The organism is Pseudaquabacterium inlustre (assembly GCF_038066595.1).
Taxonomy (GTDB): Bacteria; Pseudomonadota; Gammaproteobacteria; order Burkholderiales; family Burkholderiaceae_C; genus Pseudaquabacterium; species Pseudaquabacterium inlustre.
This window is the reverse complement of sequence record NZ_JBBUTH010000003.1, coordinates 570,386-626,881: the sequence shown is the minus strand read 5'-3', so window position 1 is coordinate 626,881 and position 56,496 is coordinate 570,386. Positions and strand designations below refer to the sequence as shown.

Sequence of the window (56,496 nt, the reverse complement as noted above, 5' to 3'; positions counted from 1 at the left end):
CAGGGCGAAGGCGGCATCAACCCCACGCGCGCCGAGGTGCTACAGGGCCTGCGCCAGATCTGCGACCAGCACGACCTGCTGCTGATGCTCGATGAGGTGCAGTGCGGCCTGGGCCGCACCGGCCGGTGGTTCGCCCACCAGTGGGCCGGCATCCAGCCCGATGTGATGCCGCTGGCCAAAGGCCTGGGCTCGGGCGTGCCCATCGGCGCCATCGTGGCCGGCCCGCGTGCGGCCGACGTGCTGCAGCCCGGCAACCACGGCACCACCTTCGGCGGCAACCCGCTGGCCATGCGCGCCGGCATCGAGACGCTGAAGATCATGCAGGAAGACGGCTTGCTGGCCCACGCCGCGGCCATGGGCGAGCGCCTGCGCAACGGCCTGGCCGCCGCGCTGGAAGGCGTGCAGGGTGTCAAGGAGATGCGCGGCCAGGGCCTGATGCTGGGCATCGAGCTCGACCGCCCCTGCGGCGTGCTGCTGACCCAGGCCGCCGAAGCCGGCCTGCTGATCAGCGTGACCGCCGACACCGTGGTGCGCCTGCTGCCGCCGCTGATCATCACGGCCGCCGAGGTCGACGAACTCATCGCCAAGCTGGCCCCGCTGATGCGCGCCTTCCTGGCCCAGCCTGCCGCCTGAAGCCACCGATGAAACCCGGGATGAGCCTGATGAAGCACTACCTGCAGTTCAAGGACCTGCGGGCCGAGGAGTACGCCTACCTCTTCGACCGCACCCGCATCATCAAGACGCGCTTCAAGAACTACGAGCGCTACACGCCGCTGAGCGATCGCACGCTGGCGATGATCTTCGAGAAGGCCAGCACGCGCACCCGCGTGAGCTTCGAGGCCGGCATGTACCAGCTGGGTGGTTCGGTGGTGCACCTGACCACCGGCGACAGCCAGCTGGGCCGCAGCGAGCCCATCCAGGACACCGCGCGCGTCATCAGCCGCATGGTGGACCTGGTGATGATCCGCACCTTCGAGCAACAGCGCATCCGCGACTTCGCCGCCGCCTCGCGCGTGCCGGTGATCAACGGCCTGACCAACGAGTACCACCCCTGCCAGATCCTGGCCGACATCTTCACCTTCATCGAGCACCGCGGCAGCATCGCGGGCAAGGTGGTGGCCTGGGTGGGCGACGGCAACAACATGGCCAACACCTGGCTGCAGGCGGCCGAGATCCTGGGCTTCACGGTGCATGTGTCCACGCCCTCGGGCTACGAGGTCGATCCGGCCGTGGCCGGCATCTCCAACACCAACTGCTACAAGGTCTTCAAGAACCCGCTGGACGCCTGCCGCGGCGCCCACCTGGTGACCACCGACGTGTGGACCAGCATGGGCTACGAGGCCGAGAACGAGGCCCGCATCCAGGCCTTCGCCGACTGGTGCGTCGATGCCGAGATGATGGCCGTGGCCCAGCCCGACGCGCTGTTCATGCACTGCCTGCCGGCGCACCGCGGCGAGGAGGTGACGGCCGAGGTCATCGACGGCGCGCAAAGCGTGGTCTGGGACGAGGCCGAGAACCGCATGCACGTGCAGAAGGCGCTGATGGAGTACCTGCTGCTCGGCCGCATCGGCTGAGTGCCGCGCCAACAGCACGCACGGTGGCCGGCGCGGCCGCCCTGCACGGGCGCGACGCGCCAGTGCCTCGTCAGCCAGACGCTGCACGATCGCCGTCAGGAGACAACACAACGATGAAAACCGCCCTGATCACCGATCTGCATGCCAACCGCGAGGCCGTCGAGGCCGTGCTGGACCACGCCCGCTTCCAGGGCGTGCAGCAATGGGTGCTGCTGGGCGACTTCGTCGGCTACGGCGCCGACCCCGGCTGGGTGGTGGACACCGCCCGCGAGCTCGTTCGCAAGGAAGGCGCGCTGGCCGTGCAGGGCAACCACGACATGGCCGTGGTGCGCGGCGTGTCGCCCGGCATGCGTGCCGAGGCGGCGCATGTGATCGGCTGGACGCGTGAGCGCCTGAACCCCGAGCAGGTGCAGTTCCTGGCCGATCTGCCGCTGGTGCAGACCCGTGGCGACCACCTCTACGTGCACGCCAACGCCTGGGCGCCGGCCGGCTGGGACTACATCCAGGGCCGCAGCGAGGCGGTGCGCAGCATGCACGCCACCGACAGCCGCTACACCTTCTGCGGCCACATGCACGAGCCCAAGCTGTTCCATGTCTCGGGCACCGGCAAGGCGGGCGACTTCGTGCCCACGCCGGGCGTGCCCATCCCGGTGCCGCCGCACCGCCAGTGGCTGATCATCCCCGGCTCGGCTGGCCAGCCGCGCGACGGCAACCCGGCCGCCTGCTACGCGATCTTCGACGACGCGCAAGCCACCATCACCTACCACCGCGTACCGTACGACCACGAGACCGCCGGTGCCAAGATCCTCGCCGCCGAATTGCCGCAACGCCTGGCCATCCGGCTCGAGGAAGGCCAGTAGGCACCGCGGCGGCCACGCACGGGAACGGGAGGCTCGGCATGGACAGCAAGTTCTACAGCCCCTCGCTGGGCTACACCGGCTCGCGCGGCATGCCCGCGCCGCTGCCGCTGGAGCCCGGCATGGTGATCGACCAGTTCCGGCTGATCGAGAAGCTGCACGTGGGCGGCATGGCCCACCTGTGGAAGGTGCTGGAGGTCAACCACCAGGGTGATTCGCGCCTGCCGCTGATCATGAAGGTGCCGCGCATCAAGGGCGGCGAGGACCCGGCCACCATCGTCGGCTTCGAGGTCGAGCAGATGATCATGCCGATGCTCAAGGGCCCGCACGTGCCCAAGTTCATCGCCAAGGGCGACTTCACGCGCCTGCCCTTCATCGTGATGGAGCGCATCGAGGGCGTGAGCCTGCGCGCCCGGCTGGATGAAGCGCCGCTGGCGCTCGATGAGGTCATCGAGATCGGCTCGCGCGTGGCCACCGCGCTGCACGACCTGCACCGCCAGCACCTGGTGCACCTGGACATCAAGCCCAGCAACATCATGTTCCGCCCCGACGGCACGGCCGTGCTGGTGGACTTCGGGCTGTCGCGACACGACCACCTGCCCGACCTGCTGGACGAGGAATTCACGCTGCCGATGGGCACCGGGCCCTACATGTCGCCCGAGCAGGTGCAGTTCGTGCGCAACGACCCGCGCAGCGACCTGTTCGCGCTTGGCGTGATGCTCTACCACTTCACCACCGGCGAGCGGCCGTTCGGCGCGCCCGACTCGGTGCGCGGCCTGCGCCGGCGGCTGTACGTCGAGCCGGTGCCGCCGCGGGCACTGCGCAGCGACTGCCCGCCCTGGCTGCAGGAGGTGATCCTGCACCTGCTGGAGGTCAAGGCCGAGCGGCGTTATCAGACCGCCGCGCAGCTGGCGCTCGATCTGCAGAACCCCGGCGAGGTGCCGCTGACCCGCCGTGCCGAGAAGATGACGCGCAGCGGCACGATCAAGACGCTCAAGCGCTGGTTCTTCGCCCTGGGTGCCGAGCCGGCGCAGCCGCCGGCCAAGGTGACCGAGCAGATCGAGAAGAGCCCGATCATCGTGGCCGCGGTCGACATCGAGAACGCCAGCGCGCCGCTGCTGGAGCAGTTGCGCGAGACGGTGCGGCGCATCGTCGTCACCGAGCCCGGCGCACGCCTGGCGTGTGTGAGCGTGATGAAGATCGCCCGCATCGGCATGGACGACCTGGTCGACACCGAGGGCCGCAGCAAGCACGTCAAGCAGCTGGTGGGCCTGAAGCACTGGGCGCGGCCGATCAGCAAGGCGCTGAACCTGGAGGAAGGTCGCCTGACCTTCCACGTGCTGGAGGCGCCGGATGCCGCCGCCGCGATCCTGGAGTTCGCCCAGCGCAATCAGGTGGACCACATCGTGATGGGCGCGCGCGCCTCGTCCACGCTGCGCCGGCTGCTGGGCAGCGTGTCGTCGCAGGTGGCCGCGCAGAGCGAATGCACGGTGACCGTGGTGCGCGTGCCCGCCCCCGACCCGAACGCCACGGCCACGCCCGGCGCCGACACGCCGCCGCCGGGCGCATCCCCCACCGCATGAGCGAAGAAGCCCTGAACCCCTGCATGCGCTGCGGCGCCTGCTGCGCAGGCATGCGCGTCGACTTCTCCAGCCACGAGCTGCAGAGCGAAGGCGGCACCGTGCCCGACGGCCTGGCCGTGCCGGTGACGGCTGGCCTGTCGCGCCTGCGCGGCACCGACCATGCGCGCCCGCGCTGCGCCGCCTTGAGCGGCACCATCGGCCAGCGCGTGAGCTGCGGCATCCACGAGTGGCGCCCCTCGCCCTGCCGCGAGTTCGGCCTGCGCGCGCCTTTCGGCATCGGCGACGAGGCCTGCGCCCGCGCCCGCGCCCGCCACGGGCTGCCACCGCTACCGATGTGAACGGGTCAGGCGCCTGATGCGCGCTGCTGCAGCACCCGGCTGACCGCCAGCACGGCCTGAGTGCGCGAGCTGACGTTCAGCGCGCGCAGCACCGCCGCCACATGGTCCTTCACGGTCTCGACCGACAGGTTCAGCTCGCGCGCGATCAGCTTGTTCGGCAGGCCCTTGAGCAGCAGCGCCAGCACCTCGGTCTGGCGTGGCGTGAGGCCCAGCACATCCAGCCCGTCAGGCCGACGCGGGGGCAGCAGGCCGTCCAGCGCGGCCAGGGGCGCGACCGCTGGCGCAACTGCCGCCGCCACCGTGGGCTGGGGCACGGCCGGCGCCCCCTGCCCCGCCCGCGCCGCGGCCTCGGCCGCATCGGCCGCCGCCAGCTGCGCGCGGGCGGCGGTGATCGTCGTGTCGCCCAGGTCGCCGCGGCCCTGCAGCCGCGAGATCAGCTCCAGCAGCACCGGCGGGATGTAGACGCCGCCCGACAGCACCATGCTCAGCGCCTCGGTCAGCTCGGCCATCGACGATCGCTTGGGCACGAACCCCATCGCCCCCATGTCCACCGCGCGCACCACGTCGGCCAGCCGTTCGGTGGCCGAGACGATGGCCACCGGCAGCTCGGGGTGGTCCTGGCGCAGTTCGGCCAGCACGTCGAAGCCGTCGACATCGTCGCCCAGGCGCAGGTCGAGCAGCAGCAGGTCGAAGGGGGCGTCATCACCGGCCAGCAGGGCCTTGGCCTGTGCGGGCGTCTCGGCCGCCCCCACGTGGATGCCGGGGTCCAGCGTCTCCAGCATCTGGCGCAGCGCGGTCAGCACCAGCGGGTGATCGTCGAGCATCAGCACCTTCATGTCCTGCCCCTCCTGCTGTGGTGGCGTGTGCCGTCATGCGCCGCGCCGGGCGCCGGGTGGCCCGCTCAGGTGTAGCGCCGCGACACCGCCTCGGCCACGCACACCGGCTTGTCCGAACCCTCGCGCTCGATGGTCACGGCCATGGTCAGCTGCGCGCCGCCGGCGATCGGCTCGTAGCTCAGCAGCAGCACCTGGGCGCGCAGCCGGCTGCCCACCGGCACCGGCGACGGGAAGCGCACCTTGTTCAGGCCGTAGTTGACGCCCATGCGCACGTCGTCGATGACCACCGTCTCGCCCACCAGCAGCGGCAGCAGCGACAGCGTGAGAAAGCCATGCGCGATGGTGGTGCCGAAGGGCCCGGCCGCCGCACGCACCGGATCGACGTGGATCCACTGGTGGTCGCCCGTCGCCTCGGCGAACTGGTCGATGCGCGCCTGGTCGATGGCCACCCAGTCGCTGGTGGCCAGGTGTTCGCCCACGCGGGCCTGCAGCGAGGCCAGCGTGGCGATGTGCACGGGGCCGGGGGTGATGTCGGGATTCAGAGCGGTCATTCGGAAAGCCAGTCGAGGATGGGTTGCCATTGCGCCAGGTCGCGCTCGACACGCCCGGGCGCCACGTCCCACAGCGTGAGGCCGCGCGCGGCCAGGTGCACATAGTTCTGCGTGTCACGCAGATGCGCCAGCAGCGGGCGCTGCAGGGTATCGAGCCACTCGTGCAGGTGCTCGGTGGCGTGGGTGTGCTCCTTCACGCGCATGGCCACCAGGCCCACCTGGAGGCGCTCGGCGCGCTTGTGCTCGGCCAGCGTGCGCAGGAAGGCTTGGGTGGCGGCCATGTCGAAGGGGCTGGGCTGCAGCGGAATGAGCAGCTTGTCGGCCAGCTTCATCACCGCGTCCAGGCGCTTGCCGTGCAGGCCGGCGGGCGTGTCGATCACGGCGTGCGTGGTGCCCTTGGGCAGGCGCACGGTGTCGCCACCGTCCAGCACCTCCCAGCCGCGGATGGGCGGCAGCTGCGGCGGGCGCAGGCCCAGCCAGCCGCGCGCGCTGTGCTGGCGGTCCAGGTCGCCCAGCATCACGGCATGGCCCTGGCGCGCCAGCCAGCCGGCCACGTTGGTGGCCAGCGTGCTCTTGCCCACGCCGCCCTTGGGATTGGCGACCGCGATCACCGGCATACCTGCTCCAGACCCTTGCACTGCTTGCTGGTATGTTACGAGAGCGACCTCTTCGCGCCACCCACCGACTGACCACGATGCCACGAATTCTGGTGATCGCCGCCCACCCGCACCTGGGGGAATCCCGCGTCACGCGCACGCTGCTGGCCGCCACACGCCAGGCCGCTGCCGGTGGTGCCGACATCGCCGTGCGCGAGCTGTATGCGCTGTACCCCGACTACCTGGTGGACGTGGCCACCGAGCAGGCCGCGCTGGCCCAGGCCGAGCTGCTGGTGTGGCTGCACCCGATCCACTGGTACGGCATGCCGCCGCTGATGAAGCTGTGGCTGGACGAGGTGTTCGCCTTCGGCTGGGCCTACGGGCCTGGCGGCACGGCGCTGGCCGGGCGCGACCTGTGGCTGGTGTGCTCCACCGGCGGCAGCGCCGCGTCGTACCGGCCCGAGGGCCACAACCGCTACCCGTTCGAGGCCTTCCTGCCGCCGTACGAGCAGGCCGCCGCGCTGGCCGGTCTGCGCTTTCTGCCGCCCCAGGTGCTGCATGGCGCGCACCAGGCCGACACGGCCACCATCGGCCGCTTTGCCCAGGGCTTCGTGCAGCGCCTGCGCAGCTGGCCCGATGCCGCCGGCTGGCCCGAACTGGCCAGCCTGCCGCCCTGCCCCGGCTGCGCGGTGCCGGCCGGCGAACGGCCGGTGGAGGCCTGAGCATGGAGCACGGCAACTGGCTGAGCAGCAGCCTGGTCTACCTAGGCGCGGCGGTGCTGGCCGTGCCGATTGCGCGGGTGCTGGGCCTGGGCGCCATCGTCGGCTACCTGGCCGCGGGCATCGCCATCGGGCCCTGGGGCCTGCGCCTGGTCACCGAGCCCGGCACCATCCTGCACGTGGCCGAGTTCGGCGTGGTGCTGATGCTGTTCCTGGTGGGGCTGGAACTGGAACCGCGCCGGCTGTGGTCGCTGCGCCGGCCGATCTTCGGTGGCGGCAGCTTCCAGCTGCTGGGCTCCACCGCGCTGATGCTGGGCGTGGCCGTGGCCGCCGGGGTGGATTGGCGCGTGGCCCTGGTGGCCGGCCTGGGGCTGGCGATGTCGTCCACCGCCATCGGCCTGGGCGTGCTGGCCGAGCGCAACCTGGGCGCCACCTCGTCGGGCCAGCATGTGCTGAGCGTGGCGCTGCTGCAGGACATCGCGGCCATCCCGGTGCTGGCCCTGGTGCCGCTGCTGGCCGCCGCGCCGGCCGGCGTGGCGCACGAAGGCGGCGGCTGGTGGGGCGCGGCCAAGGCGCTGGGCGTGGTGGCCGGCATCGTCTTCGGCGGCCGGCTGCTGCTGCGCCCGGCGCTGCGCTGGATCGCCCGCAGCGACACGCCCGAGATCTTCACCGCCGCCGCGCTGCTGCTGGTGGTGGCCACCGCCTCGCTGATGCAGGCGGTGGGGCTGTCGATGGCCCTCGGCGCCTTCCTCGCCGGCGTGCTGCTGGCCGAGAGCGAATACCGGCGCGAGCTGGAGACCGACCTCGAGCCCTTCAAGGGCCTGCTGCTGGGCCTGTTCTTCATCGCCGTGGGCATGGGCATCGACTTCGCCGTGGTGGCCGCGCACCCGTGGCTGATCGCCGCGGTGGTGGCCGGCTTCCTGGTGCTGAAGCTGGGCGTGCTGTGGGTGCTGGCCCACCTGGCGAAGTTGCCGCTGGCCGAGCGGCCGGTGTACGCGATCCTGCTGGCCCAGGGCGGGGAGTTCGGCTTCGTGGTCTTCCAGGCGGCGCAACAGGCCGGCGTGATCGATGCCGGCACCAGCTCGTTCCTGGTGGCGGCGGTGGCCATCTCGATGCTCACCACGCCGCTGCTGCTGCCGCTGGCCGACCGCTGGTGGGTGCCGCGCCTGGCCACCCGCGCGCCGCGCGCCGAGGTGCATGCCAGCGCCCACCTGAGCGAGCCGCAGGCCGCGCCGGTGATCATTGCCGGCTTCGGCCGCTTCGGCCAGGTGGTGGGCCGGCTGCTGAATGCCAGCGGCCTGAGCGCCACCGTGCTGGAGCACGACGCCGAGCAGGTGGAGGCCGTGCGCCGCTTCGGCTGGCAGGTGTTCTATGGCGACGCCAGCCGGCTGGACCTGCTGCGCATGGCCGGCGCGGGCGAGGCCCAGGTCTTCGTGCTGGCCATCGACGACATCGAGCAGAGCGTGGCCGTGGCCGAGCTGGTGCGCGAGCACTTCCCGCAACTCACCGTGGTGGCGCGGGCGCGCAATGTCACGCACTACCTGAAGCTGCGTGCGCTGGGCATCGAGCTGATCGAGCGCGAGACGCTGGACGCCTCGCTGATGAGCGGCCGCCATGTGCTCGAACGCCTGGGCTGGCAGCCGCATGCCGCACGCAACCAGGCGCTGCGCTTTCGGCGCCACACGGTGGAGCTGATCGAGCAGATGCGCGCCCATGTGGGCGACGAGCAGCAGCTGATCGCGGTGGCCAAGCAGGGCCGCCAGCAACTGGAGACCATGTGGGCGCAGGAGCGCGCCGAACAGGCCGCCGCACGCAACCGCCGCGGCTGGCATGGCGGCGACGAGCCGCCGCACTGATCCGCACTGAAGCTCACTTCAGCGCGTCATAGACCAGCTTGATGCCGGTGAGCAGCATGCCCACCGAGAACATCCGGTAGAACAGCGCCTGCGGGATCACGCGCACGATGCGCACGCCCACCCACACGCCCAGCGGCGTCACCGGCGCCAGCACCAGGGCCGTGCCCATGTTGGTCAGGTCGATCAGGCCCAGCAGGCCGTAGGGCAGCCACTTGGCGGCGTTGACCGCGGCGAAGAACACCGCCAGCGTGGCGGTGAAGCGCACGGGCGGCAGCTTCAGCGGCAGCATGTAGAAGCCCATCGGCGGCCCGCCGGCATGGGCCACGAAGCTGGTGAAGCCCGACACCGTGGCGAAGAAGAAACCAGCGGCCCGGGCCGGCGGCGGCGCATCGGCCTTGGGCGGAAACACCGTGCGGATGGCCAGGAACACCAGCGTGATGGCGCCCACGAGGCCGGCCACCGCCTTGGCCGGCAGCACGCCGAACAGCAGCCAGCCGATCACGATGCCGGTCAGCCCGGCCGGCAGCAGCAGTTTGAGCAGCGCGCGGTCGGCCTCGCGGGCCAGGGCCTTCAGGCCCAGCACATCGGCGATGGCCAGCAGCGGCAGCATGATGGCCGCGGCCTGCGGCACCGGCACGGCCAGCGCCATCAGCGGCACGGCCAGCGCGCCGAAGCCGGCGCCGAAGCCGCTCTTGCTGATGCCCATCAGCAGCACCGCGGGCACGGCCACCGCGTAGAACGCGGGATCGGTGATGACAGGCAACACAGGGAGGGGTCAGCAGAACTCGGCCAGGGACGCGACAATTGTGGGATGTTCCAGCCCTCCCAGCACGACGTCCGCCGATTCTTCTGCGAGACCTACCGCAAGCAGCGCGACGGCACGCCGCTGACGCCGATGGAAACCCTGGCCGGCGGCTGGATAGCCGAGCATCCCGAATACCACGGCGACCTGGCCGACCTGGACGCCGCGCTGGCCGCCGAGTACCCGGTGGAGGGCGGCCGCACCAACCCGTTCCTGCACCTGGCCATGCACCTGAGCATCAGCGAGCAGTGCAGCATCGACCAGCCCAGCGGCATCCGCCAGGCGGTGGAACTGCTGGCCGCGCGCCGCAATGCGCTGCATGAGGCCCACCACGAGGCCATGGAGTGCCTGGGCACGATGATCTGGGAAAGCCAGCGCAGCGGCCGCCCGCCCGACGGCCACGCCTACCTGGACGCCGTGCGGCGGCGGGCCACCCGCTGAAACTGGCACGCCGGCACCGGCCGGCGGGCCCGCGCCGTCACTTGGCGCGCACGGTCATCCACTCGACGGTGACGTAGTTGTCGGCGCGGTGCACCGCGTCGACGTTGCTGCGCATCGCCCACGGGATCATCTGGCGGTGCAGCGGCAGCGTGTGGAACTGTTCCTTCCACTCCAGCAGCGCGGCCTTGATCAGCTGCTCGCGCTTCTTCGGATCGGGCTCCACGCTGCTCTGGCCGGCCAGCGTGTCGACCTTCTCGTTGCGCACGTTGCCGAAGTTGTACAGGCCCACGCCCTTGTCGCTGCGCATGCGCATCAGCGGCGTCATCGTGGTCTCGGCATCGGTGATGGCGCCGCCCCAGCCGTACATGTACAGGCTGACGTCCATCTTCTCCACCTTGGGGAAGTACAGCGAGCGCGGCATCGCGTTGACCTTGACCTTGACCTTCAGCTGCGCCCACATCGCCGCCACCGCGAGGCAGATCTCCTCGTCGTTGATGTAGCGGTTGTTGGGGCAGTCCAGCGTCACCTCGAAGCCGTCGCCAAAGCCGGCGTCGGCCATCAGCTTGCGCGCGCCGGCCAGGTCGAAGGGGTAGCGGCTTTCCAGCGCGGGGTCGTTGAACGAGGCGATGCTGGACGGCGTCATCGCACCGGTGGGCAGCGACTGGCCGTTCATCAGCTTGCTGCGCAAGGCCTCGATGTCGATGGCCTGGTACAGCGCGCGGCGCACTCGCTGGTCCTTGAACGGGTTGCGGTCGCCGGGCACATTGGCATGCAGCAGCTTGTCGCGCGCCTGGTCCATGCCGAAGAACACCACGCGGTTCTCGGGGCCGTCGACCACCTTCACGCCCGGCACGTTGCGCAGGCGGGCCACGTCACGCGGCGCCGGGTCCTGCACGAAATCGAGCTCGCCCGAGATCAGCGCCGCCAGGCGGGTGGCGTCGTTGGCGATCGGGGTGTAGACCACCTCCTGCACATTGCCCTCGGCCATGGTGCCCCAGCCCCACCACGCCGGGTTGCGCTTGTGCACGGTCTTGATGCCGGGCGCGCGGCTGACCAGCATGAACGGCCCGGTGCCGTTGGCGTGCGTGGACGCGAAGGTTTCCTCGCGGTTCTTGTAGTCCAGCGGCTTGACGCTGCGGTTGGTCTCGCACCACGCCTTGCTCATGATGAAGATGGTGTCCAGGTGCTCCAGGAACACCGGGTTCACGGTCTTCAGCCGGAACTCCACCGTCAGCGGGTCGATCTTCACCGCCTCGCCCAGCGCCGACGCATAGGTGCTGATCTGCGAGGTGGGCTCCTTGGCCCGCTGCATCGAGAACACCACGTCGTCGGCGGTGAACGGCGTGCCATCGTGGAACTTCACGTTGGGCCGCAGCTTGAAGCGCCACACCAGCGGCGAGGGCTGGCTCCACGACACCGCCAGGCCCGGCACCAGGCCCAGCTTGCGGTCACGCGTGACCAGGCGCTCGTAGACCTGCTGGTTGACGCTGTTGGTCAGACCCTCGTTCTGCGAGTGCGGGTCCATGGTCATCGGATCGCCCTGGCTGGCCCAGCGCAGGGTTTGCGCCTGGGCGGGCGACAGGCCGGCACCGGCCATCACCACCGCGGTGGCCAGCAGCATCGAAGACAACGGACGAGATTTCATGGACAGACCCTGGTCGAGTGGAAGCGGGCCCGCAGCTCGTGGCGGCGGGCGGGCGGATGGCCGCGTGTGGAAGGCGTTCGGCCGGCGCGCAGTGTAGGCAAGGCCAGCGCGCGGTGCCGGGCGCAGGGGATCAGGCCGGCGCGTAGCCCTCTTCGGTCAGCGCGGCCACGAACTCGGCGGCCGGCTTGGGCGACTCGATCTGCACGCGGTGCGTGGGCAGGTCGATCTGCAGCCGGGCCTCGGCATCGACGCGCTGCACCGTCTCGGTGACGGTGCGCACGCAATGGCCGCAGGTCATGGTGGGCAGGGTGAGGTCGATCATGGACAAGGGCTCCCGGTGAACGGTGAACAACAGGCGATGCGCCCGAGTCTAGACCTTGACATCGTGGCAAGGTCTAGCATCCCGGCATGGACGACACCTGCACCCTCACCCTGCCCATCGACGGCATGACCTGCGCCAGCTGCGTGGCGCGGGTCGAGAAGGCCCTGGCCCGCGTGCCGGGCGTGCGCGAGGCGCATGTCAACCTGGCCACCGAGCAGGCCAGCCTGGCGCTCGACGCCAGCAGCCCGGCGGCCACCGCCCAGGCCGTGCAGGCCGCCCAGGCCGCGGTGGCCAAGGCCGGCTATGCCATCCCCGAGGAGACGCGCGACCTGCGCGTGGACGGCATGACCTGCGCCAGCTGCGTGGGCCGGGTCGAGAAGGCGGTGAAGCGCGTACCCGGCGTGCTGGAGGCCAGCGTCAACCTGGCCACCGGCGGCGTGCGCGTGCGGCGCCTGGCCGGCAGCGCCGGCGATGTGGCGCTGCGCGAGGCCATCACCCGCGCCGGCTACGAGGCCACGCTGCTGTCCGAGGGCGACGCCGGGGCCACCGGCCCGCGCCGCGGCGAGCTGCGCGGCTGGCACGTGGCAGCCGCCGCGCTGCTGAGTGCCCCGCTGGTGCTGCCGATGCTGGGCGACCTGGCCGGCCGGCACTGGATGCTGCCGGCGCTGTGGCAATGGCTGCTGGCCACGCCGGTGGTGTTCGGCTTCGGCGCGCGCTTCTTCGTGGCCGGCTGGAAGGCGCTGCGCGCCGGCGCCGGCAACATGGACCTGCTGGTGGCCACCGGCACCGCCGCGGCCTACGGCCTGAGCCTGGCGCTGTGGTGGCGCGAGCCCGAGGGCATGCCGCACCTGTACTTCGAGAGCGCGGCGGTGGTCATCACGCTAGTGCTGTTCGGCAAGTGGCTGGAGGCGCGCGCCAAGCACCGCACGCTGGACGCGCTGAACGCGCTGCGCGCGCTGCGCCCCGACACCGCCACGCGCCGCGACGCCCAAGGCGCCGAGCAGCGCGTGCCGCTGGCCGAGGTGCAGCCGGGCGACGTGGTGCTGGTGCGCCCCGGCGAGCGCCTGCCCACCGACGGCCTGGTGCTCGAAGGCCGCAGCCATGTCGACGAATCGCTGCTCACCGGCGAGAGCCTGCCGGTGGCCAAGGCGCCGGGCGACCGCGTGACCGGCGGCGCCATCAACGGCGAGGGCCTGCTGGCGGTGCGCACCACCGCGGTGGGTGGCGCCAGCATGCTGTCGCGCATCGTCGCGCTGGTGGAGACGGCGCAGGCGAAGAAGGCGCCGATCCAGCAGACCGTGGACCGCGTGGCCGAGGTCTTCGTGCCGGCGGTCGGCGGCGTGGCATTGGTCACGCTGCTGGGCTGGGGTCTGCTGCGGGGCGACTGGGCCGAGGCGCTGATCCACGCCGTGTCGGTGCTGGTCATCGCCTGCCCCTGCGCGCTGGGCCTGGCCACGCCGGCCACGCTGATGGTGGGCACCGGCCTGGCCGCCCGCCGCGGCATCCTGGTGCGCGACGCCCAGGCGCTGGAGCTGATGCGCCAGGTGGCCGTGGTGGCCTTCGACAAGACCGGCACGCTGACCGAGGGCAAGCCGGTGCTGGTGGCCCATCGGGCGGCCGACGCTGCACACGAGGCCAACGACACCCTGCTGGCCCAGGCCGCCGCGCTGCAAGCCGGCAGCGAGCATCCGCTGGCGCGCGCGGTGCTGCAGGCGGCCGCCGAACGGCGACTCGCCGCCCCGGCCGCCAGCGGCCTGCGCGCCGTGGCCGGCCGCGGCATCGAAGGCCAGGTGGCGGGCCGGCGCCTGGCGCTGGGCAGCGGCGTGTGGATGGCCGAGCTGGGCGTGGCCGATGCCGCGCTGGCGGCGCAGGCGGCGGCCTGGGCCGCCGAAGGGCGCAGCGTGTCGTGGCTGGCCGATCTGGGCCCGGCGGCCGACACGGTGGCAACCACCCTCGCCACAACCGGCCCGGCCCGTGCCCTGGGCCTGCTGGCCTTCGGCGACACGCCCAAGCCGGGTGCGGCCGCCGCGGTGGCGGCGCTGCGTGCCGCCGGCGTGCGCGTGGTGCTGGTCAGCGGCGACAACCGCGGCGCCGCCCAGGCGCTGGCCACGCAGCTGGGCATCACCGAACTGCATGCCGAGGTGCTGCCGGCCGACAAGGCGCGCGTGGTGGCCACGCTGCGCGAGGGCCTGGCGCCGGGCCAGCGCGTGGCCATGGTGGGTGACGGCGTCAACGATGCACCGGCGCTGGCCGCGGCCGACATCGGCCTGGCCATGACCCATGCCGACGGCGGTGGCACCGACGTGGCCATGCAGACCGCCGGCCTGACCCTGCTGCGCGGCGACCCGCTGCTGGTGGTGCAGGCGCTGGACCTGTCACGCGCCATCAGCCGGCGCATCCGCCAGAACCTGTTCTGGGCCTTTGCCTACAACGTGGTGGGCATCCCGCTGGCCGCACTCGGTCTGCTCAGCCCGGTGGTGGCTGGCGGCGCGATGGCGTTGTCCTCGGTCAGCGTGGTCAGCAACGCGCTGCTGCTGGCGCGGCACAAGGCCAGCTCGACCAGGTAGTCAGAGAACCCGCCCGGCGGGTGGTCTCGCGCCACCGCGAGACCGGGTGCTTCAGCTACTTGGTCTTCGACAGCACGTCGGTGCCGGCCCACATCGCGTCCAGGTGCGGGAAGTTCCAGCGGCCGGGCGGCTCGCGGTCGACGATGCGGTCGCCGCTCTGGCGCGCCAGGTCGATCAGCGTGGGCATGATCGGCATCTCGCGGCGGGTGTCGAAGAAGGCCTTGACGATCGGCGAGGTCAGCGTGTCGGCGTTCTGCTCCATCACCACCGCCAGCCGGCCGGATTCCAGCCGCACCAGCGCGCCGTTGGGATAGATGCCCAGGCTGCGCACGAAGGCGCGGAACACGGTGGGGTCGAAGTGACCCTTCCACGAGGCCATGCGCGCCACCGACTCGGCCGGATCCCAGCCCGCCTTGTAGGGCCGGTTGGAGGTGATGGCGTCGTACACGTCGCACACCGCGCCCATGCGCGCCAGCAGGGTCAGCTGGTCGGCCGGCAGCCGGTGCGGGTAGCCGGTGCCGTCCATGCGCTCGTGGTGGTGCAGGCACACGTCCATGGCCTGCTCGCTGGCGCCGCGCGCCTCCTGCAGGATCTCGTAGCCGCGCTCGGGGTGGGTCTTGATGACCGCGAACTCTTCCTCGGTCAGGCGCGCCGGCTTGTTCAGCACATCCAGCGGCATGGCCGCCTTGCCCAGGTCGTGCAGCAGACCGGCCAGGCCGGCTTGGCGGCAGGCCGCGTCGTCCAGGCCCATCTGCCGGCCCAGCGCCACCATCAGCGCGCACACGGCCACCGAGTGCATGTAGGTGTAGTCGTCGGCGGTCTTCAGCCGCATCAGGCTGACCAGCGCGCCGGGGTTGCGGGCCACCGAATCGGTGATCTCGTCGACCAGCGGGCCGCAGCCCTCGGCGTCCAGCGCGCGGCCCATGCGCGCCTCGTTGAACAGCCCGCTCATCACCTCGCGCGAGCGCTGGTAGGTCTTGGCCGCCTGCGCCAGTTCGGCCGCCATCTCCTGGCGGGCGGGCGGCGCGGCGGGTGGCGGCACAGGCGCCGCCTCGCGCTCGGCGGCCAGCGGCCGTGGCGGCATCGGCACACGGATGGTGTCGGCCGCGGCGAACACCGCGCGCGGTGAACGGGCTGACGCTGCCAGCGCCACCGAGGGCGTGGCGGCCTTGCGCGGCCCGTTCGCCAGGCGCACGCCGGCGGGCTCGTCGGCCTCCAGCACGTCCAGGCCCAGGGCCGGATCGATCCAGACCTCGCGCACCGCACTGGCCAGCAGCTTCTTCAGATCCTCGGGATCGCGCAGGACGAACTTGGTCTTCCAGAACGGGTGGTCGATCCAGTTGCCCTCCATGGCGTGCAGGTGCATGCCCAGCCGCACCTGGCCGACAGGAATTCGCTTGAGGGTTTTGCTGGCCGTTGGCATCGTCAACGGCTCTTATCGGCCCCCCTGCCCGGGGCTTGAGTGCGCCAGGGCGAAAAAAAACCGCATGCCCCAAGCATGCGGTCTCTCGGGCGCCCCGCCCGGTGCCAGACCGGGCGGCGCAGCGGCCTCAGCGCAGGCGCGGCTGCGGCACCACGTGCAGGTCGCCAGGCAGCGAGGCCAGGTAGGCGCCGATCTGCTTCAGCTCGGCATTGGTGAAGGTGAGCTTCTTCTGGCCGTTGGCTTCCTGCACCACCTGGCCGCGCATGGTGGCGTTGGCACGCCCCACGTTGGCGTTGCCATCGGTGTGGTAGGCGCGCAGCGCAGCGGCCAGGTAGTCGGCGTGCTGGCCAGCCAGCTTGGGATAGGCCGGGTCCATCGGCTTGCTGAAGTTGGCACCGTGGCAGGCCACGCAGGCGGCCATGCGGTCCTTCAGCGCGTCGGGCACCGGCTTGGCCAGGGCCTCGGGCGCCGGGCTGCCGGCGTTCTTGCCCTGCTGCTCGTAGAAGGCGCCCAGATCGGCCATGTCGGCCTCGGTGAGCGAGGCGGCGATGCCGCGCATCGTCGGGTGCTTGCGGTCGCCCTTCTGGTAGGCCTGCAGGGCGGACACGATGTACTTGGCGCCCTGGCCCGAGATCATCGGCACCTTGTAGACCTCGGGGAACGTGGCCTGGTAGCCCACGATGCCGTGGCAGCCGATGCACATGGCGGCCTTGCCTGCGCCCTTGGCCGCGTCGCCCGCGGCAGCCTTGGCGTCCTGGGCCTGGGCGGCACCGCCGATGGCGGCCAGTGCAAAGCCCGTGGCGAGCAGGCGGATGAGCGTGTGGAGCGCGGTGTTCATCGTGGTGGGCAGGCTTGTCTCGTATTAGGTTGGGGCCGGCTACACCATGTCGGAATGCCAGCACTTGATGGCCGTCAACGGCTCTCCGACCCATTATATGGGGCCACTTATACTGGGCTGTCACCCTGGTAGCTGCGCGATTCCCCCAGCTTGGCAAGCTCGCGCACCCTCTTCTCAAACGGCCTGGCCACCCCCTCCAAATGAAGTTCCAAGGTTCCGACAACTACGTCGCCACGCAAGACCTCATGCTGGCGGTCAACGCCGCGATCACGCTCAAGCGCCCGCTGCTGGTCAAGGGCGAGCCGGGCACCGGCAAGACGATGCTGGCCGAGGAAGTGTCGGCCGCCCTCGGCATGCCGCTGTTGCAGTGGCACATCAAGAGCACCACCAAGGCGCAGCAGGGCCTGTACGAATATGACGCAGTGAGTCGCCTGCGCGACAGCCAGCTGGGTGACGAGAAGGTCAAGGACATCCACAACTACATCGTCAAGGGCACGCTGTGGCAGGCGTTCACGTCCGAGACGCCGGTGGCGCTGCTGATCGACGAGATCGACAAGGCCGACATCGAGTTCCCGAACGACCTGCTGCGCGAACTCGACCGCATGGAGTTCTACGTCTACGAGACGCGCGAACTGATCCGGGCCAAGCACCGGCCGGTGGTGTTCATCACCTCCAACAACGAGAAGGAACTGCCCGACGCGTTCCTGCGCCGCTGCTTCTTCCACTACATCAAGTTCCCCGATGCCGAGACGATGCAGAAGATCGTCGACGTGCACTTCCCGGGCCTGAAGAAGGAGCTGCTGGGCGCGGCGATGAAGACCTTCTACGACGTGCGCAACCTGCCCGGCCTGAAGAAGAAGCCCAGCACCTCCGAGCTGATCGACTGGCTCAAGCTGCTGGTGGCCGAGGACATCCCGCTGGAAGTGCTGCAGAGCAAGGACGAGAAGGTCAGCGTGCCGCCGCTGGTGGGCGCGTTGCTGAAGAACGAGCAGGATGTCACCTTGTTCGAGAAGCTCGTGTTCATGCAGAAACACAATCGCTGAACCCATGAAGCCCGTCATCTGCACGCCGCTCACGCTGGAAGGCCCGCATGTGCGCCTGGCGCCGCTGGCGCCCGAGCACGCGCCGGCGCTGCGCGAGGCCACGCGGGACGGCGAGTTGTGGAAGCTCTGGTACACGGCCATCCCCTCGCCCGAGGGCATGGAAGCCGAGATCGCGCGCCGCCTGGGCCTGCTGGAGAAGTCCAGCATGCTGCCGTTCACGGTGTTCAACGCCGCCGGCCAGGCCGTGGGCATGACCACCTACATGAACGTGGACAACGCGAACCAGCGCGTCGAGATCGGCTCGACCTGGTACGCGGCCTCGGTGCAGCGCACGCTGCTGAACACCAATGCCAAGCGCCTGCTGCTGGCCCATGCCTTCGAGGCGCTGGGGTGCATCGCGGTGGAGTTCCGCACGCACCGCTTCAACCAGCAGAGCCGCCGCGCCATCGAGCGCCTGGGCGCGCAGATGGACGGCATCCTGCGCAACCACCAGGTGGCGGCCAACGGCACGCTGCGCGACACGGTGGTCTACAGCATCACGGCCGATGAATGGCCGACGGTGCGCGCACACCTGGATTTCCAGCTCACGCGCCCACGCTGAGCGCAGCACGCGGTCGAGACGCCGGGCTGCGGGCCGCGGGCCCGGCACCTCAGGCGGTGTCGACGAAGTCGGTCCGCGAAACAGGCGGTGTGGGCGGTGTGGTCGACGGTACCGCCGGCGGCATCGGCATCGCACGCCGCACAGCCTGCGGCCACGGCGGTGGCCCGGCCGGTGGCGCGGGGGCCTCGCCGTCCAGCACCACGCGGTCGCGGCCGGCATGCTTGGCGCGGTAGAGCGCCGCATCGGCCCGCTCCATCAGCTGCGCCGGCAGTTCCCCGGCATCGGTGGCCACGGCCACGCCGATCGACACGGTCACGCGCAGCGGCTGTTCGCGCCAGTCGATCTGCGCCTGCGCCAGCTGACTGCGCAGACGCTCGGCCAGGCTCATCGCGGCCGGCGCATCGGTGCGCGGCAACAGCACCACGAATTCCTCGCCGCCCAGGCGGCCCACGGCGTCCAGCGCGCGCGAGGAGGTGATCAGCTCCTGCGCCACGTTCACCAGCACCGCGTCGCCGGCGGCATGGCCCCAGCGGTCGTTGACCTGCTTGAAGTGGTCGATGTCGATGATCAGCAGCGCGAAGGACTCGCCATGCCGGCCCAGCCAGCGGTGCTGGGCGCGCAGCTGGCGCAGCCATTCACCGCGGTTGAGCAGGCCGGTCAGCGTGTCGCGCTGAGAGAGCTCGCGCAGCCGGCCCACCAGGCGCATCACCACCATGGCGGCCATGGACCCGTGCAGCATCAGCAGCGCCACCAGCATCAGCAGCGCCACGGCCACGTGCAGCGGCGCATCCACGTGCAGCGGCCGCGCCGGCGCGCCCACGGCCGAGGCCAGGCGCACCGCGGCCATCACGAAGGTCAGCCCCATCGGCACCACCAGCACCAGGGCGCGGCGCCGGCCGAACTCGGCACACAGCGCGCGGTAGCCCACCGCGATGCTGCGGCCCAGCGCCCACATCAGCGCCACGGTGGTGGTGACGGCCTGCAGGCGCACGCCGGCCGGCTCGTGCAGGCGGGTCATCGCCACCGCCGAGAGGCCGCAGAACAACAGCAGCACGGCGGCCGTCTCGCGGTCGCCCAGTGGCAGGCCCAGGAACACGCGCATGCCGCGGCCGAGCGCCAGCGCGGTGGCCAGCATCACCAGGTTGCTGCCCGACACGCCGACCGGCAGCGGCAGCAGGTCGCGCATCAGCACGATGGCCATCGCCGCCGCGCACAGCAGGCCCGAGGCCAGCCAGTGCCAGGCCGGGCGGCGCGGCAGATCCATCGCCCAGATGCCCACGCCCCACGCGCAGGCCACCGCCACCTGCAGCAGCAGGACGGTCAGCAGCACGAGGGCGACGTTCCCCATCATCGCCCCGTCTATCGGCGCCGGTGCCACACGACTTGAGCGACGCGGATGGCGCAGCGCGGCACTGGGTCACAATCGATCGGATCCACCGGGAGAGTCCATGGCGCGTCGCACACCGATCACGGTCGAACACCTCTGGCAGATGCAGCGCCTGGGCGCGCCCAGCCTGTCGCCCGACGGCGCACAGGCGGTGGTGACGGTGGCGTCGTTCTCGATGGAGGAGAACCGGGCCGAGAGTGCGCTGTGGCTGCTGTCCACGCTGGGCGGCCAGCCGCGCCAGCTGACCCAGTGCGGCGACAAGGACGGCCAGCCGCGCTTCTCGCCCGACGGGCACACGGTGGGCTTCATCGCCCGGCGCGAGCAGCAGGGCCGCAAGGACGAGGCCGCGCAGTTCTACGTCATCCCGGTCGACGGCGGCGAGGCGCGACGCGTGGGCGAGGTGGCCACCGGCGTCGACGCCTTCCGCTGGTGCCCCGACGGCCGGCGCATCGTCTTCGTGTCGTGGGTGTGGCCCGACCTGAAGGGCGGCAAGGCGCAGGCCAAGGCGATGAAGGACCATCGCGAACGCAAGGAGACCGGCTACGCCACCGGCGATGCCATGTACCGGCACTGGGACCACTTCCTGCCCCAGGGACGGGTGCCGCACCTGCACGTGATGGACATCGTCACCGGCAAGGTGCGCGACCTGTTCGAAGGCACCGATCTCGAACTGGGCCGCGCCGAGCCGGGCACCGACTGCTTCGACATCTCGCCCGACGGCCGGCGCGTGGTCTTCGCCTACGACCCCGCGCCCGACAAGCGCCAGGACGGCCGCTTCGCGCTGGCCGAGATCGAGATTGCCAGCGGCCGCGTGGCCACGGTGGCGCAGGACATCGCCTGGGACCTGTCGGCGCCGCGCTACTCGCCCGATGGCGAGCAGCTGGCCTTCATCGCCAGCCACCAGGCGCTGACCCACACCGCGCCGGGCCAGCTGGCCGTGTGCCGCCTGGGCGATGCCTTCGAGGTGCTCAGCGGCGCCTGGGACCATGCCGTGCAGGCACCGCTGCTGTGGGAGGACGATGGTGCGGCGGTGCTGCTGGGCGCCGAGGAGCGCGGGCGCCGCCACCTGTGGCGCTTCAACCTGGCCGACCGGCGCGCCGAGTGCGTGGTGCGCGGCGGCTGGGTGCAGGGCTTCGACAAGGCTGCCGGCACGCTGGTCAGCGTGGCCGATGCGGCCGACCATCCGGCGCGCGCCCATGCCCACCTGCCGGGCCAGCCGGCGCGGCGCATCGAGCGCTTCAACGACACCCTGATGGCCGGCCTGGCCATCGGCCGGCATGAGGAAGTGCGCATCACCGGCGCCCAGGGCGATGCGGTGCAGATGTGGCTGTTCTACCCGCCCGACTTCGACGAGAAGAAGCAGTACCCGCTGATGCAGGTGATCCACGGCGGACCACACACCGCCGTGGGCGACAGCTTCCACTACCGCTGGAACAACCCGGTGTTCGCCGCCGCGGGCTATGTGGTGGCGGTGGTCAACTACCACGGCTCGTCCAGCTTCGGCCATGCCTTCCTCGACAGCATCACCCACCGCTGGGGCGAGCTGGAGCTGCAGGACATCGAGGCCGCCACCACCGAGCTGCTCCAGCGACCGTACATCGATGCCAAGCGCGTGTACGCCACCGGCGGCAGCTATGGCGGCTACATGGTGGCCTGGATGAACGCCCATGTGCCGGCCGGCCGCTACGCCGCCTATGTGTGCCATGCCGGCTGCTTCGACTGGGTGGGCATGTTCGCCGACGATGCCTGGGCCTGGCATGCCAAGGAGCTGGGCGGCTGGTACTGGGACGACATGGCCCGCGTGCAGGCTCAAAGCCCGCACGCGCACGCCGCCAGCATGGCCACGCCCACGCTGGTGATCCATGGCGCACTCGACTACCGCGTGCCCGATGCGCAAGGCCTGGCCTACTACAACACGCTGAAGGCGCTGAACGTGCCGGCGCGGCTGCTGTGGTTCCCCGACGAGAACCACTGGATCCTGAAACCCCGCAACAGCCGCCAGTGGTACCGCGAGTTCTTCGCCTGGCTGGCCGCGCACCGCCTGCCCGATGGCAACGGCCGCACGCGCCGCGCCGCCGACGCACCAGCCCCGCCGGCCCAGGCAGCTGCCGCGGCGCCGCCTGCCGCCACGCGCAAGTCGCGCGCTTGACATCGCCGGCGGCGCCCCTGGCCGACCATCCCGCGCCATGAGCACTGACCGAGAACTGCCCGCAGCGGCCTACACCGCGCTGTCGCCGCGCCTGGTGCGCGCCAGCGAGCTGACCCGCGGCCCCTGGGATCCGCAGCACCAGCACGCCGGCCCGCCGATCGCGATGGTGTGCCGCGCCATCGAGGCGGTGGCCGCCGAACACGGCCTCACGCACATCGGCCGCATCACCGCCAACCTGCTGCGGCCGGTGCCCATCGCCGAGTTGGAGATCGAGGTCAGCACCGACTATGCCGGCCGCAATGCCGCGCACTACTCGGCCAGCCTGTGGGGCGCCGGCAAGGAGCTGGCACGCTTCACCGCCCTGGCCCAGCGGGAGAACGCGCTGCAGCTGCCCGAGGGCCTGGACGGCCACCCGCTGCCCCATGCCCCGCGCACGCCGGACGAGAGCACCCCCAACCGCATGCCCTTCGGCCGCCCGGTCGGCTATGCCGACCTGGTGGAGAACCGCATCGCCAGCGGCCACTTCTTCCGCGGCCGCTGCGCCGCCTGGTTCCGCCTGAACCGGCCGCTGGTGGCGGGTGAGGCGCCCAGCGGCTACCAGCGCGTGGCGGTGGCGGCCGATTCGGGCAACGGCATTTCGGCGGTGCTGGACTTTGCGCGCCACAGCTTCGTCAACTCCGACCTGACCATCAACCTGCTGCGCCGGCCGGTAGGCGAATGGGTGTGCGTGGATGCGCGCACGCTGCTGGCGCCCAACGGCTGCGGCCTGGCCGAATCGCAGCTGTTCGACGAGGCGGGCCTGATCGGCCGTGCCACGCAGAGCCTGGCCGTGCGCGAACGCGGCTGAACGCCGTGCACGCCGCCGCCCCGCGTTGCCCGGGGCCGTGTAGCGCAGCGGACGGCCTGCCGCAGGCGATTGTTGGATACTGACCGGGCTCGCCGTCCGCCCCGTCCCGGCCCGAAGGAAACACCGTGCTGATCAGCTTCTTCTACACCCTGCGCGCCGCCAAGCTGCCGGTCTCGGTCAAGGAGTACCTGACGCTGCTGGAAGCGGTGAAGGCCGGCGTCATCGACACCTCGGTCGACGAGTTCTACTACCTGGCCCGCACCGCGCTGGTCAAGGACGAGGCCCATTTCGACAAGTTCGACCGGGCCTTCGGCGCCTACTTCAAGGGCGTGGAGATGATCGCCGACTTCACCAAGGAGGTGCCGCTCGAGTGGCTGCGCAAGAACCTCGAGCTGGAGCTCAGCCCCGAGGAGAAGGCCAAGATCGAGAAGATGGGCTGGGACGAGCTGATGGAGACGCTGAAGAAGCGCTTCGAGGAGCAGAAGGAGCGCCACGAGGGCGGCAGCAAGTGGATCGGCACCGGTGGCACCAGCCCCTTCGGCGCCTACGGCGTCAACCCGCAGGGCATCCGCATCGGCCAGGACAAGGGCCGCAACAAGAGTGCCGTGAAGGTGTGGGACCAGCGCGCCTACAAGGACTACGACGACACGCTGGAACTGGGCACGCGCAACATCAAGGTGGCGCTGCGCCGGCTGCGCCGCTTCGCCCGCGAGGGCAACGAGCTCGAGCTCGACCTGGACGACACCATCCATGCCACGGCCGCCAACGCCGGCATGCTGGACATCAAGATGATCCCCGAGCGGCACAACAAGGTGAAGGTGCTGCTGCTGATGGACGTGGGCGGCACGATGGACGAGCACATCCACCGCGTGGAGGAACTGTTCTCGGCCACCAAGAGCGAGTTCAAGCACCTGGAGTTCTACTACTTCCACAACTGCGTCTATGACTTCATGTGGAAGAACAACCGCCGGCGCTTCGCCGAGAAGACGCCCACCTGGGACATCATCCGCAAGTACAACAAGGACTACAAGCTGATCTTCGTGGGCGACGCGACCATGAGCCCCTACGAGATCCTGCAGCCCGGCGGCAGCGTGGAATACAACAACGAGGAGCCGGGCGCCGAGTGGATCCAGCGCCTGACCCACGCCTTCCCGAAGTACGCCTGGATCAACCCCGAGCCGCAGGGCGTTTGGCAGTACCGCCAGAGCATCGCCATCATGCAGCAGCTGATGAACCAGCGCATGTTCCCGCTGACGCTGGCCGGCCTGGAAGGGGCGATGCGCCTGCTCAGCAAGTGAGCGTGTGCGCAGGCCGTGCCGGCGCCCGGGCCGGCCGCCGTGCCCGATGATCGCGTGATGCGTTCCGGTCCCTTGTCCTGCTGGTTCGCGCGCCTGCGCGCGGCCGCCCTGCTGCTGGGCGTGGCGGCCGTGGCCAGCGGCTGCGCGCTGCTACCCCCGGTGGGCAGCCCTGGGGCCACGGCCACCACGCCCACCACACCCAGCGCGATGCGGACGGCCTCGGCCCCGGCCTCCAGCGTGCGCGTGCTCGTCGACGCGCCGTCCGAGCTGAAGCCGCTGCTCGAGCGCCACCTCGACCTGTCACGCCTGCAGGACCTGCCCGACGACGAGACCCTGGGCGCGGCCGAGTGGGCGCGCCTGATCGCGGCCACGCCCGCCCAGGTGCGCGAGCTGCTGCAGACCGAGGGCTACTTCGACCCGGTGGTGCAGGTGCAGCGGGGCGACACGGCGGCGCATGTGCAGCTGCGGGTGCAGCCCGGCCCGCGCGTGCGCGTGGCCGGCCTGACACTGGCCTTCGAGGGCGAACTGAGCCAGCGGCTGGAGGCTGGCGATACCGACGCCCAAGCCCTGCGCCGCGCGCTGGACGAGGTGGCCCGTCCGCTCGGCGATGCGGCCTTCCGCAACCCCGCCTGGGCGGACGCCAAGCAGGCCCTGGTGGGCCGGCTGCGCGCGGCCGGCTATGCCGGTGCCGCGCTCAACGGCAGCAGCGCCGACATCGACACCGCGGCGCTGACCGCGCGGCTGTACGTGGTGCTGGACAGCGGGCCGCTGTTCCGCGCCGGGCCGGTGCAGGTCAAGGGCCTGGACGCGCACGACGAGGCCACCGTGGGCTACCTGGCCGGCTTCGGTGCCGGCACGCCGCTCACCGAGGCCCGGCTGCTGGCCTACCAGGAACGCCTGCTGCAGACCGGCCTGTTCGACACGGTGAGCGTCAGCTTCGACCCCAACCCGGCCCATGCCGCCGCCGCGCCGGTGCTGGTGCGCGTGGCCGAGAAGCCGCTGCAGCAGGCCACCGTGGGCGTGGGCTACAGCGCCAACACTGGCCCGCGCGCCACGCTGGAACACACCCACCGACGCCTGTTCGGCTCGGCGCTGACGCTGCACGACAAGGTGGAATGGGGCCGCGACAGCCAGACCTGGAGCGGCGACCTGCTGACCCACCCGGCCCAGGGCTTCTACCGCAACCTGCTGGGCGTGCAGATCGAGCGGGTGCGCAGCGACACCGACATCGTGCTGTCGCAGCGCCTGCGCCTGGGCCGCACGCAGGACACGCCGCGCTTCGAGCGCACGCTGTTCGCCGAACTGCTGCGCTCGCGCCAGAGCGATGCGGCCGGCGTGTCCACCGCCGAGGCGCTGTCGGGCAACGCGCACTTCGTCTGGCGCGAGCTCGACAGCATCACCCTGCCCACGCGCGGCTACAGCCTGTCGCTGCAGACCGGCGCCGGCCAGGCGCGTGCCGACAGCGGCGACGGCCCCTTCGGCCGGCTGTACGCGCGGCTCACCGGCTACCACCCCCTGGGAGCGCAGTGGTACGGCCAGGCCCGCGTGGAGGCCGGCGGCGTGATCAAGCGCGAGGCCCAGGTGGTGCCCGATGCGCTGGGCTTCCGGGCCGGTGGTGACGACTCGGTGCGCGGCTATGCCTACCGCAGCCTGGCGCCGGTGGATGCCAGCGGCAACACGCTCAGCGGCACGCTGCTGCTGACCGGCAGCGTCGAGCTGGCGCGGCCGATCTCGGCCGCCCTGCCCGCCGTGTGGGGCGCGGTGTTCGTCGATGCCGGCCGCGCCGTGGACCACTGGCGCGACTACAGCGCCGCCTGGGGCTATGGCGTGGGCGTGCGCTGGCGCAGCCCGATCGGCCCGCTGCGTGCCGACCTGGCCTACGGGCAGGAGTTGCGCAAGCTGCGCCTGCACATGTCGGTGGGCATCGCCTTCTGAGCCGCACATGAGCGACCCGCGCGATCTCCCGCCAGCGGCCCCGCCGGCACCGGCGCCACACCCGTCCCCCGCGGCTACGCCCGCCCGGCCTGCGCGCCCCGGCCGCCGGCTGGCCCTCGGCATGGGTGGCCTGGCACTGCTGCTGGGTGGGGCGGTGGCCGCGGGCCAGTGGTGGTGGCAGCGCGAGGCCAGCCTGCCTTGGCTGCTGGCGCAAGTGCCGGGCCTGCAGGTGCAGGGTGTGCAGGGCGCACCGGCCGATGCCCGATGGCGCATCGCCCGCCTCGACTGGGCCCTGCCCGCCCAGGCCGGCACGCTGCACATCGAGCAACTGGTGCTGCAGCGCAGCGGCTGGCAGTGGCGCCCGCACACCGGTGCCTGGCTGGGCCTGTCGCTGGCCGAGCTGTCGGCCGCGCAGGTGCGCTACACCAGCGGCCCGCCCTCGACCCAGCCGCTGCAGGCCCCAGCCGATCTGCGCCTGCCGCTGGCGCTGCAGGTGGCGCAGCTGCGCATCGGCACGCTGCAGGTCGATGCCCTGCCGGCGCTGCAGCAGTTGCAGGCCCGCGTCAGCCTGGGCGCCGACGGCGGGACACGCCACCGCGTGGACGAACTGGCCGTCACCGTGGAGCAGGCGCGCGTGGGCGGCGGGCTGCAGATCGGCACCGCCGCGCCGATGACCGTGCAGGCGCAGCTGGACGCCTCCGGCACAGCCGGCGGCCAGGCCCTGCCGTGGACCGCGCGGGCCGAGGCCCAGGGGCCGCTCACGCGGCTGGCGCTGACCGCGCAGTTGCAGGGCCAGGGTGGCGGCACGGCCCCGGCGCCCACCACGGCGCCCGAGGCCCCACGCCTGCAGGCCCAGGCCACGGTGCTGCCCTTCGCGGCCTGGCCGCTGGCCGCGCTGCGCTTCGAGACCCAGGCGCTGGACCTGTCCGCCCTGTCCACCCACCTGCCGGCCACACGCCTGGACGGCCAGGCGCAGGTGGACAGCAGCGGCCTCGACCGCCCGGCACGCGTGCAACTGCAGCTGAGCAACCGGCGCCCGGCGTCCTGGGACCAGGGCGGTCTGCCGCTGCGCAGTCTGGAGGCCGAGGCCCGTGCCACGCCGCAGCAGCCCGATCGCCTGGACATCGCCCGGCTGTCGTTGCAACTGGCCGATGCGCAGGGTGCCGCCGGCCGCATCGGCGGCCAGGGCCACTGGGCTGGCAGCACGGCCCAGCTGACGCTGCGCCTGGACGATTTGGCGCCGTCGCGCCTGGACCGCCGCGCCGCGGCGCTGACGGTCAGCGGGCCGCTGGCCCTCACGCTGAGCGGGCTGGGCAGCGCCGGGTCCACCCCCAGCCTGGGCTTCGACACCACGCTGACCGGCCGGCTGCGCGACGGCGCACAGGGCCCGGTGCAGTTGCGCGCCGTGGGCGAGGCCAGCGCCACGCAGCTGCAGCTGCGCGAGGCCAGCCTGCGTGCTGGCGAGGCCAGCGCCCAATTCAGCGGCCTGCTGCGCCAGCAGGCCTCCGGCTGGCGCGTGCAGGGCCAGGGCCGGCTCGACCGCTTCGATCCCTTGCCCTGGTGGCCCGGCACCGCCGGCAGCGTGTGGGCGCGCGGCCCGCACCGCCTGGCCGGCAGCCTGAATGCCGACCTGCTGTGGCGGCCGCACCAAGCGGCGGCGGCCGGTGGATCGGCCCCCTGGGCCGGCCTGCCGCCGCTGGAAGGCCATGCCGCGCTGACCCTGGCCGACAGCCTGCTGGCCGGCGTGCCCGTGGCCGGCCAGCTGACGGTGGATGGCAGCGCCAGCCGGCCGACGCTGGACCTCGGGCTCAGCGCCGCCGGCAACCGCCTGGCGCTGCGCTGGCAGACCGGTGCACAGCCGGCCGATGACCAGGCCAGCCTGGACCTGCAGGCGCCGCAACTGGGTGCGCTGGCTCCCTGGGGCGCGTGGCTGGCCGAGCTGCAGCCCGCCACGGCCGGCGCCTGGCCGCGCACCGGCAGCCTGAACGGCCGCCTGCGTGCCCAGGGCCGCTGGCCCGCGCTGCGCGGCAGCGAGGGCCAGTGGCAGGCCGACGGCCTGGCGGCCGCCAGCGCCACGCTGCAATCGGCCAGCCTGAACTGGCGCACCGGCGCCGACGCGGATGCCCCGCTGCAACTGCAGCTGCAGCTGCGCCAATGGGCCGCCGGTGCGCAGCGCCTGGAGCGCCTGGAGGCCAGCGCCGAGGGCAGCCTGCGCGAGCACACGCTGCGCCTGCAGGCCGACAGCCCGGTGCGGCCGCCCGCCTGGACCGAGCCGCTGCTGGGCGCGGCCGGCAATGGCACGCGTGTCGAGCTCGAGTCACGCGGCCGCTGGCTGCCCGAGGCCGGTGGCGGCGCACGCTGGCAGGCGCAGGCGGTGCGCCTGCGCGGCGGCGCGCGCGACGCAGTGCGCAGCACGGCCTGGCTGGACGCCCAGTGGCCGCTGGCCGAGCTGCGGCTGGACAGCCGCTACCGCCCGCAGACCTTCGACGCCGGCCCCGGCCGCGTGCAGCTGGCCAGCACCGGCTTCCAGTGGCAGGCGCTGCGCTGGCAGGCCGATGCGGCGCGGCCCGAGGGCCGCTGGGAGGTGCGCGGCACGCTGGAGACCATCGACGTGGCGCGCCTGCTGCAGAAGCTGCAGCCCGAGATGGGCTGGGCCGGCAACCTGACGCTGGGCGGCCGCGTGGACATCCGCAGCGCCGAGACACTGGACGCCGACATCGTGCTCGAGCGCGGTGGAGGCGACCTGAACATCACCGACGAGCTGGGCCAGACCCAGGCCCTGGGGCTGACCGACCTGCGCCTGGCGCTCGGCACGCACGACGGGCTGTGGCAGTTCGCCCAGGGCCTGGCCGGCCGCAGCATCGGCGCCATCGCAGGCGCCCAGGTGCTGAAGGCGCCCGCCGGCCAGCGCTGGCCCGGCCGTGACGCACCGCTGCAAGGCGTGCTGGAGGCGCAGGTGGCCAACCTGGGCGTGTGGGGCACCTGGGTGCCGCCGGGCTGGCGCCTGGCCGGCCAGCTGCACACCAGCGCCAGCTTCGGCGGCACGCTGGGCGCGCCGCAGCTGCGCGGGCGCATGGCGGGCAGCGGCATTGCCGTGCGCCACCTGCTGCAGGGCATCCAGCTGCAGGACGGCGAGCTGGCCATCGCACTGGACGGCGACAAGGCACAGATCGAGCAGCTGCGCTTCAAGGGCGGCGAAGGCGGCACGGTGGCCATCACCGGCCAGGCCGCGCTGGGCGCCGCGCCGTCGGCCACGCTGAACCTGGTGGCCGAACGCTTCCGCCTGCTGGGCCGGGTGGACCGCCGCCTGCTGACCAGCGGCCGCGCCCAGGCCAGGCTGGACGCCGAGCGCCTGCAGGTGGACGGCGAGTTCCGCATCGACGAAGGCGTGTTCGACATCAGCCGGGGCGACGCCCCGACGCTGGACGACGACGTGCGCGTGCGCCGGCCCGGCGACGAGCCGGCCACCGGCCTGGGCGGTGGCGCCAGCGATGCCGGAGCCCGGGCCACGGCCACTGCCACCCCGCTGCCGCTGCCCTTGCGCCAGGCCCGCCTGGCCGTGCAGATCGACCTGGGCGACAAGCTCTCGCTGCACGGCCGCGGCATCGACACCGGCCTGCGCGGCAGGCTGCAGGTCAGCAGCCCCGGCGGCAAGCTGGCGTTGAATGGCACCGTGCGCACCGACGGCGGCCAGTACGCCGCCTACGGCCAGAAGCTGGACATCCGCCGCGGCGAGCTGCGCTTCACCGGGCCGCTGGACAACCCGGCGCTCGACGTGCAGGCCATCCGCCCCAACCTCGACGTGCTGGTGGGCGTGGCGCTCAGCGGCACGGCGCAGGCGCCGCGCATCCGCCTGTTCAGCGAGCCCGAGCTCAGCGACTACGAAAAACTCTCGTGGCTGGTGCTGGGCCGCAGCTCCGACGGCCTGGGCCGCACCGACACCGCGCTGCTGCAGCGCGCCGCGCTGGCCCTGCTGTCGGGCGATGGCCAGGCCCCCACCGACACGCTGCTCGAGACACTGGGGCTGACCGACTTCTCGGTGCGCCAGACCGAGGGCGACGTGCGCGACACCGTCATCAGCCTGGGCAAGCAGCTCTCGCGGCGCTGGTACCTGGGCTACGAGCGCAGCGTCAACACCACCACCGGCACCTGGCAGCTGATCTACCGCATCGCCCAGCGCTTCACGCTGCGGGCGCAGGGCGGCGGCGACAACGCGGTGGACCTGATCTGGTCCTGGCGCTGGTGATCCGGCCCGGCCGGGTCGCCATCGCCATGCGAGAATGCCTGCTGGCCTGCCGCCGTAGTTCAATGGATAGAACGAGCGCCTCCTAAGCGCTAGATGTGGGTTCGATTCCCGCCGGAGGCGCCAGCGCAATGCGCGACATGCGGCTTGGCGCACCCACACGGGTCGGCCCAGCCGCACCGACCGACCGGGCCGGATCGCCCGGCGCAGGATCGCCCCATCGGCCGTTCAGAACCCCAGCCTCAGCGTGACGCGCAGCGTGCGGGGCTCGGCCGGATGCACATGGCGGCCGAACCACGGGTCGCCACCGGGCAGGCGCGAGGTGTAGGCGTACTGGATGTCGTCGACCCGGCGGTTGAACAGGTTGAACACGTCCACGGTCAGCGCGCTGTCGCGGCCGAAGCCCCAGGCGGCCGGCAGCGTGTGGCTCAGCCGCAGATCGGCGGTGATGGCGGGCGTGCTGCGCACGCTGTTGTCCTCGACCAACGCACCCGAACCCAGGTAGCGCCAGCCCAGGCTGGCCGACCATGGCCCCAGCTCGCGCAGCGTGGCCGACAGCGAGGCCACGCGGTCGACCGCGTTCGGGATGCGTCCGCCATCGGCGAACCGGGCATGGGTCCAGGCCAGGTCGGCATCCACCAGCAGCCAGCGCCACGGCTGCCAGCGGTTGTTGAACTCCACGCCGTGGCGGCGGCTGGCCTGCGCGGCCTCGGTGCTGCCGGCGTCGCCCACGTAGACGAGTTCGGACGCCGAGTCCAGGCGCCACAGCGCCAGCGAGCTCTGCAGGCCCGGCAGGGCCTCGGTGCGCAGTCCCAGTTCCTGGCCGCGGCTGGCCACCAGCGGCTGCACGCGATCGGCCGCCGCACCGGTGCGCGGATCGGCCTGCTGGGTCATGCCGCGGGCGTCGTTGCTGTGCAGGCCGCGCCCGGCATTGACGAAGAACTCGGTCCGGGCGAAGGGCCCGAACACCAGGCTGGCGCGTGGCGACCACTGCACCGCGCTGGCGCGCCCGGAGTTGGCTGCGGCAAAGGCGCCGGCATGGCTGTCCACGCGCGCCTGCAGATGGTCCGCGCGCAGGCCGAACAGGCCGCGCAGCCAGGGATTGAAGGTCAGCGCGGTCTGGCCATGGACCCCCAGCATGGCCTGGCGCACCGTGTCGTCCCGGGTCACGCCCAGCACCTGCCGCGCCTGGGTGTCGTACAAGGCCACGCCGATGCGGTCATGGCGCCATTGCAGGCCCCATTCGCTGCGGGCTTCCCAGCCCGCGACGGCGTGTTCCACCGCATGGCTGGCCGCGAGGCCCAGCACGCTGCGCCGGTCGCGCTGGCTGAACTGGTCGCCGGTGTCGGGCCGCTCCAGCGCATAGGTGAAGTTGGACCACAGCTGCAGCCGGTAACGCATCGCGTACGCGGCGATGCGGGTGGTGCCGGCCTCGCTGACGCGGTGCCACTGCCCCGACAGGCTGGCGCGCGAGGTCTCGCCCCCGTCGCTGGTGTCCAGCGTGTCGAAGCGGCCGAAGACGCGGCCGTCGTACGGCTGGCCGAGCAGTGACTCGGGTACCTGGTCGGTGGCGCGCCAATGCGCCGTGTAGGCCATGGCGCTGGCCTGCCAGCCCTGCGCCGGCGTGCCGCCGCTGAGCGTGAACACGCCGTTGCGCCGCCGCAGCCCCTCGCGCAGCGTCCAGGGGCCGTCGTTGCCCATCGACTCCACGGCGGCCAGGGCCGTGACACCCGGGCCCACGTCGCCCGAGCCGGCAGCCACCAGGCGCCGGTAGGCATCGGGGCCCAGCGTGGCCTGCACCCAGGGCGCATCGAACCGGGTGCGGTAGACGATGTCGGCCGCGCCGGCGGCCGAGAAGTCGCCGCCGCGTGCGAAGTACGGGCCCTTGCGGTAGGCGATGCGGTCCACCAGTTCGGGGATCAGGAAGTTCAGGTCGGCGTAGCCCTGGCCATGGCCGTGCGTGGGCATGTTCACCGGCATGCCGTCGACGCTGGTGGCGAAGTCGGTGCCGTGGTCGAGGTTGAAGCCGCGCAGGAAGTACTGGTTGGCCTTGCCGTCGCCCGAGTGCTGCGTGACGATGACGCCCGGCACGAACTCCAGCACCTCGCCCGGGCGCAGCGCCGGGCGACTCTTGAGCAGTTCGGCGCGGATCACGCCCTGCGAGGCGGCGTCGCTGCTGCCCACGCCGTTGTCGTAATGCTGGCCGACGATCTGCACCTGCTGCGTCGACGCGGGCGCGGCGCTGGGCCCTTCAGAGGCGGCCTGGGCGGCCGCAGCGGCCAGCGGCGACAGGGCGCAGGCCAGCCAGGCCGGCCACACCGGGTGACGCGGCGGCGGCGCGGCGGACGGAAGAGAGGACGAAAAGGCGAACGTGTGGGCGCGCGAAGCGCCCGAAAGCGGAAAGGTCATGCCAATGGTCGGTGAGCGGTGAGCGGTCGCACGCTGCAGCCGCCAGCCACACACGGGTGGCACGGTCGGCTCAGGCCGCGCCTGCGGACCGCCAGACCGATGACGGGGGCGGCGCCAGGGGCGCGGTGTGCGTCGAAACAAGGGCCCGCGAGCGGGGCCCGCGTGGCTCAGCCGATCGGCGGCTCGGCCGGCGGCGCCAGGTCGGCATCGACCCAGGCCGCCGCGGCCACGGCGGGCCATGCGCCGGCCTCGGCCCGTGCCGGCGCGCCGAGGCCCTGCGGGCCGGTGCCCAGCAACAGCGTGGCGCTGCCCAGGGCGGCGCCGGCCGTCAGATCGGCCAGCGCGGGGTCCTGCGCCTGGGCACCGAGCACACGCACGCTGTCGTCGTCCGCGCCGTGCCAGTGCCGCAGCAGACCGATGTGGCTGTGCCCGTGCGATGCAGCGCCGAGGGCATGGGCGCGGGCATGGGCGGCATCGGCCAGTGCCTGCACCTGGGCCAGGGCCTGCCCGATCTGGCGCAGCACCTGGGTTCCAAGGTCCGGGCCGTCGACCCGGGCGGCGGCGGACAGACCCGCCGCCAACCCCGCGGGCGGCGTGGCATGCCAGTGCTGGGGCCCCAGCATGCGCAGCAGGCTGCCCGACGTGGCGTAGACCGCCAGCGCGCCGATCAGGCACCAGACCAGCGCGGCACGCAGCGCCGGCCGGCCAACGCCAACGCTGGACACCCTTGCCCGCGACCGGGCGAACCGGGCGCTGGTGGAGTGGGTGGAACGATGCATCACGGCGAATGCATTGTGCCGCTGATCGGTGGCGGGCCGATGACACCGGCCGCGCTGTCGCCTGCGTGCACCCGCCGTGGGGCGGGGGCGACCACAATGCAGACCGCTGCCCTCCGAGGCCCAATCCAGGAGAACCCATGTTCCGTGCCATCCAGCTCGAGCAGAACGCCGACAAGACCACCGCCGCCGTGCTGAAGGATCTCGACGACAGCGCCCTGCCCGCCTTCGAGGCGCGCGGCGTCACGGTCGACGTGGCCTACTCCACCGTCAACTTCAAGGACGGCCTGGCCATCACCGGCCGCTCGCCCGTGGTGCGCAAGTGGCCGATGGTGCCCGGCATCGACTTCGCCGGCACCGTGTCGGCCAGCGACGATCCGGCCTGGCAACCCGGCGATGCCGTGGTACTGAACGGCTGGGGCGTGGGTGAATCGCACTGGGGTGGCCTGGCGCAGAAGGCGCGCGTGCTGGGTGACTGGCTGGTGCGCCTGCCGGCCGGCCTGAGCCCGTTCGAGGCCATGGCCATCGGCACCGCCGGCTACACCGCGATGCTGTGCGTGCTGGCGCTGGAGCGCCAGGGCGTGAAGGCCGGCGACGGCGAGATCCTGGTCACCGGCGCCAGCGGTGGCGTGGGCTCGGTGGCGGTGTCGCTGCTGCACCGCCTGGGCCACCGCGTGGTCGCCTCCACCGGCAAGGCCGACGAGGCCGCCTACCTGCAGGGCCTGGGCGCGGCCGAGGTGATCGACCGGGCCGCGCTGTCCGCGCCCGGCAAGCCGCTGCAGAAGGAGCGCTGGGCCGGCGTGGTCGACACCGTGGGCTCGCACACGTTGGCCAATGCCTGCGCCAGCACGCGCTACGGCGGCGTGGTCACGGCCTGCGGCCTGGCCCAGGGCATGGACCTGCCGGTGACGGTGGCGCCCTTCATCCTGCGCGGCGTGTCGCTGATCGGCATCGACAGCGTGATGGCGCCGCGCGCCCAGCGCGAAGCCGCCTGGGCACGCCTGGCCAGTGACCTGGACCGTGTCGCGCTGCAGCGCATCGCACAGACCATCGGCCTGGCCGAGGCCCTGGAGGCCGCGCCGCGCATCCTGGCCGGCGGCGTGCGTGGTCGGCTGGTGGTGGATGTGAACCGCTGACGGCGGCGCATGAAAAAAGCCGCCTGCGAGGCGGCTTCGGCGGGATCACGCCGCCACACAGGCGGCCGGCGGCTCAGGTGAGCAGGTCGGACGCCTGGAAGTCGGTGTTCGGCGCCGGCGCGGCGGTCTCTTCGTCGCGCGCGCGCTGCACCTGGGCCTGCTTGGCCACCATGCGGCTGAGCACGCCAGCCTCCTCGGTCAGCGACATGAAGCCGGGGTACAGCGAGCGCTCGGTGGCCAGGCGCTCGGGCTGGCCGGCGAACTCGCCGATCTGCGTCATGACGTAGGAAAAATCCACACCCAGCAGCACGGCCGGGGCATTCACCGAGCGGTTCATGCGCTCGCTGGCCAGCACGCGAAAGCCCAGCATGCGCTCGTAGTAGCGCACGTGGCGGGGGTTCACCTCGATCAGCAGCGTGTCGAACCCGCGGATGCGGTGCGCCACGATGTAGGCCACGTGGAACAGCGTGGCCAGCACGCGCTTGGTGCCCACCGTGGGATCGACCGCCAGCTTCGTGAACTCGCAGATCTTGCGGTTCTGCGCGCGCAGCGCATTCACCTCGGGTGCAAAGGCGTCGTCGACGCTGAGCTTGGCCTCGGAGCCATCCATGGCCACGGTGATCGTGCCGATGGTGTTCTCGTCTTCCACCGCCACCAGGGTGAAGCGGTGCACCGTCTGGTCGGTGGGCAGGCGCACTTCCTTGTAACCGCGCCAGCCGTAACGGTTCTTCAGCAGGCTGTCGACCATGCCGCGGCGGCCCTGGGAGTCGGCGGTCTTGATCTTGAAACGCCGCGGTCCTGCCGAGCCGTCGGGCAGCAGGTCAATGCGCGGGCTCTGCACCAGCATGCTGCCGGAGGGAGGCCGCCAGCGCATGGACGCGGCGAAGAGCGTGCTGGATTTCACGAGTGAATGCCTTGCGGGGAATCCGTCACGGAATGGGAAACAGGGTTGATGATAGCCGTCCCGAAAGACCGCGCTGCTTCGTCTTACCCCTAGCGTCGCCAGGCAACAGCTGGTGCCCGGTCATTCATATCATTGTCACAACGCGGGCATGCGGTCCATCCGTTGAACAGAGGGTCTCACGAAGCGCTTTCGCCGGGGGTATCCAGCAGTGACAGCAGTTGCGGCAGGCTGTCGGCCTCGTGCAGCGGCTTGTCGGGACGCAACCGCAGCATGCGTGGAAAGCGCACCGCGATGCCGCTCTTGTGCCGGGCGCTGCGCTGCAGGCCCTCGAAGCCCAGTTCCAGCACCAGCGTGGGCCGCACGCTGCGCACCGGCCCGAACTTCTCCAGCGTGTGGGCGCGGATCACGCGATCGACCGCCGCGAACTCGGCATCGCTGAGGCCGGAATACGCCTTGGCGAAGGGCACCAGCTGCAGCGCGCCCGGCTGCGCGGGTTCGCGCCGGGCGATGGCGTCCACCACGGCCTGGGCCTCGGCGGCGTCCTGCGGCGCGCGGTTCCACACCGCGAAGGTGTAGTCGGTGTAAAGGCCAGCACGCCGGCCGTGGCCGGCCTGGGCGTAGATCAGCACCCCGTCCACGGTGTAGGGCGCCACCTTCCACTTCCACCAGCCGCCGGCCGCCAGGCCCGCTGCCTTGGTGCGGCCGCTGCCATACGGCGCCTCGCGGTGCTTGAGCATCAGCCCTTCCACGCCGAGCTCGCGGCTGCGGGCCCGCTGCGCCGCCCAGGCGGGCCAGCCGGCCAGGTCTGCCACACCGTCCAGTGCAGCGGCGTCCGGCAGCCCGGGGGGCGGCGGCGACACCCGTGGCGACACCAGGGGCGACACCAGGGGCGAAAGACGCAAGGTGCCGGCGCCGTCACGACCGTCCAGCAGGGCCTCGAGCTGCGCCCGGCGCAGGTGCTGGGGCTGGGCGCGCAGGTCCTGCCCGTGCTGCTCCAGCAGGTCGTAGGCCACGAACACCACCGGGGTCTGCGCCAGCAGGCGCTTGCTCAGTGTCTTGCGGTTGATGCGGGTCTGCAGGGTCTGGAAGGCGGCGGGCCGGGCGGCACCGGCCGGCCACACCAGCAGTTCGCCGTCCAGCACGGTACCGGCCGGCAGCGCGGCGGCGGCGGCCTCCACCTCGGGAAAGCGCCCGGCCATCAACTCCTCGCCGCGCGACCACAGCCAGACGCCCGCGTCGCCGCCGGTCCCCCGGCGCACCAGCTGTGCGCGGATGCCGTCGAACTTCCACTCCGCCAGCCACTGGCCGGCGTCGCCCAGGCGCGCGGCCAGCGCGTCGGCGCTGTCGTCGCCGGGCTCCAGCGGATGGGCCAGGTAGAAGGGATAGGGCTGGCCGATGTCGCGGCGGCCGGGGGCATCGGCCGGCGCCAGCAGGGCCTGCAGTTGCGCCGCGTCGGGCCGGGCACGGCCATCGCCGAAGCCCATCATGCGCTGCGCCACCAGGGCGGCGGGCAGGCCGGCATGGCGCGCCAGCGCCCGTTGCACCAGCAGCTTGCTGACGCCGACGCGAAAACCGCCGCCGATCAGCTTGACCAGCACGAAGCGCTCGGCGGGCGCCAGTTCGTCCCACCATGCGCGCAACTGCGCGGCCTGATGCACCGGATCGGCGCCGCGCAGCGGCAGCAGGCGCTGCTCGACCCAGTGGGCCAGACCCAGGTCGCTGGCCCGCGCAGGGGGTGGCAACAGGTGGGCGATGGTTTCGGCCAGATCCCCCACCGCCTGGTAGCTGGCCTCGAACAGCCACTCGGGCACACCGGCGGCGGCCTGGGCCTCGGTGCGCAGCAGCGCGGTGGGCACGGTCTGGCGCGGCCGGCCGCCGGCCAGGAAGTACACGGCCCAGGCGGCGTCTGGCGCCGGCGCCTCGGCCAGGTAGGCCGCCATCGCGGCCACCTTGGCCTCGGTGCTGGTACTGGCGTCCAGCGCGGCGTACAGGGCGGCAAAGCGGCGCATCAGCCACCCGCCTTCGGGTCATCGGCCTCGCCGGCCGCAGCCACCGGTGCGGCGCCACGCGGTGCCGGCGCGGCATCCTCCTGGCCGAACTCGGTGCGGAAGGCGCCGGCATCCAGCCCCTGCTCGCGCAGCCAGCGCACCATCACCGCCTCTTCGCCGTGGGTGACGATCACGCGCTCGGCCCCGGTGGCGCCGATGGCGCGCTGCAGGCCGGGCCAGTCGGCGTGGTCGCTCAGCACGAAGCCGCGGTCCACACCCTGGCGCCGGCGCGCACCGCGCAGCTGCATCCAGCCGCTGGCGAAGGCGTCGCTGAAATCACCCAGCTTGCGCGCCCATGCACTGCCGTGCACGGCCGGCGGCGCCACCACAAGCGCGCCGGCCAGTTGGCGGGCCTCGGGCAGTTCACCCAGCGTCCAGGTGGGCGGCAGCGGCACGCCGGCGGCACGGTAGGCCTCGTTCAGCGGTGCCACCGCGCCATGCACGACGATGGGGCCGATCGACGCATCCACACCCGCCAGCAGGCGCTGGGCCTTGCCCAGGCTGTAGGCCATCAGCAGGCTGGGACGGCCGGCGGCGGCGTTGGCCCGCCACCAGGCGTCGATCTGGCCGAAGACCTCGACCTGCGGTGCCCAGCGGTAGACCGGCAGGCCGAAGGTCGACTCGGTGATGAAGCAGTGGCAGCGCACCGGCTCGAAAGGCGCGCAGGTGGCGTTGGACTCGTCGTGCGCGCTGAGGAAGTAGTCGCCCGAGGCCACCCACACCTGGCCGGCATGTTCCAGCCGCACCTGGGCCGAGCCCAGCACATGGCCGGCCGGGTGCAGGCTGATGCGCACGCCGTGGTGCGTGACCGCCTCGCCATACGCCAGCCCTTGCAGCGGCAGCGCCGCGCCCAGGCGGCTGCGCAGCAGGCCGGCACTGACCGCCGTGGCCAGCACGTGGCCGTGACCGGCCCGCGCATGGTCGGCATGGGCATGGGTGATCACGGCGCGCGGCACCGGCCGCCAGGGGTCGATGTAGAAATCACCCGGCGGGCAGTACAGGCCCTGTGGCCGCTCGACGACCAGATCAGCCACGACAGGGTTCAGGCAGGGCGGGCTTTCGCAGGCGCATGGGCGCGATGCTAGCGATCACCGACCGAATCTGCAGCGCCGCGCGCTGGCGGCGCGCACCCGGCGCGGAGATTCACTTGGCGCGGGGATTCACCTGGATCGGCTGCGCGGGCTGGGGCTGTGCGAATTCCACCGGCTTGGCGCGCTGCAGGTTGCTGGTGGAGTCACTGCCCGAACCGAGCGTGGGCAGCAGGCTGGTGAGCGCCGATGGCCGCAACTCGATGTCCGAGTGCGCCGGCCCCATCCAGCCCACATAGCTTTCTCGGTACTCGGCCTCCCAGCCCACCTTGCCCACGCGGCGCGGGCCACCGTCGGGCTTCATCGGGCTGATCACGTACTCCACAGAGACGATCGCCTGCAGCCGCTCGGTGTTGGAAACCAGCCAGTCGGTCCGGCTGCGCCAGGTGCCCAGCACGTCGACGATCACCTCGACGAAGAACTCGGGCTCCCCCTCGCTCTCCGGGTTGGGGTTGAGCATCACGTTCTGCCTCACCAGCGCCGACGCCAGCAAGTTGGCGAACTGGCGGCCGTCGCTGTTGTTGAAGCTCGCGTCCTTGATGTAGGTGTTGTCGTTGCGCAGCGCAGTGAAGCCTGTGACACCCCGCGCGTGCGGCACGGTATGGCTCAGGGCATCGGCCAGATAGGGCCTGCCGCCGTTGACCGCACCACCACCTTCGTCATTGACGACGGTGGTCTCCAGCAGGATGCGGCGGTTGCGCAGGGTGTCCAGCGGCAGATCGCCGATCACCTTCTTGGCTGCGGCCGACACCAGCGCCTGCTCGATGGCGAAGCGCTTGCCGCCCCCATGGGCCGGCAGTGCGGTGAAGGTGCCGCAACCGCAGGCCATCGCCGCGGCGCCCAGTGCTGCGGCGATGGCCAGGCGCCGCATCACTTCTTGGTGTACGTGTAGACGGTGACGCCGTTCACCACGGTGCTGCCGCTCTGCACGTAGGTGGTACTGCCGATCTTGGTGGTGGAGCCCAGGTTCTTGGCCTGCAGGAAGTTGCCGTTGGCGTCATAGACGACCGATTTCTGCACCGCCGCCGCGTAGTAAGGCGACGATCCCGCATTGCCAACGCCGTAGGTCTTGTACGCGTTGGCCCAGCCCTGCACCGTGTAGAGGTTCTTGTAGGGGTCGAACGGGGCGGTGGGCGTCACCGCCTTGGGCGGCGCGGTGGGTGTGACCGGTGTGACCGTCCGGATGTTGGTGCACTTCGGGCCGAATGCGGCCAGGCTGCTGGCCGACACCGTCTGCCCCTGGCAGGTGGCGGTGTAGGTGGCGGCCGAAGCCCCCGTTGACAAGCCGGCCAGCAGGGCCAGGCCAGCGGCCAGGCGAAGGGTTCTCGTGTCCATGCGACGTTCCTTTCCGTGGTGTGTGGGACGCCCGGGGGAACTGCTGGCCGAGCGGTTGACGGGCTGCATCTCATCCATCCGTCACCACTACAATTTATCGGTTTTATTTATTTTATCTTTTACAAGGTGAAATCCAGGCGTTGATGGCGGTGACTTCCTGCACAACGCCGTGTCAGGAGATCCAGCAGCGCACTCACCGAACAGCGCGGCGCGGTCAATAGCGCCCGCTCATGCCGGCCAGGCGCAGGAACCAGTGCGCCGTCCAGGCCACGAAGCCCCGCCGCAGCATGGACCAGCCACCGCGGCTGACCGGCGGGCGCACCACCTCGCGCGAGGCGGCCACGGCCGCCTCGAAGCGCAGGGCCAGGTCGCCGGCGAACCCGGCATCGCGCACCACCACATTGGCCTCCAGGTTCAGCAGCAGGCTCAGCGGGTCGATGTTGGAACTGCCGACGGTGGCCCAGTCGTCGTCGACCACCGCCACCTTGGCGTGCAGGAAGGCCGGCGTGTACTCGAACACCTGCACACCCACCGCCAGCAGTTCGTCGTACAGCACCTGGGCCGCCAGCGCGGCGAAGCGGTAGTCCACCTTGCCTTGCAGCAGCAGGCGCACATGCACGCCGCGCTGCGCCGCCTGGCGCAGTGCACGGCGGAACCGCTGGCCGGGGTAGAAGTACGGGCAGACGATGTCGACGCGGCGCGAGGCGCTGCGAATGGCGTCGATGTAGGCCAGCTCGATGGCGCGGCGGCGGCGCAGGTTGTCGCGCACCAGCAGCATGGCGCGCATGGGCGGCAGTGCCGCCTGGGCCAGCGCATCGGCGGCATCGGCCGCCTGGCGTTCGCTGCGGGGCAGGCGCAGGCGGCCGGCGATGCGGCGCGCGCGCGCCAGCGGCTCGGCGCTGCGCCACAGCTGCTGCACCTCGTCGCGCCAGTCGGCGCCGAGCGCGGCGCGGCTCCACAGCGCGCGCGCGGTCTGCTCCACCAGCGCCACCACCGGCCCTTGCAACTGCACGGCGAAGTCCAGCCGCGGCCGGTCGGACCAGCCGTGGTTCAGGTCGTTGCGGTCGTCGATGACGTTGATGCCGCCAACGAAGCCGACCTCACCATCCACCACGCACAGCTTGTGGTGCAGGCGGCGCAACTGCCCGGGCTGCAGCAGCCGCCACCAGCGGTCGACGGGCCGGAACACCGCCAGGTTGACGCCGCCGTTCTGCAGCCAGCGGTGCAGCACCGGCAGGCTGGCCTTGCTGCCGAATCCGTCCACCACCACGCCCACCCAGACGCCGCGGCGCGCCGCCTCCACCAGCGCCTCGGCGATCGCCTGGGCCGCCGCGTCGTCGTGGAAGATGTAGGTGGCCAGCCAGACCTGATGCCGCGCCCCGGCGATGGCCAGGCACATGGCCGGGAACAACTCGTCGCCCCCGGCCAGCAGACGCACCTGGTTGCCGCCACTCAGGCGGGCGTGCCCGCCGCGGTCGGCCGGGTCGGCGTCCCGGCGCGTATCGGCGTCGCCGGCCGGTGCATCGGCGGGCGATGGCGGGGCGGGCTGGCGCGGTGGCGGCAGGGCGGGCGACATCTCGCAGCCCGCGTCAGTCCAGCCGCAGTTCCACCAGCAGTGGCAGGTGGTCGGACATGCGCGCCCAGCCGGCACCGCGCGGCACGGTGGCCGACTCGCAGCGCAGGCCACGGGTGTAGACACGGTCCAGCGCGAACACCGGCACCCGGCTCGGGAAGGTGCGGTGCGCCCGGTCGCTGCCATCGCGCGCGCGGGTCAGGCCGGCATCGGCGAAGGGGCCGTCGAGCTTCTCGCCCCAGTCATTGAAATCGCCGGCCACCAGCAGCGGCGCGCCGGCGGGCACCTCGGCGGCGATGAACTCGGCCAGGCGCTCGACCTGGCGCACCCGGCTGGAATGGATCAGGCCGAAATGCGCCACCACCGCATGCACCTCCACACCCTGCCATTGCACCGGCACGTGCAGCAGGCCGCGCTGCTCGAAGGCATGGTCGCTGACGTCGTGGTGGCCCACCTCGCCGATCGGCCAGCGCGACAGCAGCGCATTGCCATGCTCGCCCTGCCGCGTGACAGCATTGGTGCGGTAGGCCACGTCATAGCCGTCGGGGGCCAGGAACTCGGCCTGCCCCAGCTCTGGCCAGCCCAGGTGCGTGCGGGCGAAGCGCCGCGCCTCGCCGTGGTGGAACAGCCGCACCTCCTGCAGGCACACCAGATCGGCGTCCAGCGCCTCGATGCCCAGGCCCAGGTTGTGGATCTCCAGCCGCTTGCGCGGACCCACGCCGCGCACGCCCTTGTGGATGTTGTAGGTGGCCACGCGCAGCAACTGGCTGCTGTGGCGACTGCCCAGGCGCGACGGGGCGAAGGAGGCGTGCGACATCGGCGTGCGGGTTCAGTCGGCGGCCGGCCGCCGCCAGCGCGGCAGGTGCAGGATGGCCTCGGCATTGCTGGGCGAGAAGCAGCGGTCGGCCGCCTCGCGCCAGGGCAGCCACTGGTGACGCAGGTGCTCGCGCGGGCTCAGCACCACCGGCGTGCCGGCGGGCACGGTCAGGCCGAACACATGCTCGGTGTTGTGCGTCACGCCCGGCGCATAGCGGTGGCGCCACACCGGATAGATCTCGTAGACATTGGCCAGCTGCCAGTCGCGCAGCGCGGCCATCGGCACATCTGGCGAGCCGACGACGATGCCGGTTTCCTCGGCCACCTCGCGGATGCAGGTGCTGAGCAGCGGCTCGTCCAGCGCGTCCTTGCTGCCGGTCACGCTCTGCCAGTAGCCGGGGCGGTCGGCACGCTCGATCAGCAGCACCTCGAGCGCCGGCGTGTGGATCACCACCAGCACGCTCTCGGGAATCTTGGGCGGCCGGGTCATGCCGTCACTCAGCCCCTGGCGCGCCTGGCCCGCACCGCCTCGGCCAGGCCGCGCAGCAGCGGCACCGTGTCGTCCCAGCCGATGCAGGCATCGGTGACCGACACGCCGGGCGCCGGCGCCGTGCCGGTCTTCAGGTCCTGACGGCCCTCGTGCAGGTGGCTTTCGACCATCACGCCCATGATGCGCCGCTCGCCACCGGCGATCTGCGCGCCGATGTCGGCGGCCACCTCGATCTGGCGGCGGTGCTGCTTGGCGGAGTTGGCATGCGAGCAGTCGACCATCACGCGCTCGGCCAGGCCGGCCTTGCGCAGCACGGCGCAGGCCGCCTCGATGGCCGCGGCGTCGTAGTTGGGCGCCTTGCTGCCGCCACGCAGGATGATGTGGCCGTCGGCGTTGCCGCGCGTCTCGAAGATGGCCGCCACGCCCATCTTGGTCATGCCCATGAAGCTGTGCGGCGCCGCGGCCGACACCACCGCGTCGGCCGCCACCTGCACACCCCCGTCGGTGCCGTTCTTGAAGCCCACCGGGCAGCTCAGGCCCGAGGCCAGCTGGCGGTGGCTCTGGCTCTCGGTGGTGCGCGCACCGATGGCGCCCCAGGCGATCAGGTCGCTCATGTACTGCGGCGTCAGCAGGTCGAGGAACTCGGTGCCGGCCGGCAGGCCCAGCGCGCTGATCTCCAGCAGGATCTCGCGCGCCAGGCGCAGGCCCTCGTTGATGCGGAAGCTGCCGTCCAGGCGCGGATCGTTGATCAGGCCCTTCCAGCCCACGGTGGTGCGCGGCTTCTCGAAGTACACGCGCATCACGATCAGCAGGTCGTCACGCAGTTCGGCCGCCAGGCGCTCGAGCAGGCGGGCGTAGTGCAGCGCATCGGCACGGTCGTGGATGGAGCACGGCCCCACCACGGCCACCAGCCGGTCGTCGCGGCCGTGCAGCACATCGCCGATGGCCGCACGCGTACGCTCGACCAGCCCCTCGACCTCGGGCGTGACCGGCAACTCCTCCAGCAGCACGGCCGGCGACACCAGTGCCCGCACCGCGGCAATGCGCGTGTCGTCGATGCGCGTGGTGTCGTGGGTGGCGGCGGGTGCGGCGGCCGGCTGGTCGACGTCGGGGCGTTGGGCGGTGGTCATGGCAAGGGCTTTGAAAGCAAACGGGCCCGCGGCGCAGTGCCGGCGGGCCCGATATGGTGTCACAGGGCCCGCCGATCTCGCGGGCCACAGCGGTCAGGCCGCCGGCGTCGGGTTGCGCAGGCGGATGTGCAGCTCGCGCAGCTGCTTCTCGTCGACCATGCTCGGCGCGCCGGTCAGCAGGCACTGGGCACGCTGGGTCTTCGGGAAGGCGATCACGTCGCGGATGGACTCGGCGCCGGTCATCAGCGTGGCGATGCGGTCCAGACCGAAGGCCAGGCCGCCGTGCGGGGGCGCGCCGTACTGCAGCGCGTCCAGCAGGAAGCCGAACTTGATGCGCTGCTCTTCCGGCGTGATCTTCAGCGCGTCGAACACCTTGGCCTGCACGTCGGCGCGGTGGATACGCACCGAGCCACCGCCGATTTCCCAGCCGTTGAGCACCATGTCGTACGCCTTGGCGACGCACTTGCCCGGGTCGGTGACCATGAAGTCCTCGTGCCCGTCCTTGGGCGCCGTGAACGGGTGGTGCACGGCCACCCAGCGGTCGCTTTCCTCGTCGTGCTCGAACATCGGGAAGTCGACCACCCACAGCGGCGCCCACTTGTCCTCGAACAGGCCGTGGTTGCGACCGAACTCGCTGTGACCCACCTTCAGGCGCAGCGCGCCGATGGCGTCGTTGACCACCTTGGCCTTGTCGGCACCGAAGAAGATCAGGTCGCCGTTGCGCGCACCGGTGCGCGCCAGGGTCTGCTCCAGCGCGCCGTAACTGAGGTTCTTCACGATCGGGCTCTGCAGGCCGTCGCGGCCCTTGGCCATGTCGTTGACCTTGATCCAGGCCAGGCCCTTGGCGCCGTAGATCTTGACGAACTCGGTGTAGGCGTCGATCTCGCCACGGCTCATCTCGGCGCCGCCCGGCACGCGCAGGGCCACGACGCGGCCGTTGCCGCTGTTGGCCGGCGTGCTGAACACCTTGAACTCGACGTCCTTCATCACGTCGGTGAGCTCGGTGAACTCCAGCTTCACGCGCAGGTCGGGCTTGTCCGAGCCGTACTTGAACATCGCCTCGGCGTAGGTCATCTCGGCATACACCGGCAGTTCCAGACCCATGGTCTTGCGGAACACGGTGCGGATCATGGCCTCGGTGATGGCGCGGATCTCGTGCTCGGTGAGGAAGCTGGTTTCCAGGTCGATCTGCGTGAACTCGGGCTGGCGGTCAGCGCGCAGGTCCTCGTCGCGGAAGCACTTGGTGATCTGGTAGTAACGGTCGAAGCCGGCCACCATCAGCAACTGCTTGAACAGCTGCGGCGACTGCGGCAGTGCGAAGAACTGGCCGTCGTGCACGCGGCTGGGCACCAGGTAGTCGCGCGCGCCTTCCGGCGTGCTCTTGGTCAGCATCGGCGTCTCGATGTCGATGAAGCCCTGCTCGTCCAGGAACTTGCGCACCTCGATGGCCACGCGGTAGCGCAGCATCAGGTTCTTCTGCATCTGCGGGCGGCGCAGGTCCAGCACGCGGTGGGTCAGGCGCGTGGTCTCGCTGAGGTTCTCGTCGTCCAGCGGGAACGGCGGCGTGACGCTGGCGTTGAGCACTTCCAGCTCATGGCACAGCACCTCGATCTTGCCGCTCACCAGGTTGGCGTTGTGCGTGCCCTCGGGGCGCGCGCGCACCAAGCCCACCACCTTCAGGCAGAACTCGTTGCGCACGCCCTCGGCGGTCTTGAACATGTCGGCGCGGTCAGGGTCGCAGACGATCTGCACCAGGCCCTCGCGGTCGCGCAGGTCGATGAAGATGACGCCGCCGTGGTCGCGGCGACGGTGGGCCCAGCCCATCAGGGTGACGGTCTGGCCCATCAGGGCTTCGCTGACCAGGCCGCAGTACGTGGTTCTCATGGTGTTCTTGCTCCAGGCGGATTCGGGGGTCGGGCCGGCGCGCTGCGCGGGCACCGAGGATGCAGGGGGGTTGGCGTCAGGACGCGGCCGGCGAGCGGGCCGTCAGGACCGGGGGCAGCGCCTGTGCGCCCGGCCCCGTCAATTTCGCGCCGCCACCGGCGCGGCCGGCGGTGCGGGCGGCGGCGGGGCCACCACGCCCATCGAGATGATGTACTTCAGCGCCTCGTCCACGCTCATGTGCAGCGGGCGCACGGCCGAGCGGGGCATGATGAGGAAGAAGCCCGAGGTGGGGTTGGGCGTGGTCGGCACATACAGGCCGATGTGCTCGCCGTCCAGGTGGGCCGCCACTTCGCTGGCCGGCTTGCCGGTGACGAAACCGATGGTCCACGACCCCTGGTGCGGGTACTGCACCAGCACGGCCTCGCGGAAGGCGTTGCCGCTGCTGGAGAACAGCGTGTCGGAGACCTGCTTGACCGAGCTGTAGATCGACTTGACCAGCGGGATGCGGTTGATCAGCCGGTCCCACTGTCGCACCCACCACTGGCCGAAGATGTTGGTGACGAAGACGCCGGTGGCCAGCAGCATGGAGACCATGACCACCACGCTCAGGCCCGGCACATGGCGCAGGCGCTCCAGCGAGGCATCGGCCCCGGCCGGCAGCACCACCTGGCCCACCGAAAGCAGCGACAGGAACACGCCGTCCATCAGGCCCAGCAGCCACAGCAGCACCCAGACGGTGATGGCCAGCGGCAGCCAGACGAGCAGCCCGGCGATGACGTACTTTTTCACGGTGGACGAGGTGGGTTGGAGGTCAGGCGCGCGTCAATGGCAGGCGCAGGAGCCGCCACAGCCCGCCGCCGGCGAGGCGCTGGACGTGGATTCGGCCTTCGATTCGCCGCCTGTGGCAGCGGCTGCCGTGCCGGCGGCCGCACCCGTGGCAGGCGCCGAGGTGCCGCTGTTGCTGCCACCGCCCTTGAAGTCGGTGACGTACCAGCCCGATCCCTTGAGCTGGAAACCGGCGGCCGTGACCTGCTTGCTGAAGGCCTCGGCCCCGCAGGCCGGGCAGGTGGTCAGCACGGGGTCGGAAATCTTCTGCAGCACGTCCTTCGCGTGGCCGCAGGCACCGCAGCGATAGGCGTAGATCGGCATGGCTAAACCCTTGACGCAAAACGTGAAAGTATAAGGGGCGCGCCCTGACGGCGCCGCCGCCATGCGCCCCGCCCGAACGCGCAGCTGGGGTCGAGGCTCAGGAGTTCAAGCCCTTGACATGGTGATCGGCCTCATGGCGGTTGCGCAGCCACTGCGGCGCCAGCGAGCCCAGCAGCATGCCAGCCACCGCCGCCAGCAGGCCGGCCAGCTGGCCGGGGAACTGCTCGCCGATCGGGCTGACCTGCGGGAAACACGCGATCCACACCGCGAGGCCGGCCACCACCGAGAAGATGGCGCCCTGCGTCGTGGCGCGCTTCCAGTACAGGCCGAAGACCAGCGGCACGAAGGCCGCCACCAGCGTCACCTGGTAGGCCGAGGACACCAGGTCGTAGATCGGCGTGCCCTTCATCGCGATGGCGTAGGCCAGTACCAGGCCGGCGAAGGCCACGATGGAAAAACGCATCGCGCGCAGCTGCTGCTTGTCACCCATGTGCGGGCGCAGGTTCTTCAGGATGTTCTCGACGAAGCTGGTCGACGGCGCCAGCAGCGTGGCCGACGAGGTGCTCTTGATCGCCGACAGCAGCGCGCCGAAGAACAGGATCTGCATCACCAGCGGCATCTTGCTCATCACGAAGGTGGGCAGCAGGCGCTGGTAGTCCTCCTTGGCGATGGTCATGGCCTGCTCGCCCATCACCACCACCGCGCTGGCCACCACGAACATCGGCACGAAGGCGAACAGGATGTAGCTGGCACCGCCGATCACCGCGCCATTGCGGGCGGTGTTGGCGTCCTTGGCCGACATCACGCGCTGGTAGACGTCCTGCTGCGGGATGCTGCCCAGCATCATCGTGACCGCCGCGCCGATGAAGAAGGCCACATCCTTGAAGCTCGGCTCGGGCAGGAAGCGCCACAGGTCCTGCGAGGCGATCTTGTCGAACACCACGCCGGCACCGCCCGCCAGATCGGCCGAGAACACGGCGATCACGCTCATGCCCACCACCAGCACGATCATCTGGATGAAGTCGGTCCAGGCCACGGCCAGGAAGCCGCCCACCACCACATAGATCAGCACCGCCAGCGTGCCGACGATCATGCCGGCGGTCTCGCTCATCGCGCCGTTGGTCAGCACGCTGAACACCAGGCCCAGCGCGGTGATCTGCGCCGCCACCCAGCCCAGGTAGCTGAGGATGATGGCCGCCGAGCAGAACACCTCGATGCCCTTGCCGTAGCGGTGGCGGTAAAAGTCGCCGATCGTCAGCAGGTTCATCCGGTAGAGCTTGCTGGCGAAGAACAGGCCCACCAGGATCAGACAGGTGCCGGCGCCGAACGGGTCCTCGACGATGGCGTTCAGGCCGCCCTGTACGAACTTGGCCGGGATGCCCATCACCGTCTCGGCCCCGAACCAAGTGGCGAAGGTGGTGGTGATCACCATGATCAGCGGCAGGCTGCGCCCGGCGATCGCGAAGTCGGTGGAATTCTTGATGCGCGTGCCGGCCCACATGCCGAGGCCCAGGGTGCCCAGCAGGTAGAGCACGACGAAGACGATCAGGGTGGTGTTCATGCGGGTCGGTGGAACGGCGGTGACGGGCGGATGAATCGCGCGGGATTATCAGCGGCCACGCTGGCCCCGGTGCAAATGCCCTGCATGAACAGTGCCAGCACCGGGCGCGGCGCGCCTAGTGCCAGCGCAGCAGCACCTGGGCCACCAGCGCCCCGGCCACGAAACCGATGGCCCCGTACAGCAGCGCCTGCAGCAGCCGGTTGGTGCGCCGCTGCTCGGCCACCAGGGCCAGCACGGCCGGATCGGCCTCGCGCCCGCGCAGCAGCGCCTGGTGCATCAGGCGCGGCAGCTCGGGCAGCAACTGGGCGTAGCGCGGCGCCTCGTTCTTCAGCCGCTCCACCAGGGCCGGCCAGCCCACCTGGCGCTGCATCCAGGTCTCGAGGAAGGGCTTGGCGGTGTTCCACAGGTCCAGCTCGGGGTCGAGCTGGCGGCCCAGGCCCTCGATGTTCAGCAGCGTCTTCTGCAGCAGCACCAGCTGCGGCTGGATCTCGACATTGAAGCGGCGGCTGGTCTGGAACAGGCGCATCAGCACCTGGCCCAGCGAGATGTCCTTCAGCGGCCGGTCGAAGTGCGGCTCGCACACGGCACGGATGGCGCTTTCCAGCGCATCCACCCGGGTGGTCGGCGGCACCCAGCCGCTTTCCACGTGCAGTTCGGCCACGCGCTTGTAGTCGCGGCGGAAGAAGGCCAGGAAGTTCTGCGCCAGGTATTCCTTGTCCCAGTCGGTCAGCGTGCCGACGATGCCGAAATCGAGCGCGATGTAGCGGCCGAAGCTCTTGCGGTCGATGCTGACCTGGATGTTGCCCGGGTGCATGTCGGCGTGGAAGAAGCCATCGCGGAACACCTGGGTGAAGAAGATCGTGACGCCGTCGCGCGCCAGCTTCTTGATGTCCACCCCCGCCTCGCGCAGGCGGCCGATCTGGCTGATCGGCACACCGTCCATGCGCTCCATCACCATCACGGTGGGCGTGCAGAAGTCCCACACCATCTCGGGCACCAGCACCAGATCCAGGCCCTGCATGTTGCGGCGCAGCTGGGCGGCGTTGGCGGCTTCGCGCACCAGGTCGAGCTCGTCGTGCAGGTAGGTGTCGAACTCGGCCACCACCTCCTTGGGCTTCAGCCGCTTGCCGTCGGCCCACACACGCTCGACCACCCGGGCCAGCGAGTACAGCAGGCCGAGGTCATGCTCGATGACATCGAGCATGCCCGGGCGCAGCACCTTCACGGCCACCTCGCGGCCGGGCGAACCGTCGGCATTGCGCAGCGTGGCGAAGTGCACCTGGGCGATCGAGGCGCTGGCCACCGGCGTGGTGTCGAACTGCGCGAACACCTCGTCGAGCCTGCGCCCGAACGCCTTCTCGACCAGGGCCACGGCCTGCTCGCCCGGGAAAGGCGGCACGCGGTCCTGCAGCCGCGCCAGTTCGTCGGCGATGTCGGGCGGCATCAGGTCGCGCCGCGTGCTGAGCACCTGGCCGAACTTCACGAAGATCGGCCCCAGCCGCTCCAGCGCCATGCGCAGCCGCGCGCCACGCGGCGCATCCAGACGGCTGCGACGGCCGATGGTGGCCACGCGCAGCAGCACCCGCACCCAGCCCTGGCGGAAGCCCGACAGGGCCACCTCGTCCAGGCCGAACCGCAGGACGGTCAGTCCGATGTAGACCAGACGGAAGAAGTGACCCATGCACAGCGCTTTCGAGTGGCCCGCTTGGAGGCCCGGATGCTCCGGCCGGTTCCCGGCCGCAGTTCAGAAGGTCGGCCGGCGCCGCATCAGCGTGAGCGCATGCGCCCGGCCACCACGGCAGCGCCCTGCAGCGCCGCACGCAGGCCACGGGCCAGCAGGCTGCCCACGCGGTGGACCTCCTGCGCGGCGACCGGGCCGAACAGGCGCTGCAGGTCGTCGGCCACGTCCCAGCGCAGGTTTTTCAGCAACCAGTCGACGTCGGTGGCCAACTGGGCATCGCCATCGATGTCGAGTGACGGCATGCCGCCACCCACCATCTGCAGCGCCAGCGCGGCCGGGTTGGCGGCGTCCATGCGCACACGCAGATCGGCCTCCACCGGCTCGCGGCACCACTCCACCAAGCCGGCCGGCGTGACCCGGAAGGCCAGCGGCGGCGCGGGCTGGAGCAGCCGCGGCAACTGCAGCAGTTCCAGCCGCAGCACGCGGCCCTGGTGCGGCAACAGCCGCGCGACCGCCTGGGGCTCGCGCGACAGCACATGGTTGACGACCAGCACCAGGCGCTCCATGAGCGCCGGCGCCAGCAGTGCGTTGAGGTTTTGCAGCATTAGGGAGATTGTAGGCAATCACCCACCCGGACCTGCGCACAGGTGCCGGAACGGTCACGAATATCGACCAGAATCGCGGGTTTGGGCCGCTGCACAATGCGGTAGCGTCGCCATCTTGCTCATTGCGGGCCGCCACCTGAGGCGGCCGCCGCCCCACCCTCTCCCGGATGTTCGACTCCAGAAGCCAGCGCAGTTTCAGCACCGCCCCGCCCTCGGTCACCAGCCTGATCGCCACCCTGCTGGAGCCGGCGATCACGGTGCTGGTGTACCTGGCCGCGATGGCCTGGGAGGGCGAGCCGATCGGCCGCGCGGACCTGACCCTGTGCTTCCTGGTGATCGCACTCACCTGGCCCGGCATCAACCGCTTCGGCGACCGGCTGTCGAACGCCGCCGTGGGCATCCTGAGTTCGTGGATCACGCTGCTGGCCATCCTGGCGGCCTTCGGCTACGGCACGCGCAGCCTGGAGTATTTCGACCGCGATGTGCTGGTGTTCTGGGCGGTGATCACGCCACTGCTGCAATTGCTGGCCGTGCGGGCGGGCCACCTGGTGCTGCGCCACCAGTCGGGCCAGCCGGCCAACCGCCGCGCGGCAGTGGTGATCGGCGCCGGCGCCCTGGGCGTGAAGGTGGCGCGCTCGGTGCAGTCCGCCGCGATCCAGGGCATCGACGTGATGGGCTTCTTCGACGACCGCACCCAGGGTCGCGTGCACGCCGACGCGGAAGGCCGGCGCCTGGGCGGCCTGGCCGACGCAGCCCCCTACATCCGCACCCATGGCGTGAAGGACGTCTACATCACGCTGCCGCTGGGCTCGCAGCCGCGCATCATCGAGTTGCTGCAGGCCCTGCAGGGCACCACGGCCTCGATCTATTTCGTGCCCGACGTGTTCGGCATCAGTATCATCCAGGGCCGCCTGCAGGATGTGGGCGGCGTGCCGATGGTGGGCCTGACCGAAACCCCCTTCACCGGCACCAACCGGCTGATCAAGCGGCTCAGCGACATCGTGCTGGCCTGCCTGATCCTGGTGCTGATCTCGCCGATCATGCTGGCGGTGGCCATCGGGGTGAAGCTGAGTTCGCCCGGGCCGGTGATCTTCAGGCAGCGGCGCAACGGGCTGGATGGTGAAGAGATCATCGTCTACAAGTTCCGCTCCATGCGTGCCGAGGACAACGGGCCGGTGGTCAAGCAGGCCACCAAGGGTGATCCGCGCATCACGCCCTTCGGCGCCTTCATCCGCAAGACCTCGCTGGACGAGTTGCCGCAGTTCATCAACGTGCTGCAGGGTCGCATGAGCATCGTGGGCCCGCGGCCGCATGCCGTGGCCCACAACGAGATGTACCGCGAACTGATCAAGGCCTACATGGTGCGCCACAAGGTCAAGCCGGGCATCACCGGCTGGGCCCAGGTCAACGGCCACCGCGGCGAAACCGACACCATCGAGAAGATGCAGGCCCGCGTGGAGTACGACCTCGAATACATGCGCAACTGGTCGCTGGGTCTGGACCTGGTGATCATCCTGCGCACGATCAAGACCTTGCGTGGCGAAAGCAATGCCTATTGAGCGAGCCCGTCTGGGCTTGCCCACCCCTGTACCAGGACACCCGCCGATGACCTCCCTTCGACCGCACCTGTCCCGCCCCACGCTGGCGCTGCTGCTGGCCAGTGCCGCCTGGCAGCCGGTGCTGGCCGAGACCAGCCCCTGGTACCTCGGCGCCTCGCAGGCGCTGGCGCACGAGTCCAACCTCTACCGCATCGCCAGCAGCGAAACGCTGACCACGCCCTACAGCAAGGCCGACACGGTGGCCACCACCTCGCTGCTGGGTGGCCTGGACCAGCAATGGGGACGCCAGCACCTGGGTGCCACGGCATCCATTCGTAACAGCCGTTACCAGAACAACAGTCACCTGAACAACAGCGGCTATGGCCTGAACGCGGCGCTCGACTGGGAAACGGCGAACCGCCTGTCCGGCCGCCTGAGCGTGGCGTCGGACCAGAACCTGGCGCAGTTCAACAGCCGCGACAGCAGCAACCAGCTCATCGCGCTGCGCAATGTGGTGCGCGCCAACCAGCTGGACGCCACGGCCCGCCTGGGCACCGTGACCCGGCTGACGCTGGAGGCCGGCGCCGGCTACCGCAGCCGCGAATATTCGGCCAGCCGCTACGACGCCTACGACAGCCGCCAGACCTACGGCTCACTGGGCGTACGCTGGCGCAGCAGCCCGGCGCTGCAACTGGGTGCGGCGCTGCGGCTGACGAACGGCCGCTACCCGCACTTTCCGGCGGCCGACGGCAGCGGGGCGTATGACCCCGACACCTACCGCCGCACCGACCTGGACCTGTCGGCCCGCTGGACGCCCAGCGGCGCCACCGACCTGTCCGTGCGCGTGAGCCCCACGCGCACCCGCTACGACCGCGACACCGCGCGCAACCTGTCCGGGCTGACCGGTCTCGTGCGCTGGGACTGGCAGCCCGGCGGCAAGCTGCGCCTGTCCAGCAAGCTCTCGCGCGACAACGGGCAGAGCGCCGACGTCTACAACCTGGGCATCTTCGGCCAGGGCGTGGTGGACTACGGGCGCACCACCACGGCGCTGCAGTTCAGCGCCGCCTACGATTTGTCGGCCAAGGTGGCGCTGAACGCGTCGATCGGCCGCGCCCACCGCAGCCTGGTCGATACCCGGATCCTCAACAGCACCGTCCTGTCGAAGGCAGCCGGCGGTGACGACACCGACACCCTGGCCCTGGGCGCCCGCTGGGCGCCGGTGCGCTGGGCGCTGCTGGGCTGCGACCTCAACGTCGACAACCGCCATGCCAACAGCAGCCTGAGCTGGTCGTACGGCAGCACCAGCGTCAGCTGCTACGGCCAGGCCACCCTGCAGTAAGGCCCAACACCCATGTCCCGCATCCTGCTCACCGGCGCCACCGGCTACATCGCCAGCCACACCTGGCTGGCGCTGCAAGCCGCCGGCTTCGAGGTCGTCGGTGTCGACGACTTTTCCAACAGCTCGCCCGAGGTGCTGAACCGGCTGCAGCGCCTGTCGGGCCAGGCCCCCGTGTTCGAACAGGCCAGCGTCTGCGACGCGGCGGCCATGGCCGGCATCTTTGCCCGCCACCGCCCCGACGCCGTGGTGCATTTCGCGGCCTTCAAGGCCGTGGGCGAATCCACCGCCAAGCCGCTGGACTACTACGGCAACAACCTCGGCGGCCTGGTCACCACCTGCCAGGCCATGCGCGCCCACGGCTGCCAGCGCATGGTGTTCTCCAGCAGCGCCACGGTGTATGGCGACCCGGCCAGCCTGCCGATCCGCGAAGACTTCCCGCTGTCGGCCACCAACCCTTACGGCCAGACCAAGCTGATCGGCGAAGCCATCCTGCGCGACCTGGGCGCGTCGGATGCGGCCTGGCAGACCGCCTGCCTGCGCTACTTCAACCCGGTGGGCGCCCACGAGTCCGGCCTGATCGGCGAAGACCCGCGCGGCACGCCCAACAACCTGATGCCCTACGTGGCCCAGGTGGCCGTGGGTCGGCGCGCGCGGCTGAGCGTGTTTGGCAACGACTACGCCACACCCGACGGCACCGGTGTGCGCGACTACATCCACGTGGTCGACCTGGCCGACGGCCATGTCGCGGCGCTGCAGCGCCTGCTGAACCAGCCTGGATCGCTGACCGTGAACCTGGGCACCGGCCGCGGCTACAGCGTGCTGGAACTGGTGGCCGCCTACGCCAAGGCCAGCGGCCGCGAGATCCCCTACGACATCGTGGCCCGCCGGCCGGGCGACGTGGCGTCCTGCTATGCCGATCCCGCGCTGGCCCGGCAACTGCTGGGCTGGCAGGCCCGGCATGACCTCGACCGCATGTGCGCCGACAGCTGGCGCTGGCAGACGCTGAACCCCCAAGGCTTCACCCAAGCGTGAGCATCGACATGAGCATCCAAGTCCAACCCGTGATCATGGCCGGCGGTTCCGGCACCCGCCTGTGGCCGCTGTCGCGCGCGGGCTTTCCCAAGCAGTTCCTGGTGTTGTCGGGCGATCCCGACGACCGCATGAGCCTGTTCCAGCATGCCGTGCAGCGTCTGCAGGGCCTGGCCACCGACGGTCTGGCCGTGGCCGACACGCTGGTGGTGGGCAATGACGAACACCGCTTCCTGGTGCTGGACCAGTTGCGTGAACTGAAGGCCGAGCCGAGCGCCGTGCTGCTGGAGCCGGTGGGACGCAACACCGCGCCGGCCGTCACGCTGGCCGCGCTGCAGGCCGCCGAGGCTGGTGGCGACCCGGTGCTGGTGATCACCTCGGCCGATCAGACCATTGCCGACACCGCCGCCTTCACCGCCGCCGTGCGCGAGGCCGTGCGTGCGGCCGATCAGGGCGCGATCGTCATCCTGGGCATCACGCCCGACAAGCCCGAGACGGGCTACGGCTACATCCAGGCCGGCGCCAGCGCCGGGGGCGCCGGTGCGGTGGCCGTGCAGCGCTTCGTCGAGAAGCCCGACCTGGCCACCGCCCAGCGCTACCTGGCCGAAGGCGGTTACTTCTGGAACGCCGGCATGTTCGTGCTGAAGGCATCGGTGTGGCTGACGGCGCTGGCGCAGTTCCGCCCCGACATCGCCACCGCCACCCGCACCGCCTGGGCCGCGCGCAGCACCGATGCCAAGTTCGTGCGGCCCGGCAAGGCCGAGTTCGCCGCCGTGCCCAGCGAGTCGGTGGACTACGCCGTGATGGAGCAGTGCCCCGGCAGCGCCTTCGACATCCGCATGGTGGCACTGGACGCCGGCTGGAACGATCTGGGCGCCTGGGATGCCGTGTGGCAGGTGGCACCCAAGGATGACAAGGGCAATGCCAGCATCGGCGACGCCATCGTCAAGGACTCCAGCAACACCCTGGTGCATGCCACCAGCCGCCTGGTCAGCGCCGTGGGCCTGAAGGACGTGATCGTGGTGGAGACGCCCGATGCCGTGCTGGTGGCCGACCGCGCACGCAGCCAGGAGGTCAAGCAGATCGTCAACCAGCTCGGCGCCGAGCAGCGTGGCGAGCAGGTGCTGCACCGCAAGGTGCACCGCCCCTGGGGCTGGTATGACAGCATCGACAACGGCCCGCGGCACCAGGTCAAGCGCATCATGGTCAAGCCGGGTGCCAGTTTGAGCCTGCAGATGCACCACCACCGCGCCGAGCACTGGATCGTGGTGTCGGGCACGGCCGAGATCACCAACGGCGACAAGGTGCTGCTGCTGAGCGAGAACCAGAGCACCTACATCCCGCTGGGCCAGACCCACCGCCTGGCCAATCCCGGCAAGGTGCCGCTGGAAATCATCGAGGTGCAGTCGGGCAGCTACCTCGGCGAAGACGACATCGTGCGCTTCGAGGACACCTACGGCCGGAGTTGACCCACCCCCGAAGCGCCTTCGGCGCCTCCCCCTCAAGGGGGCGCCACCAGTGGCCGGGCCAAGCCCGATCCACGGTGGCCGCTGG

The 56,496-nt window shown here is 71.3% G+C and carries 47 protein-coding genes and 1 tRNA gene (1 of these 48 running past the window's edge); 22 read left to right on the top strand and 26 right to left on the bottom strand.

Features of this window, described 5'->3' with window-relative positions; translation table 11 throughout:
• The 5 genes from AACH10_RS08050 to AACH10_RS08030 form a co-directional block, all read left to right on the top strand.
• Positions 1 to 633: the 3' portion of an aspartate aminotransferase family protein gene (locus AACH10_RS08050; RefSeq protein ID WP_341409855.1), read on the top strand. It extends 561 nt beyond the left edge of the window; 633 of the gene's 1,194 nt are visible here — the last part of the coding sequence; the start codon falls outside the window, past its left edge; it ends in the stop codon at positions 631 to 633.
• Positions 634 to 641: 8 nt separating this feature from the next.
• The gene (argF, locus tag AACH10_RS08045) at positions 642 to 1,574 is read left to right on the top strand and encodes an ornithine carbamoyltransferase (protein ID WP_341409854.1); all 933 of its coding nucleotides are present in this window, start codon (positions 642 to 644) and stop codon (positions 1,572 to 1,574) included.
• A gap of 113 nt (positions 1,575 to 1,687) precedes the next feature.
• Positions 1,688 to 2,434 carry a metallophosphoesterase family protein gene (locus AACH10_RS08040; protein ID WP_341409853.1) on the top strand — a complete coding sequence of 249 codons (747 nt, stop codon included), beginning with the start codon at positions 1,688 to 1,690 and terminating at the stop codon, positions 2,432 to 2,434.
• Between the two features lie 38 nt (positions 2,435 to 2,472).
• Positions 2,473 to 4,014 (top strand): serine/threonine protein kinase, encoded by a 1,542-nt coding sequence (locus tag AACH10_RS08035; protein ID WP_341409852.1) that lies wholly within the window; start codon positions 2,473 to 2,475, stop codon positions 4,012 to 4,014.
• Positions 4,011 to 4,352 (top strand): YkgJ family cysteine cluster protein, encoded by a 342-nt coding sequence (locus tag AACH10_RS08030; RefSeq protein ID WP_341409851.1) that lies wholly within the window; start codon positions 4,011 to 4,013, stop codon positions 4,350 to 4,352. The genes AACH10_RS08035 and AACH10_RS08030 overlap by 4 nt, the downstream gene beginning before the upstream one ends.
• A gap of 5 nt (positions 4,353 to 4,357) precedes the next feature.
• Here AACH10_RS08030 and AACH10_RS08025 read toward each other — a convergent pair whose 3' ends face one another.
• From AACH10_RS08025 to AACH10_RS08015, 3 genes are all read right to left on the bottom strand, one after another.
• Positions 4,358 to 5,188, bottom strand: coding sequence for a response regulator transcription factor (locus tag AACH10_RS08025; RefSeq protein WP_341409850.1), 831 nt, complete (start codon positions 5,186 to 5,188; stop codon positions 4,358 to 4,360).
• 65 nt (positions 5,189 to 5,253) lie between these two features.
• Entirely contained in the window at positions 5,254 to 5,739 is a 486-nt protein-coding gene (locus tag AACH10_RS08020; protein WP_341409849.1) for a MaoC family dehydratase, read from the bottom strand.
• On the bottom strand, positions 5,736 to 6,356 hold the full coding sequence (locus AACH10_RS08015) for a ParA family protein (protein ID WP_341409848.1): 621 nt from the start codon (positions 6,354 to 6,356) through the stop codon (positions 5,736 to 5,738). The genes AACH10_RS08020 and AACH10_RS08015 overlap by 4 nt, the downstream gene beginning before the upstream one ends.
• A gap of 77 nt (positions 6,357 to 6,433) precedes the next feature.
• Between AACH10_RS08015 and kefF the strand changes: the two genes are divergently transcribed.
• Positions 6,434 to 7,057 carry a glutathione-regulated potassium-efflux system oxidoreductase KefF gene (gene kefF / locus AACH10_RS08010; protein WP_341409847.1) on the top strand — a complete coding sequence of 208 codons (624 nt, stop codon included), beginning with the start codon at positions 6,434 to 6,436 and terminating at the stop codon, positions 7,055 to 7,057.
• Between the two features lie 2 nt (positions 7,058 to 7,059).
• A complete protein-coding gene (gene kefC, locus AACH10_RS08005; RefSeq protein WP_341409846.1) occupies positions 7,060 to 8,910 on the top strand; it encodes a glutathione-regulated potassium-efflux system protein KefC in 1,851 nt (616 codons plus the stop codon).
• Between the two features lie 13 nt (positions 8,911 to 8,923).
• On the opposite strand, the gene AACH10_RS08000 is transcribed toward kefC, so the two are convergent.
• Positions 8,924 to 9,676 carry a sulfite exporter TauE/SafE family protein gene (locus AACH10_RS08000; RefSeq protein WP_423228574.1) on the bottom strand — a complete coding sequence of 251 codons (753 nt, stop codon included), beginning with the start codon at positions 9,674 to 9,676 and terminating at the stop codon, positions 8,924 to 8,926.
• A gap of 45 nt (positions 9,677 to 9,721) precedes the next feature.
• Between AACH10_RS08000 and AACH10_RS07995 the strand changes: the two genes are divergently transcribed.
• Positions 9,722 to 10,153, top strand: coding sequence for a DUF1841 family protein (locus AACH10_RS07995; protein ID WP_341409844.1), 432 nt, complete (start codon positions 9,722 to 9,724; stop codon positions 10,151 to 10,153).
• A gap of 37 nt (positions 10,154 to 10,190) precedes the next feature.
• Here the strand turns inward: AACH10_RS07995 and AACH10_RS07990 are convergent, their stop codons facing one another.
• Together AACH10_RS07990 and AACH10_RS07985 are read right to left on the bottom strand one after the other, a co-directional pair.
• Entirely contained in the window at positions 10,191 to 11,798 is a 1,608-nt protein-coding gene (locus tag AACH10_RS07990) for an ABC transporter substrate-binding protein (protein WP_341409843.1), read from the bottom strand.
• Between the two features lie 130 nt (positions 11,799 to 11,928).
• The gene (locus tag AACH10_RS07985; RefSeq protein ID WP_341409842.1) at positions 11,929 to 12,120 is read right to left on the bottom strand and encodes a heavy-metal-associated domain-containing protein; all 192 of its coding nucleotides are present in this window, start codon (positions 12,118 to 12,120) and stop codon (positions 11,929 to 11,931) included.
• Between the two features lie 86 nt (positions 12,121 to 12,206).
• Here AACH10_RS07985 and AACH10_RS07980 point away from each other — a divergent pair, with 86 nt between their 5' ends.
• Positions 12,207 to 14,687, top strand: coding sequence for a heavy metal translocating P-type ATPase (locus tag AACH10_RS07980; RefSeq protein ID WP_341409841.1), 2,481 nt, complete (start codon positions 12,207 to 12,209; stop codon positions 14,685 to 14,687).
• Positions 14,688 to 14,742: 55 nt separating this feature from the next.
• Here the strand turns inward: AACH10_RS07980 and AACH10_RS07975 are convergent, their stop codons facing one another.
• Both AACH10_RS07975 and AACH10_RS07970 read right to left on the bottom strand, forming a co-directional pair.
• The gene (locus AACH10_RS07975) at positions 14,743 to 16,110 is read right to left on the bottom strand and encodes a cyclic di-GMP phosphodiesterase (protein ID WP_341409840.1); all 1,368 of its coding nucleotides are present in this window, start codon (positions 16,108 to 16,110) and stop codon (positions 14,743 to 14,745) included.
• Between the two features lie 127 nt (positions 16,111 to 16,237).
• Positions 16,238 to 16,948 carry a c-type cytochrome gene (locus AACH10_RS07970; protein ID WP_341409839.1) on the bottom strand — a complete coding sequence of 237 codons (711 nt, stop codon included), beginning with the start codon at positions 16,946 to 16,948 and terminating at the stop codon, positions 16,238 to 16,240.
• Between the two features lie 200 nt (positions 16,949 to 17,148).
• Here AACH10_RS07970 and AACH10_RS07965 point away from each other — a divergent pair, with 200 nt between their 5' ends.
• Positions 17,149 to 17,991 (top strand): AAA family ATPase, encoded by an 843-nt coding sequence (locus tag AACH10_RS07965; protein WP_341409838.1) that lies wholly within the window; start codon positions 17,149 to 17,151, stop codon positions 17,989 to 17,991.
• 4 nt (positions 17,992 to 17,995) lie between these two features.
• Positions 17,996 to 18,592, top strand: coding sequence for a GNAT family N-acetyltransferase (locus AACH10_RS07960; protein WP_341409837.1), 597 nt, complete (start codon positions 17,996 to 17,998; stop codon positions 18,590 to 18,592).
• A 49-nt stretch (positions 18,593 to 18,641) separates the two neighbouring features.
• On the opposite strand, the gene AACH10_RS07955 is transcribed toward AACH10_RS07960, so the two are convergent.
• Complete coding sequence (locus AACH10_RS07955; RefSeq protein ID WP_341409836.1) at positions 18,642 to 19,922, bottom strand: GGDEF domain-containing protein; 1,281 nt, start codon at positions 19,920 to 19,922, stop codon at positions 18,642 to 18,644.
• A gap of 118 nt (positions 19,923 to 20,040) precedes the next feature.
• On the opposite strand from AACH10_RS07955, the gene AACH10_RS07950 reads away from it, so the two are divergent.
• The 6 genes from AACH10_RS07950 to AACH10_RS07925 all read left to right on the top strand — a co-directional run bounded on the left by AACH10_RS07950 (position 20,041) and on the right by AACH10_RS07925 (position 30,577).
• Entirely contained in the window at positions 20,041 to 22,128 is a 2,088-nt protein-coding gene (locus AACH10_RS07950) for a S9 family peptidase (RefSeq protein WP_341409835.1), read from the top strand.
• A gap of 37 nt (positions 22,129 to 22,165) precedes the next feature.
• Positions 22,166 to 22,975 carry a thioesterase family protein gene (locus AACH10_RS07945; protein WP_341409834.1) on the top strand — a complete coding sequence of 270 codons (810 nt, stop codon included), beginning with the start codon at positions 22,166 to 22,168 and terminating at the stop codon, positions 22,973 to 22,975.
• Between the two features lie 125 nt (positions 22,976 to 23,100).
• Positions 23,101 to 24,273, top strand: a complete 1,173-nt coding sequence (locus AACH10_RS07940; RefSeq protein ID WP_341409833.1) for a vWA domain-containing protein — start codon at positions 23,101 to 23,103, stop codon at positions 24,271 to 24,273.
• 57 nt (positions 24,274 to 24,330) lie between these two features.
• Positions 24,331 to 26,208 (top strand): autotransporter assembly complex protein TamA, encoded by a 1,878-nt coding sequence (locus tag AACH10_RS07935; protein ID WP_341409832.1) that lies wholly within the window; start codon positions 24,331 to 24,333, stop codon positions 26,206 to 26,208.
• Between the two features lie 121 nt (positions 26,209 to 26,329).
• Positions 26,330 to 30,454, top strand: a complete 4,125-nt coding sequence (locus AACH10_RS07930) for a translocation/assembly module TamB domain-containing protein (RefSeq protein ID WP_341409831.1) — start codon at positions 26,330 to 26,332, stop codon at positions 30,452 to 30,454.
• 48 nt (positions 30,455 to 30,502) lie between these two features.
• Positions 30,503 to 30,577 (top strand) — tRNA-Arg (locus tag AACH10_RS07925).
• 102 nt (positions 30,578 to 30,679) lie between these two features.
• Here AACH10_RS07925 and AACH10_RS07920 read toward each other — a convergent pair.
• Together AACH10_RS07920 and AACH10_RS07915 are read right to left on the bottom strand one after the other, a co-directional pair.
• Positions 30,680 to 32,860 (bottom strand): TonB-dependent receptor, encoded by a 2,181-nt coding sequence (locus AACH10_RS07920; protein ID WP_341409830.1) that lies wholly within the window; start codon positions 32,858 to 32,860, stop codon positions 30,680 to 30,682.
• A gap of 167 nt (positions 32,861 to 33,027) precedes the next feature.
• On the bottom strand, positions 33,028 to 33,639 hold the full coding sequence (locus AACH10_RS07915; RefSeq protein ID WP_341409829.1) for a hypothetical protein: 612 nt from the start codon (positions 33,637 to 33,639) through the stop codon (positions 33,028 to 33,030).
• Positions 33,640 to 33,776: 137 nt separating this feature from the next.
• On the opposite strand from AACH10_RS07915, the gene acuI reads away from it, so the two are divergent.
• Entirely contained in the window at positions 33,777 to 34,772 is a 996-nt protein-coding gene (gene acuI / locus AACH10_RS07910) for an acrylyl-CoA reductase (NADPH) (protein WP_341409828.1), read from the top strand.
• A 73-nt stretch (positions 34,773 to 34,845) separates the two neighbouring features.
• On the opposite strand, the gene AACH10_RS07905 is transcribed toward acuI, so the two are convergent.
• From AACH10_RS07905 to AACH10_RS07835, 15 genes are all read right to left on the bottom strand, one after another.
• Positions 34,846 to 35,646, bottom strand: coding sequence for an N-acyl amino acid synthase FeeM domain-containing protein (locus tag AACH10_RS07905; RefSeq protein WP_341409827.1), 801 nt, complete (start codon positions 35,644 to 35,646; stop codon positions 34,846 to 34,848).
• A 206-nt stretch (positions 35,647 to 35,852) separates the two neighbouring features.
• Positions 35,853 to 37,685 (bottom strand): ATP-dependent DNA ligase, encoded by a 1,833-nt coding sequence (locus AACH10_RS07900; protein WP_341409826.1) that lies wholly within the window; start codon positions 37,683 to 37,685, stop codon positions 35,853 to 35,855.
• Positions 37,685 to 38,758: a ligase-associated DNA damage response exonuclease gene (locus AACH10_RS07895; protein WP_341409825.1), complete on the bottom strand. Its 1,074-nt coding sequence runs from the start codon at positions 38,756 to 38,758 to the stop codon at positions 37,685 to 37,687. The genes AACH10_RS07900 and AACH10_RS07895 overlap by 1 nt, the downstream gene beginning before the upstream one ends.
• A 109-nt stretch (positions 38,759 to 38,867) precedes the next feature.
• On the bottom strand, positions 38,868 to 39,683 hold the full coding sequence (locus AACH10_RS07890; RefSeq protein WP_341409823.1) for a hypothetical protein: 816 nt from the start codon (positions 39,681 to 39,683) through the stop codon (positions 38,868 to 38,870).
• A complete protein-coding gene (locus tag AACH10_RS07885) occupies positions 39,683 to 40,147 on the bottom strand; it encodes a hypothetical protein (RefSeq protein ID WP_341409822.1) in 465 nt (154 codons plus the stop codon). The genes AACH10_RS07890 and AACH10_RS07885 overlap by 1 nt, the downstream gene beginning before the upstream one ends.
• A gap of 214 nt (positions 40,148 to 40,361) precedes the next feature.
• Positions 40,362 to 41,723, bottom strand: coding sequence for a cardiolipin synthase ClsB (gene clsB / locus AACH10_RS07880; RefSeq protein ID WP_341409821.1), 1,362 nt, complete (start codon positions 41,721 to 41,723; stop codon positions 40,362 to 40,364).
• Between the two features lie 13 nt (positions 41,724 to 41,736).
• Positions 41,737 to 42,537 carry an endonuclease/exonuclease/phosphatase family protein gene (locus AACH10_RS07875; RefSeq protein ID WP_341409820.1) on the bottom strand — a complete coding sequence of 267 codons (801 nt, stop codon included), beginning with the start codon at positions 42,535 to 42,537 and terminating at the stop codon, positions 41,737 to 41,739.
• Between the two features lie 12 nt (positions 42,538 to 42,549).
• Positions 42,550 to 43,026, bottom strand: coding sequence for a dihydroneopterin triphosphate diphosphatase (gene nudB, locus AACH10_RS07870; protein ID WP_341409819.1), 477 nt, complete (start codon positions 43,024 to 43,026; stop codon positions 42,550 to 42,552).
• An 8-nt stretch (positions 43,027 to 43,034) separates the two neighbouring features.
• On the bottom strand, positions 43,035 to 44,156 hold the full coding sequence (locus tag AACH10_RS07865) for a 3-deoxy-7-phosphoheptulonate synthase (RefSeq protein ID WP_341409818.1): 1,122 nt from the start codon (positions 44,154 to 44,156) through the stop codon (positions 43,035 to 43,037).
• 93 nt (positions 44,157 to 44,249) lie between these two features.
• Positions 44,250 to 46,040 carry an aspartate--tRNA ligase gene (aspS, locus tag AACH10_RS07860; RefSeq protein WP_341409817.1) on the bottom strand — a complete coding sequence of 597 codons (1,791 nt, stop codon included), beginning with the start codon at positions 46,038 to 46,040 and terminating at the stop codon, positions 44,250 to 44,252.
• A 138-nt stretch (positions 46,041 to 46,178) separates the two neighbouring features.
• The gene (locus AACH10_RS07855; RefSeq protein ID WP_341409816.1) at positions 46,179 to 46,829 is read right to left on the bottom strand and encodes a DUF502 domain-containing protein; all 651 of its coding nucleotides are present in this window, start codon (positions 46,827 to 46,829) and stop codon (positions 46,179 to 46,181) included.
• Positions 46,830 to 46,862: 33 nt separating this feature from the next.
• Positions 46,863 to 47,189 carry an FmdB family zinc ribbon protein gene (locus AACH10_RS07850; protein WP_341409815.1) on the bottom strand — a complete coding sequence of 109 codons (327 nt, stop codon included), beginning with the start codon at positions 47,187 to 47,189 and terminating at the stop codon, positions 46,863 to 46,865.
• 97 nt (positions 47,190 to 47,286) lie between these two features.
• Positions 47,287 to 48,750 (bottom strand): high affinity choline transporter 1, encoded by a 1,464-nt coding sequence (locus AACH10_RS07845; RefSeq protein WP_341409814.1) that lies wholly within the window; start codon positions 48,748 to 48,750, stop codon positions 47,287 to 47,289.
• A 115-nt stretch (positions 48,751 to 48,865) separates the two neighbouring features.
• A complete protein-coding gene (ubiB, locus tag AACH10_RS07840; protein WP_341409813.1) occupies positions 48,866 to 50,431 on the bottom strand; it encodes a ubiquinone biosynthesis regulatory protein kinase UbiB in 1,566 nt (521 codons plus the stop codon).
• Between the two features lie 86 nt (positions 50,432 to 50,517).
• Positions 50,518 to 51,036 carry a hypothetical protein gene (locus tag AACH10_RS07835; RefSeq protein ID WP_341409812.1) on the bottom strand — a complete coding sequence of 173 codons (519 nt, stop codon included), beginning with the start codon at positions 51,034 to 51,036 and terminating at the stop codon, positions 50,518 to 50,520.
• Positions 51,037 to 51,203: 167 nt separating this feature from the next.
• On the opposite strand from AACH10_RS07835, the gene AACH10_RS07830 reads away from it, so the two are divergent.
• Genes AACH10_RS07830 through AACH10_RS07815 form a run of 4 tightly spaced genes read left to right on the top strand, consistent with a single transcriptional unit; the run spans position 51,204 to position 56,411 of the window.
• Positions 51,204 to 52,595: an undecaprenyl-phosphate glucose phosphotransferase gene (locus AACH10_RS07830; protein WP_341409811.1), complete on the top strand. Its 1,392-nt coding sequence runs from the start codon at positions 51,204 to 51,206 to the stop codon at positions 52,593 to 52,595.
• 46 nt (positions 52,596 to 52,641) lie between these two features.
• Complete coding sequence (locus AACH10_RS07825; protein ID WP_341409810.1) at positions 52,642 to 53,913, top strand: porin family protein; 1,272 nt, start codon at positions 52,642 to 52,644, stop codon at positions 53,911 to 53,913.
• 12 nt (positions 53,914 to 53,925) lie between these two features.
• Positions 53,926 to 54,945 (top strand): UDP-glucose 4-epimerase GalE, encoded by a 1,020-nt coding sequence (galE, locus tag AACH10_RS07820; RefSeq protein WP_341409809.1) that lies wholly within the window; start codon positions 53,926 to 53,928, stop codon positions 54,943 to 54,945.
• Between the two features lie 8 nt (positions 54,946 to 54,953).
• Positions 54,954 to 56,411 carry a mannose-1-phosphate guanylyltransferase/mannose-6-phosphate isomerase gene (locus tag AACH10_RS07815; RefSeq protein ID WP_341409808.1) on the top strand — a complete coding sequence of 486 codons (1,458 nt, stop codon included), beginning with the start codon at positions 54,954 to 54,956 and terminating at the stop codon, positions 56,409 to 56,411.
• Positions 56,412 to 56,496 lie beyond the last annotated feature (85 nt).

What these genes read in the sequence shown, in the direction of transcription:
- argF (WP_341409854.1), top strand. Translation starts at nt 642, where the DNA reads ATGAAACCCGGGATGAGCCTGATGAAGCACTACCTGCAGTTCAAGGAC.
- AACH10_RS08040 (WP_341409853.1), top strand. Translation starts at nt 1,688, where the DNA reads ATGAAAACCGCCCTGATCACCGATCTGCATGCCAACCGCGAGGCCGTC.
- AACH10_RS08035 (WP_341409852.1), top strand. Translation starts at nt 2,473, where the DNA reads ATGGACAGCAAGTTCTACAGCCCCTCGCTGGGCTACACCGGCTCGCGC.
- AACH10_RS08030 (WP_341409851.1), top strand. Translation starts at nt 4,011, where the DNA reads ATGAGCGAAGAAGCCCTGAACCCCTGCATGCGCTGCGGCGCCTGCTGC.
- AACH10_RS08025 (WP_341409850.1), bottom strand. Translation starts at nt 5,188, where the DNA reads ATGAAGGTGCTGATGCTCGACGATCACCCGCTGGTGCTGACCGCGCTG.
- AACH10_RS08020 (WP_341409849.1), bottom strand. Translation starts at nt 5,739, where the DNA reads ATGACCGCTCTGAATCCCGACATCACCCCCGGCCCCGTGCACATCGCC.
- AACH10_RS08015 (WP_341409848.1), bottom strand. Translation starts at nt 6,356, where the DNA reads ATGCCGGTGATCGCGGTCGCCAATCCCAAGGGCGGCGTGGGCAAGAGC.
- kefF (WP_341409847.1), top strand. Translation starts at nt 6,434, where the DNA reads ATGCCACGAATTCTGGTGATCGCCGCCCACCCGCACCTGGGGGAATCC.
- kefC (WP_341409846.1), top strand. Translation starts at nt 7,060, where the DNA reads ATGGAGCACGGCAACTGGCTGAGCAGCAGCCTGGTCTACCTAGGCGCG.
- AACH10_RS07995 (WP_341409844.1), top strand. Translation starts at nt 9,722, where the DNA reads ATGTTCCAGCCCTCCCAGCACGACGTCCGCCGATTCTTCTGCGAGACC.
- AACH10_RS07990 (WP_341409843.1), bottom strand. Translation starts at nt 11,798, where the DNA reads ATGAAATCTCGTCCGTTGTCTTCGATGCTGCTGGCCACCGCGGTGGTG.
- AACH10_RS07985 (WP_341409842.1), bottom strand. Translation starts at nt 12,120, where the DNA reads ATGATCGACCTCACCCTGCCCACCATGACCTGCGGCCATTGCGTGCGC.
- AACH10_RS07980 (WP_341409841.1), top strand. Translation starts at nt 12,207, where the DNA reads ATGGACGACACCTGCACCCTCACCCTGCCCATCGACGGCATGACCTGC.
- AACH10_RS07975 (WP_341409840.1), bottom strand. Translation starts at nt 16,110, where the DNA reads ATGCCAACGGCCAGCAAAACCCTCAAGCGAATTCCTGTCGGCCAGGTG.
- AACH10_RS07970 (WP_341409839.1), bottom strand. Translation starts at nt 16,948, where the DNA reads ATGAACACCGCGCTCCACACGCTCATCCGCCTGCTCGCCACGGGCTTT.
- AACH10_RS07965 (WP_341409838.1), top strand. Translation starts at nt 17,149, where the DNA reads ATGAAGTTCCAAGGTTCCGACAACTACGTCGCCACGCAAGACCTCATG.
- AACH10_RS07960 (WP_341409837.1), top strand. Translation starts at nt 17,996, where the DNA reads ATGAAGCCCGTCATCTGCACGCCGCTCACGCTGGAAGGCCCGCATGTG.
- AACH10_RS07950 (WP_341409835.1), top strand. Translation starts at nt 20,041, where the DNA reads ATGGCGCGTCGCACACCGATCACGGTCGAACACCTCTGGCAGATGCAG.
- AACH10_RS07945 (WP_341409834.1), top strand. Translation starts at nt 22,166, where the DNA reads ATGAGCACTGACCGAGAACTGCCCGCAGCGGCCTACACCGCGCTGTCG.
- AACH10_RS07935 (WP_341409832.1), top strand. Translation starts at nt 24,331, where the DNA reads ATGCGTTCCGGTCCCTTGTCCTGCTGGTTCGCGCGCCTGCGCGCGGCC.
- AACH10_RS07930 (WP_341409831.1), top strand. Translation starts at nt 26,330, where the DNA reads ATGGGTGGCCTGGCACTGCTGCTGGGTGGGGCGGTGGCCGCGGGCCAG.
- AACH10_RS07920 (WP_341409830.1), bottom strand. Translation starts at nt 32,860, where the DNA reads ATGACCTTTCCGCTTTCGGGCGCTTCGCGCGCCCACACGTTCGCCTTT.
- AACH10_RS07915 (WP_341409829.1), bottom strand. Translation starts at nt 33,639, where the DNA reads ATGCATCGTTCCACCCACTCCACCAGCGCCCGGTTCGCCCGGTCGCGG.
- acuI (WP_341409828.1), top strand. Translation starts at nt 33,777, where the DNA reads ATGTTCCGTGCCATCCAGCTCGAGCAGAACGCCGACAAGACCACCGCC.
- AACH10_RS07905 (WP_341409827.1), bottom strand. Translation starts at nt 35,646, where the DNA reads ATGCGCTGGCGGCCTCCCTCCGGCAGCATGCTGGTGCAGAGCCCGCGC.
- AACH10_RS07900 (WP_341409826.1), bottom strand. Translation starts at nt 37,685, where the DNA reads ATGCGCCGCTTTGCCGCCCTGTACGCCGCGCTGGACGCCAGTACCAGC.
- AACH10_RS07890 (WP_341409823.1), bottom strand. Translation starts at nt 39,683, where the DNA reads ATGCGGCGCCTGGCCATCGCCGCAGCACTGGGCGCCGCGGCGATGGCC.
- AACH10_RS07885 (WP_341409822.1), bottom strand. Translation starts at nt 40,147, where the DNA reads ATGGACACGAGAACCCTTCGCCTGGCCGCTGGCCTGGCCCTGCTGGCC.
- clsB (WP_341409821.1), bottom strand. Translation starts at nt 41,723, where the DNA reads ATGTCGCCCGCCCTGCCGCCACCGCGCCAGCCCGCCCCGCCATCGCCC.
- AACH10_RS07875 (WP_341409820.1), bottom strand. Translation starts at nt 42,537, where the DNA reads ATGTCGCACGCCTCCTTCGCCCCGTCGCGCCTGGGCAGTCGCCACAGC.
- nudB (WP_341409819.1), bottom strand. Translation starts at nt 43,026, where the DNA reads ATGACCCGGCCGCCCAAGATTCCCGAGAGCGTGCTGGTGGTGATCCAC.
- AACH10_RS07865 (WP_341409818.1), bottom strand. Translation starts at nt 44,156, where the DNA reads ATGACCACCGCCCAACGCCCCGACGTCGACCAGCCGGCCGCCGCACCC.
- aspS (WP_341409817.1), bottom strand. Translation starts at nt 46,040, where the DNA reads ATGAGAACCACGTACTGCGGCCTGGTCAGCGAAGCCCTGATGGGCCAG.
- AACH10_RS07850 (WP_341409815.1), bottom strand. Translation starts at nt 47,189, where the DNA reads ATGCCGATCTACGCCTATCGCTGCGGTGCCTGCGGCCACGCGAAGGAC.
- AACH10_RS07845 (WP_341409814.1), bottom strand. Translation starts at nt 48,750, where the DNA reads ATGAACACCACCCTGATCGTCTTCGTCGTGCTCTACCTGCTGGGCACC.
- ubiB (WP_341409813.1), bottom strand. Translation starts at nt 50,431, where the DNA reads ATGGGTCACTTCTTCCGTCTGGTCTACATCGGACTGACCGTCCTGCGG.
- AACH10_RS07835 (WP_341409812.1), bottom strand. Translation starts at nt 51,036, where the DNA reads ATGCTGCAAAACCTCAACGCACTGCTGGCGCCGGCGCTCATGGAGCGC.
- AACH10_RS07830 (WP_341409811.1), top strand. Translation starts at nt 51,204, where the DNA reads ATGTTCGACTCCAGAAGCCAGCGCAGTTTCAGCACCGCCCCGCCCTCG.
- AACH10_RS07825 (WP_341409810.1), top strand. Translation starts at nt 52,642, where the DNA reads ATGACCTCCCTTCGACCGCACCTGTCCCGCCCCACGCTGGCGCTGCTG.
- galE (WP_341409809.1), top strand. Translation starts at nt 53,926, where the DNA reads ATGTCCCGCATCCTGCTCACCGGCGCCACCGGCTACATCGCCAGCCAC.
- AACH10_RS07815 (WP_341409808.1), top strand. Translation starts at nt 54,954, where the DNA reads ATGAGCATCCAAGTCCAACCCGTGATCATGGCCGGCGGTTCCGGCACC.